Source organism: Vreelandella halophytica (assembly GCF_968193635.1).
Genome location: NZ_OZ309107.1, coordinates 2,680,651 through 2,736,304, shown reverse-complemented (window position 1 = coordinate 2,736,304; position 55,654 = coordinate 2,680,651). Strand labels below are relative to the sequence as shown.

Genomic DNA, 55,654 nt, shown 5'->3' with positions numbered 1-55,654 from the left:
GCCTGCACCGCTGCCCAGGCAGCAAAAGGTGCTCATAGGCGTTTGTTTACAGTTTGTGTCATTTTTTTATATTTTGTATACACTGGGCAACGAGACACGTAGAAGTATAAAAGGCTTATTCAATCAATCGGCATGTTTTCGAGTTGACCGGCAGATTAAACACTATAGGGATGACGCCCTATTCGCGTACCGGGTATTTCGGACGGCGCTGAAGCCATGATGTTTCGAAAAAGGCGAGGGCAGTAAAAGCAACGCCCGGCGGGCGTACAGCGGTGGTCAAGAAGATGCAGCCGGACAATCTTACTCATGGAGAAAGGGGTCATGCTGAACGGTGAGTGCAATGACGATGACGTGGACACGGGCAAAAGCGAGATAGCCGTGAGCGAGCAGCGGGAGAAGGCGGATACCGCGCTACACGCCGAGAAAGAGTGGGCCTACATTACGCTCAATTCGATTTGCGATGCGGTGTTGACCACGGATACCCACAGTCGCGTTACCTACCTCAATAAAATGGCCGAAGAGCTCACCGGGTGGACGCGAGCAGAGGCGTTTGGCAACCCGCTCGAACGGGTGCTCCCATTGGTCGATAACCAGACCCACGCCAGCGTGCTCAACCCTGCAGGGCGGGCCATGGCCGAAAACCGGCCCATAGAACTCTCCCTCGACGCCGTTTTGACGCGTCGCGATGGCAGCCAGCTGGAAATAGAGGATTCCGCCGCACCGGTTCATAACCGCCATGGCGAGGTCGTCGGCGCGGTAGTGATTTTTCACGATGCCTGCCAATCGCTGACGCGTTCTGCCCGGTTTGCCTACCAGGCGCAGCACGACCCGCTCACCGGGCTGCCCAACCGCTTTTTGTTTGCCGAGCGCCTGTCGCGTGCCATGAGCCTGGCCCGGCGCCGTCAGCAGTCTTTGGCGCTTTTGTATCTGGATATCGACCACTTCAAAGCGATCAACGACACCTTTGGTCACGCGCTGGGAGACCGCTATTTGCAGGTCGTGGCCGAGCGGCTCAAAGCCTGCTTACGCACCACGGATACCATCTGCCGGCAGGGCGGCGATGAATTCGTCGTGCTGTTGAGCGAAATCGACGACGCCTCTAGCGCGCTGGGCGTGGGCGATAAAATTCTGGCAGCGCTCGCCAAACCCTGCCAGCTCGAAGGTCACGAGCACGCGATCAGCGTCAGCATCGGGGTGAGTCTTTACCCGGACCATGCGCAGAGCGAAAGCGAGCTCCTCCATCTTGCCGATATGGCGATGTACGCCGTCAAGCAAAGCGGACGCCACCAGTGCCAGCTTTATCACGCCGATATGCAGCAAGCGGCGGGCAACTTTCTTCAAGAGGCCGAAGGTGTGAAAAGGCGCTCGTGAGCTCTGTCAGACGATTCAAAATGCGTTGAACGCCACCACCACCGCGCCGAACACCGCAACGCCGGCCGCCACCGGCCAGCCCAGCGAGCGTAGCCGCCGCCACACCAGCAACGTCGTGAGCAGCCCAAGGGCGGTGCCCAACCAGGAAACGGCGCTGGGGTTGACCGGTATGATCGACACCCCAAGGACCGCGGCGATCATCAGCGGCCCCAGAATGGCCAGCCACTCCGGCATCGCCGCGGGCCCTTCGCTTTGATCGAGGCGGCGCTGCATCCATAGAAACGGTATCACGCGAATCAAAAGCGTCCCGAGTGCCGAGAGCACGACGGCGATCCAAAGTTCCACGCTCATGGGCGCCCCCTATAAGAAAAGCGCACCGCGTAATAGCAAAGCGCCCCGCAGGCCGCCGCCAGTGGAATGGCCACGTTGCTCGCGCCGGTTAAAGCGAGGGCCATGGCCGCCATGATGGTAGTGCCAAGCGCCAGTGACCAGCGTAGATCGATAAAGCGCGGCGCGGTCATGGTCAAGAACAAGGCGGGCAGCGCGAAGGGCATGATGTCGCCGAGTAGCGGCCAGTAGCCGGTCACTGCTTCACCGCCTACCGCGCCCACCACCGTGCCCAACACCCACATCGCCCAGGCCATCAGCGCAGCCCCTAAAAACCAGCCAAAGCGGTCGGGCTTTGCGATTCCGGGCAGCTTCGTCAGCGCCAGCCCGAAGACCTGATCGGTCAGCCCGTGCATTAGCCAGGGCCAGTGGCGGCTACGCGGTAAAAGCGCCGCCAGGTTGGGGCCGTACACTACGTGGCGCACGTTGATCAAAAGGGTCAGTAGCACCACCAGCCAAAGGGGCGCCCCGGCCGCGACCATGCCCACGAACAGAAACTGGGACGCGCCGGCGTAGATCAGCACCGAAATCGCCGCGGCCTCCCAGGTCGTGAACCCGGCCTGAGAAGCCACCAGGCCGAAGGATAGCGACACCGGCACGTAGCCGCCCAGCAAGGGCATGCCGTCGAGTACGCCTTGCCTTGCGGCGCGCCACACAGAGTGGGGGCGCGCGGGGTGATCGGTTGACTGGCGCATAAAGCGGGGCCTTTAGTGATACGTAATGGTAATGAACAACGAAGCACTATCGCGCTGGGTGCGGTAGAGGTGCGGTCGGTCGGCGTCGATGCTCAGGGTGTCGCCGGGTAACAGCCGAGTCAGCGCGCCGTCTTCACCGGCTTCGAGCTGGCCGCTAATCAGCATCAGCGTCTCCCGGGCACCCGGCGTATGAGCGTCGGCGCGGCGCTCGGTATAGGGGGCGCAGCGCATCCAGTAGGCATCGGTCGGGGGCGGGCCACTGCTTTGCTCGATAAGCTGTACCTCGACGCCGCCATCGCCAAGCGCTTCGTTGACCGGGGCTATGAGTGTCCCGAACGGTACGTCGAGCTGCACCGCTAGCCGCCAGATCGTATCCAGTGTCGGGTTGCCGATGCCCTGTTCGAGCCGGCTAAGGTTGGACTTCGCCATACCCGCCGCGCTTGCCAGCTGACTAAGCGAGTGCCCTCGTGCCTGGCGAAGGCGCTGTAGATGCTCTCCCAGTACCCGCAGGGCGTTTTCGTTCATGGGGCAAACTCCGGGCGCGTCATACGGTGGTCGAAGCGCTCTTATACCAAGCGTTCCATATATGGAACGTTTTAACCAAAGAACGCCGAGTCGTCAACCCGGCGTTCAAGAAGCGATGGGATAAACCCGGAGAGCTAGGTGTTTTTCCTGCGTGCCCGGCAGGCGGCGGCGGTAAACAGCACGTCGGTGGAGGAGTTCAGCGCGGTTTCGGTGGCATCCTGTACCACGCTGATGACAAAGCCGATGGCGACCGCCTGCATGGCCACTTCCGTGGGAATGCCGAACAGGCTGGCGGCCATGGGGATCAGCATCAAGGAGCCGCCCGCCACGCCGGAAACCCCACAGGCCGCCAGCGCCGATACGATGCACAGCAGAAGCGCCGTGGGGAAGTCGACGCTGATACCCAACGTATGGGTCGTGGCCAGGGTAATCACGGTAATGGTGATCGCCGCGCCGCACATGTTGATGGTGGCGCCCAGCGGGATCGAAATGGAGTAGGTGTCGGCGTCCAGCTCCAGGCGGCGGCAAAGCTCCAGGTTGACCGGAATGTTGGCCGCGGAGCTGCGCGTGAAGAACGCGGTGATCGCGCTACCACGAAGGCACGCCCATACCAGCGGGTAGGGGTTTTGCCGGGTCACGAAGTAAACCAATAGCGGGTTGCTGATCAGCGCGACGATGGCCATACAGCCCACGATGACCGCCAACAGCTGGGCGTAGTTGAGAAGCGCCTCCACGCCGGACTGCGCAATCGTGCCTGCCACCAACCCGAAAATCCCCAGCGGGGCCAAACGAATCACCAGGGTGACCAGCCGGGTGACCGCCGTGGAAAGGTCGGCAAGCGTCTGGCGGGTGCCGTCGCTTGCCTGGCGCAGTGCCAAACCCAGTGCGATGGCCCAGACCAGAATGGCGATAAAGTTGGCCTCCATCAGGGCGCTGACCGGGTTGGCCACCGCGTTGAGCAGCAAGTCGCGCAGCACGCTTAGAATATCGCCAGGCGGTGTCCCGTCGGCCTGGGGCGTATCGAGCGCGATTTCGGTCGGCAACATGAAGCTGGCGGCCACGGCGATCAGCGCCGCGATCAACGTACCGACCACATAAAGCCCCAATACCGAGCGGATCTGGGTGGGCCGGCCCCGTTGGTGCGCGGCAATCGCCGCCATGACCAGCACGAAGACCAGAATGGGCGCGACCGCTTGCAGCGCACTAATGAATAGCTGGCCGAGCAGGGCAACGCGGGCCGCCCCCGCCGGGGCCCAAAGGGCGAGCAGCACCCCGGCCACGATGCCAATGAGAATTTGGGAAATAAGGCCCAGCCGTAGAAGAGGCCGAAACACCGTTTGGGCAGTCGCAATCATTGCAGAGCTCATGGTCAATCACTGGAAATGGCGCCGAAGCGAGTCGCTCGCGCCCGCGAGAAGCGAAGCATTCTAGCAGTTGAGGCGTGAGCGAGGGGGCTCATGATAAAAAACGTTACGGTGCACGCCGGGCGGCGGTATACGGGGGAAAAGCAGGCAAGCTCGTGTACGTGAACGTTACAACGCAAAACGGCTTGCTTTCATCAGGAAAGCAAGCCGTTTTGGAATACGCTCGTTCGGTCTAGTCTATAGAGAAGAGCGCCTTACACCAGCGCAGCGGCCGATTCGGTTTTGGCTGTTTTAGCGGTTTGAGTCGCTTTTTTAGCAGCGCGCTCGCCGACTTTCTGGGCGTGGGCCGTAGCACTCATCGCATCGACCATGGCAAAGCCCTTGTCGGTGAGTTCGATGACGTCCGGCGAAGAGCCCCATTTCAGCAGCATTTCATCCAGATGACGCTCTGCGGTTTCGAAATGACCGCAATGGCTCAGCATCTTGGCAATCGTGAAATCACACTGCGGGGTGTCGTACATCTCTTCGCGTAGTTCTTGAATAGCAAGCTTCAGGCCAGCTTCCGAGATGTTTTCCAGTTTTAATCTATGCATGCCACCACTCCTTGTGAATGCGATTACTTAACTTAAGTATTTATTTATACGTGTCTTGTACCAATTCACAGTAATACACCTTTCAAGGAGAATCAATCATCAATTTCGCTGGGCGGGCAAAAAGCTGCCTGTATAAAAAAACCCCGCCGTGTAAGGCGGGGTTTTCGTTATGAAAAGCGCGGTACTAAAGCGGTATGGCAAAGGCCAGCGTCACGAGGCTACCGGCTAAAAAAGAGGCGGCGGTTAACCAAATCAGGTCGTTCTTCCTCTCTTTTTCTCGGTTAATCCTTTGTTCGTTAAGGAATTTCTCGAGATGTTCGCGACTTCCGGGCTGTGCTCCATTGAAAAGATGTTGGCGTATCATCTTAACTCCTTGAGCGTCTATAACTTACATTATCCCCTCGAACGTGTACGGCTTTCAAAACCCGATGCTTATACAGACATTCTCTGGGTCTTGGCGAAAGTATAGACTAAGACGTACTCACGTGGTTCATAAAACTTATACAAAAAGTTCATCTTTCGTATGGGCATTCGGTTCGAGGGGCTGGCACGTACCCTCGGTGACCGGCACGGTATAGAAGGGGTTTGATCGGGTGCGAGGCGCACAAAAGACCGTTAGCTTACTATCAAACTAAAGTTGTTAGACTTTGGTCGCAAAAACGGTTAATTAACTGGACTATTGGGCGCTTGCAGTGAATAAAGGGCCCGCTACAATCAGCAACGCTATTTTAACCATCCCGTAAGGTTCGCTAAGGCGACGCGCCTTTTTGCTCACTCGACTTCAAGCGGTACTGCTCTATGCTCAGAACTGCCACCTACACGCTCTGGGGCCAGCTTTGGCACTATCACCACCAGGCCAAAAATCTTTTACTCTGCGCGCTGCCGACAAGTAGCGCGCCCGGAGCCCCTCACGGCGGTTCAGGCGCGCCCGGGCAACCCGAAGGTGGCGAACCGGACAACCAGCCGCCGCGCCCGCCCGCCTACAACAAGGCCCAAACCGTGGGGCTCGTGCTTGGGCCGCTGCTGTTCGCCTTGACGGTCATGTTCTTTCAGCCCGAGGACCTGAGCTTCGAAGCCCGCATGGTGCTGGCAACGACGCTTTGGGTCGCGGTTTGGTGGGTGACCGAAGCGATTCCGATTCCGGCGACGTCGCTGTTGCCGATCATACTGCTACCGATTACCGGCGCCCTCGACGGGGGAGCGGTCACGGCCGCCTACGGCAATCCGATCGTGTTCCTTTTCCTGGGTGGTTTCATGATCGCCCTGGCCATGGAGAAGTGGGATCTTCACAAGCGCATTGCCCTGACGATCATTTCGATTCTGGGCACCAGCATCAACAGCATCGTGTTCGGCTTCATGGCCGCAACCGGCTTTTTGTCCATGTGGGTTTCCAACACCGCCTCGGTCATGATGATGCTGCCAATCGGTACCGCGATCGTTTACCAGGTCACCCAGGAGCTCAACAAAACCGAGGGCGATCACAGCGTCGAGATCGAAAAGTTCAGCAAGGCGCTGATTTTTGGCGTGGGTTACGGCGGCACGATCGGTGGCCTGGGCACGCTGATCGGCACGCCCCCCAACATCATTTTGGCGGCGGTAGTCAGCGAGCTGTTCGGCTACGAAGTCTCCTTCGCCGGCTGGCTGATGTTTGCTTTCCCGGTGGTCGTGGTTTTGCTGGTGGTCGGCTGGCTGATGCTGACCCGGTTTATCTACCCGATGAATCTTGGTCATCTGCCCGGCGGTAAAGCGCTGATCAAAAAAGAGATGGATGCGCTGGGTCGTACCAGCTTCGAAGAGAAGGCGGTACTAGCGGTCTTTCTGATGGCCGCGTTTTTCTGGATTACCCGCTCGTTTCTCTGGCAGGGCCAGATCATCAACATCCCCGGCATCAGCGATACCATGATCGCCATTGCGGCGGCGGTTGCGCTATTTTTGATTCCCTCGCCCAACAAGGGGGGCTGCCTGCTGGATTGGGATATCGCCAAGGATGTGCCCTGGGGCATTTTGCTGCTATTCGGCGGTGGCCTGGCCATTGCCGCCGGCTTCAACTCCTCCGGGTTGGCGGCCTGGATGGGCGATCAAATGAGCGTACTGGAAGGGGCCAACTTCCTGCTGGTCATTCTGCTCTCCACGGCCATGGTGCTCTATCTCACCGAGATTACCTCCAACACCGCCACCGCGACGATGATCCTGCCCGTGCTGGCCTCGTTGGCGCTGGCATTGAACGTACACCCGTTCGTGCTGATGGTGCCCGCGGCAATGGCGGCGAACTGCGCCTTCATGCTGCCGGTCGGTACACCGCCCAACGCAATCATCTTCGCCACTGGCAAGATCACCATCGTCGAAATGGTGCGCAACGGTTTCTGGCTCAACATCATCGCGCTCTTGTTGATCGTGGCGGCGACCTACTTCCTGCTGCCGGTTCTTTGGGGCATCGATTTGACCACCTACCCGGACGCGTTTCGTAACTAGCCGCTTGGCAACCGAGCGCTAAAAGTACGCCTATCAAAGCCCCACTTCGTGTGGGGCTTTTTTTATGCCGGTTTTCATCCGCTGGTCCTGCCCAGGCGCTTTTGTCATTAAACAGGAGGCGGTTGATCGAGGTTAAAGCCTTGGGCCCCGGGCGAGGACTATCGTATGAGGGCAAGTAAAGCGCGTGAAGCGCCAGGTACAACAGTAAAGCTTTACGGGGAGTCAGGGAGACACGCATGCCCGCATTGGGCGTTAAGGAGAGGTCATATGTCCTTCTTGGAAGATGTATGCAGCTACCTGCAGGAGCACGAACTCAAGCTTGCCACTGCTGAATCCTGTACGGCGGGGCTGATCGTTTCGGAGCTGGCGCGCATTCCCGGCAGTGGTCAGAATATCGATTGCGGCCTGGCGGTCTATTCGCCGGAGGCCAAAAATCGTTACCTGTCGGTGGGCTTCGCCACGATCGATCAGTTCGGGCTGACCAGCGAAGAGACCAGTCGCGAGCTGGCGCTGGGCGCAATGCACAACAACGATGCCAATGTAGCCGTTAGTAATACCGGTATCGCCGGCCCAGAGCCCCACGACGATATTCCCGTGGGGACTGTGTGCTTTGCCTGGGCCTTTCGCCATGACAATCAGGAATTTCTTTTCAGCGAAACGCGGCGCTTTTCCGGCGAGCGCAACGAGGTGCGTCTTCAAGCTGCCCACTACGCCCTCGAGCGGATAAGTACCTATTACGAGCAGATATTGAAGGGTGAAACGTCGCCGCTTGGCTAACGCCCACCATCCGCTACGCTATGAATGAAACCGCCATTTAGTGTCCCTACAATTTCGCGTTCATACACAGGAGACCAGAATGAAGCAGAATACCGAGAAGCAGGCGCAAATTCGCAAGGCGCTCAACATCGCCCCCTCTATCGATGCGCAGGATGAAATCGAACGGCGTGTGGATTTCCTCTACCACAAGATGCGCGATTCGGGGCAGCACGCGTTGGTTCTGGGGATCAGCGGCGGGGTGGATTCCACCGTCGCTGGGCGGCTGGCTCAGATGGCAGTCGAAAAGGCGCGGGAAAAGTACCTCGACGCGCAGTTCTACGCCATGCGCTTGCCCTACGCCACACAACACGATGAGGACGACGCTCAGCAGGCCCTCGAGTTCATCAAACCCGATCATGTGCTGACGGTGAACGTCAAACCGGCAAGCGATGCGGCGCTCGAGGCGCTCGAGCAAGGGGAGCTCGCGTTCAAGGACGAACACCAACGCGATTTCGTGTTGGGTAATATCAAGGCGCGCCAGCGCATGATTGCCCAGTACGCCGTCGCAGGCACCCACGGCGGGTTGGTGGTCGGTACCGACCAGGCCGCCGAGGCCATCATGGGCTTTTTCACCAAGTATGGTGACGGGGCCTGCGACGTAGCCCCACTGGCCAGTTTGACCAAGGACCAGGTGCGCCAACTTGGCGCCGAGCTGGGCGCCCCCCAGGCGCTGGTGACCAAACAGCCCACCGCGGATCTCGAAACGCTGAAGCCGCAGCTAGCCGACGAAGACGCGCTGGGCGTTACCTACGACGACATCGACGCCTTTTTGATGGGCAAGGATGTCGGCGACGAGGCCCGGGCCACCATCGTGCAAACCTATGAGCGTACCGCCCACAAGCGCAATCTACCCCTCGAACCCTGATGCCGCTCTAGGCATCGTGACGCGTGGCAGCTTCCTGCGCCGTTTTGGCCAACGCCATTTTGAAGAGCGCTCTTTGGAGAATGGTCTTTAGAGAGTGCTAAGATGCGGGCACTTTTTACAACGGCGAGCCTGCCATGCGACTACTTCACACCGCGGACTGGCATCTGGGGCGTTTGTTTCACAACGTCTCGCTGCTTGAAGACCAGCGCTTCGTTTTGAACCAGCTCGTCGAGATCGTCGACCGGGACGCGGTGGACGTCGTGCTGGTCGCCGGCGACGTTTTCGACCGCTCGGTTCCCCCGGCCGCCGCCGTTACGCTGCTCGACGACATTCTTTTCGAGCTTTGCGAAAAGCGCGGCTTACCGGTCGTGATGATCTCTGGCAACCACGATAGCGCCGAGCGGCTTCGCTTTGGCGCCCGTCATCTTAAAAAGGCGGGCCTGCATATCCTTTCTGATTTGGCGGATTGTGATGCGCCGGTCACGCTCACCGCCGGTGGCGTCGAGGTGGATGTTTTCGGCATTCCCTACGCGGACCCTGCCCACGTACGCAGCCACTTCAAATGTGACGTGCGGGATTTCGACAGCGCCCACCGCTTCTTGCTCGAACGTATCGAGGCCGCCCGCCGCGGGGGTACGCCGACGTTTTTGATGAGCCACTGCTTCGTCGACGGCGCCAGCGCCTCGGATTCCGAGCGCCCGCTGAACCTGGGCGGCGCGGAGAGCGTGGCCTGGGAGCCGATGCAGGGCTTTGATTACGTCGCCCTTGGCCATCTGCACGGCCCGCAGTATCGCGGCGGCGAACATATCCGCTACAGCGGCTCGCTTTTGAAATACAGCTTCTCGGAAGCCCGCCAGCGCAAGGGCGTCACCCTGGTGGATGTCGACGGGCAAGGACACGTAAACTTCGAGCACCGCCCGTTAACCCCTAGGCGCGAAGTGCGCGTACTGGAAGGCGAACTCGAAGCGCTCCTGGCCGCCGGCCAGGGCGAAAGCGCGGGCCGCGACGATTACCTGCTGGTGCGCCTTACTGATCGTCACGCGATTCTCGACCCCATGAGCAAGCTGCGCGCGCTGTATCCCAACGTGCTGCACCTGGAAAAGCCCGGCATGCTCGAGTCGCGCGGCGCCCAGCAGCTCGACCGCGAAAAGCTCGAGTTCAGCACGCTGGACATGTTCAGCGACTTTTTCGAGCAGACCAGCGGCGAGGCGATGACCAATGAGCAGCAGGCCCTCATGCGCGATTTGATCGGCGAGTTGAGTAAAGCGGAGGGCGCCTCATGACCCCGCTGGCGCTGACCATGCAGGCGTTCGGCCCTTTCGCCGGATGCGAGCGCCTCGATTTCACCGCCCTGGGCGAGCACCCGCTTTTTTTGATCAACGGGCCCACCGGGGCGGGCAAAAGCTCGATTCTCGACGCCATCTGCTTTGCGCTCTACGGCCAAACCACCGGTGACGAGCGCACGGCGAGTCAAATGCGCTGCGACCAGGCCGACGCTTCGCTGTTGACCGAGGTCACCCTCGATTTTCGCCTACGCGGCGCGCTCTACCGCATTCGTCGCGTACCCCAGCAGGAGCGCCCCAAGGCGCGAGGCGAGGGCACCACCACCCAAAGTACCGAGGCCCAGCTTTGGCGCCTGACCGAGGACCGCCAAGAGGATAAGTGCCTGGTCGCCAAAAGCGTGAGCGAAGCCACCGGCCAGGTACAGACGCTGCTGGGCCTGGACGCCGTTCAGTTTCGCCAGGTGATGGTGCTTCCCCAGGGCCGGTTTCGTGAGCTGCTGGTCGCAGAGTCCAAGGATCGCGAGAAGATCTTCGCCAAACTCTTTCAAACGCATATTTTTCAGCGCATCGAAGAGCAGTTGCTGGAACGCTCGAAAGAGATCGTCGCCAGGGTCAAAAGCCACCATCAGCACATTAGCGGGATTCTGGCCGGCGGCGAGCTCGAAAGCGAAGCGGCGCTGGAGGAGGAGGCGAGCGCGCTAACGCCCCGGGTCGAGCAGGCGCACGCCCTGCGCGAAGCCGCCGGCCGGGCGCGCCGCGTGGCGGAGAAAAACCGCGACGTGGGTGCCGCGTTGAAGCGTCAGTTCGCCGCCCGCGACGTCCTGGTCAACGACAAGGCCGCGCACATCGAACAGGCCGAGGCGATCGAGCGCGCCCAGGCGCGGCTAAGCCAGGACGGCCAGGCCCAAACGCTGCGCGCCCCTTTTGAGGCCCGCCATCAGGCGCATCAGGCGCTGCAGGCCGCGCAAGCGGAGCAGCGCCAGGCCAGCGAGGCCTTGAGTGAACAGCGCACCCGCGTGGAAACCGCCAACGCCGCGCTCGAGGCGGCCCGCCGGCGGCATCAGGACCTTGGCGAGCTTACCGAACGCCGCCGCCAGTTGGGCGAGTATCTGGAGAAAGGCCAGGCGCTTCACGCGCTAAGCGCCCGCGTGCAGGCGGCGGCGGCCCACAAGCAAACCGCCGAGGCGAATTTTCAGCGCGACGAGAAAGCCCTCGAGGATACCCGGCGCCGGGGCGAGGCGCTCAGTACGCAGCTGGAGGCACTCCAAACCGAGTACCAGCGCCTGGCAGGGGCGCCTTCGGAGCTTGCCCGCCACCGGGAGCTGCTTGCCAAACGCCAGGAGCTGGAGGCGCTCGACCGCCAGGCCCCGGCGCTCGACGAGCAGCGCCGCGGTGGCGAACAAACCCTCGAGCGTTGCCAGCGGGAGGCCCAGCACGCCGAGCGCTACGCCACCGAGCAGGAAATGCGCTGGCACCAGGGGCAGGCGGCGCTGTTGGCGCGCACCTTACAAGCCGATACGCCGTGCCCGGTATGCGGCAGCCCCGCTCACCCGGCCCCCGCCGAAGGCCAGGTCGACGTGGTCACCAAAGAACAGGTGGAACAGGCCCGGGTGGCGCTAGAAAACGCCCGCCAGGCAAGCAATGCCGCCGAGCGCGCGCTGCAAGAGAGCCGCCAGAAACGCCAAAACCTCGATGAGCAGCACGCTCAGGTGAGCCAGGCACTGGGCGAGTGGGCGAGCGCGACCCTGGCCGAACTCGAGCACGCCGTGAGGGCGCAAGGCGAACAAGCGGCGCGGCGTGGCCAGGTAGAAAGCGAGATTACCCAGCACCAACAAAGCCGCGACGTGCTGCGTCAGGAGTGGGCGGCTCAGGACAAAGCGCTCAAAACCCGCCGCGCCGAGATGGACACCGCTCGGGAGGAGGCGCTGCGCCTGGCAAGCCACTACGAGCAACTAAGTGAGGCGCTGCCTGCGGATGCCCGCGACCCCCAGGCACTCAAGGCGAGCCTGGCCACACTTGATAGCGACATTGCGCAAATCGAGAGCACCTACCAAAAGGCCCAGCAGGCGTTTAACGCGCACGAAAGCCAAAAAGCCCGCTGTGAAGAGCGGCTAAGCGGCGCCGACAAACGCCTGGCGGAGTGTACGAGCGCCCTTGAAAAGGCAAGCGCCGCCTGGCGCGAGGCGCTGGGTCAAAGCCCCTTCGAGGACGCCGCGGCCTTCGAGGCCGCCAGGCTCGACGCCCACCAGCGCCAGGCGCTTTCCGAGCAAGTCGAAAGCTACCGGCATCGCCTGGCCGAACTGGAAGGGGCACTGGCCAGCGCCAACGCCCAACTGGGCGAGCAAGCGCTGCCGGACGTGGCCGAGCTCGAGGCGGCGGTCGAGGCCGCCCAGCACGAGGAGAACACCCGGCTCGAAGCCTGGCGCTCCCTCGATGCTCGGCTGGCCAACCTGGCCGGCATTCGTCAAAAACTCGCGGCTGCCCACGCGGCTCAGCAAAAGCTCGAGGCGGAGTACCGGCTCTGGGGCACGCTCAGTGATGTCGCCAACGGGCGCACCGGCCACCGCATCAGCCTGCAGCGCTTCGTGCTGGGGGTACTGCTCGACGACGTGCTGATTCAGGCCTCCGAACGGCTGGTGCGCATGAGCCGCGGGCGCTACCAGCTGGTGCGCCGCGAAGACCCCTCGAAGGGCAACAAGGCGTCCGGCCTGGAACTCGACGTCGCCGATACCTACACCGGCAAGCAGCGCTCGGTGGCCACGCTCTCCGGCGGCGAGTCCTTCATGGCGGCGCTTTCGCTGGCGCTGGGGCTTTCAGACGTGGTCCAGGCCTACGCCGGCGGCATCCAGCTCGATACGCTGTTCATCGACGAAGGCTTTGGAAGCCTGGACCAGGACGCGCTGGATCAGGCGATTGCGGTGCTGTGCGATCTGCAAATGAGCGGGCGCATGATCGGCATCATCTCGCATGTGAGCGAACTTAAAGAGCAAATGCCGGTTCGTATAGAGGTCAGTACCAGCCGCCTGGGAAGCCGGGTTGAGGTAAAAGGGGCCGAAAGCGTCTAATCTGCTGGTAGGGTGGCGGGTTGCCACTCCATTAGCTCAAGGAGTCCACGGATGAACGCGAGTACTATTCTTAAGCAGTTGATGCAGCAAGATGACGGCGAATTCGCTATCAAGGGAGTGCTGGATGATCCAGCGCTTCGGTCGGATGGTCAGCCGGATCACCGCGTGGGCCGTCATGCATCGGGCCCGTCATCCCGTTCGAGCGGCTTCGATACGAAGAGTGCGCTGGGCGGCGGCGCCCTGGCGATACTCATGGGCTCCGGGCCTGGCCGCAAGCTGACCGGTAAGGCGCTCAAATATGGCCTTGTGGCAGGCATAGGCGTGTATGCCTGGAACGCGTGGCAGAGCTCCCAGTTACGCAACGGCCGTGGTGGCGCAGCGGACAGCGAGTGGGAAAGCGACGAGGCCCGAGCGAAGGGCGAACACGTCGACTCCCTCAGCGGCGAGCGCCAGGAGCAGCGCAGCCGGACACTGCTGCAGGCCATGATCATGGCCGCCCGCGCCGCCGTTCAAAACGACGAGCAGATACGCGCCTCGATGACCGGAAAGATGCACGCCCTGGGCGCCGATGATGAGCTGCACGCCTGGGTCGAGCAGCAGCTAAACGCTTCACTGGATGCCGAGGCGCTTGCCGAGCAGGCGGACTCGCCCGAGGCCGCCCGCGAGATGTACTTGATTAGCGTGGCGGTTATAAATGATGGGGATCCCAAGGGGCGCGCGTGGCTCGACCAGCTTGCCAACGCGATGGGTATCTCCAATGAGCAGGCGTCCGAGCTCGAGCGTCTGGCGCGCGAAAGCAGGTAATCACACCTTCAGGGCATAAAAAAACGCCGCAAGCAGCGCTTGCGGCGTTTTTCGTTTCTAACCAGTCAAACTGGCCAGCCAAAGGCGTTGCGGTATTACTCGCTAACGACGATGACCGCCTTGGCGTTGACGAATTCGTGCATGCCGAAGCCGCCGTGCTCGCGGCCGTAGCCGGAGTCCTTCACGCCGCCAAAGGGCATTTCCGGCGTGGCGACGCCAAAGCCGTTGATGAAGACCATGCCGGTATCGAAGTACTTGCTGGCAAGCTCCGCGGCGCGCTTGGAGTCCTTGGAGATGATACCGCCGCCCAAGCCGTAACGGCTGTCGTTAGCGATGCGCATGGCGTCTTCGTCGTCTTTTGCACGAATCAGCGCTGCGACCGGGCCGAACAGCTCGTCATCATAAGCCGGCTGGCCGGGCTCGACGTTTTCCAGCACGGTGATCGGGTAGAACGCACCGGGACCAGTGGGCTTTTCACCGCCGCAGAGGATTTTGGCGCCTTTGCTCACGCTTTGCTCTACCTGGTCGTGCAGGCCGTCGCGCAGATCGACACGCGCCATCGGGCCAACGTTGGTGCCGCTCTCTTTCGGGTCACCCACTTTCAGGCTCTTCATCTTCTCGACGAAACGCTCTTTGAACGCCTCGTAGTTTTTCTCGGTCACCACGAAGCGCTTCGCGGCCACGCAGGTCTGGCCACCGTTATACACCCGGCCCGTGACGCAGGTGTCGACGGCCAGATCCATATCCGCGTCGTCCAGCACCAGGTAGGCGTCGTTGGAGCCAAGCTCGAGAACGGTTTTCTTGAGGTTCTCGGCCGCCTTGGCGGCAACCTTGCGGCCAGCGCCGTCGCTACCGGTCAGCGTCACACCGCGCACGTATTTGTGCTCGATGATCTTGTCCGACACATCGTGGGAGATGACCAGCGTGCGGAAGACGTTTTCCGGCAGGCCGGCTTCACGGTAGATTTTCTCGAGCAGCAGGCCGCTGCCGGTGACGTTTTCGGCGTGCTTGAGCAGCACCGCGTTACCCGCCATGATGTTGGCGATGGAGTAACGAACCGCCTGATAAGCGGGGAAGTTCCACGGCTGAATGCCGTAGATCACGCCCATCGGCGAGTAGGTGACGAAGCCACGCTCACCGTTGCCGGGCTTGCGCTCTTCATCGGCAAGCTTGGTCGGGCCTTGCTCGGCGGTGTAGTCGCAGATACCGACACACAGATCGATTTCCCCACGCGCTTCTTCCGGCGGCTTGCCCATTTCGTCGACCATCAGGTTGACGAACGCTTCCTTGTTGTCGGCAAGTGCTTTACCAATCGCCTTGACGACCTTGGCCCGCTCGTCGAGCGACTTCAGGCGCCACTGCAGAAAGGCCTCATGGGTCTGCTCGACCACCTTGAGGGCCTGGCTTTCATCCATCAACGGATAGCTTTCAAGGTTCTCGCCGGTGGCCGGGTTGACTGTCGTGATGCTGTTGCTCATAAGATCTCCTATCTATAGATCAACGCTTGTTTGATGTCGCGGTGGCGAAGACACCGCAACCAGTACGATGCAATAAAAAATTACTAGCCGACTGGTCTAATTGACTCGCCTGATACTTTAGTAGAGAAATCCTGCTTTGGCAAAACCTGTTTTTTAAAGCGACGATTTCAAGGTAGCTCGTTTTGATCATTTACCAAGCGCGAAGGTTCCTGACGGCGGTGTTCCAGGCTCATGGCTTGGCCGATACGGCCAGGCCGGCCCCTTCGCCGCGTTCGGGCGCCGTTTGCGTTTTTGGCGCTTTTAAGCCTTGATGAAGAGGCGCTGGCAGTGGCGCTTTCAAAGGTGCGATGCCAGATAATCAACGTCCGGGAGGCGCTATGGCCAAGACCAATAACAAGGGTGCACGCCAAATCGATCAGCCGTTCGACTACATCGTCATCGGAGCCGGTACCGCCGGGTGCTTGATGGCCAACCGGCTAAGCGCCGACCCCGCTAACCGGGTGCTTTTGATAGAGGCGGGCGGGCGCGATAACTACTACTGGATTCACGTGCCGGTGGGCTACCTTTACTGCATCAACAACCCGCGCACGGACTGGCTTTTCAAGACCGAACCAGCCCAGGGCTTGAACGGACGCTCGCTCATTTACCCTCGGGGTAAGGTTTTGGGAGGCTGCTCGAGCATTAACGGCATGATATACATGCGCGGCCAGGCCCGCGACTATGACCACTGGGCCCGTGTCACCGGCGACCCGGCCTGGCGCTGGGAGGCGTGCCTCGAGGATTTTATCCGCCACGAAAGCCACTACCGTATGGACGAGGCGGGCGGCGCCGATACCGAGCATCGCAAGTTTCACGGTAAAGACGGCGAGTGGCGGGTCGAAAAGCAGCGGCTCAAATGGCCCGTACTGGATGATTTCGCCCAAGCCGCCCAGCAGGCGGGTATTCCGCCCACCGACGATTTCAACCGCGGCTGCAACGAAGGGGTGGCGTACTTCGATGTGAACCAGCGCGCGGGCTGGCGCTGGAACACCGCCAAGGCGTTTTTGCGCCCGGCGCTCGAGCGCCCGAATTTGACGCTTTGGTATTCGACTCAGGTCAATACGCTCTGCCTCGATCAAGCAAAGGAGGCGCTGCGCTGCACGGGGGTTGAAGTACTGCGCGGTGGGCGCGTGCAGCGAGTGAACGCCGATAAAGAAGTGGTGCTCTGCGCCGGGGCGATTGGCACGCCACACCTTTTACAGCTTTCCGGTATCGGCCCGCGAAAGCCGCTGGAAAGCGTTGGTATAAAGGTAGTAAAGGAGCTCCCCGGCGTGGGCGAAAACCTGCAGGATCACCTCCAGATCCGTTCGGTGTATCGTGTCAGCAATGCCCAAACGCTCAATACCATTGCCGGCACGCTATGGGGCAAAATGGGCATCGGTTGGGAGTATTTGACCAGGCGAACCGGGCCGATGAGCATGGCGCCTTCGCAACTGGGTGCCTTTACGCGAAGTTCCAGCGACTACGCCCATCCCAATATCCAGTACCACGTGCAGCCCTTGAGTTTGGAGGCCTTCGGCCAGCCGCTGCATCCTTTTCCAGCGATTACCGCAAGCGTCTGCAACTTGAACCCCACAAGTCGGGGCACGGTGCGACTGAAAAGCCGCGACCCCAAAGCGGCACCCTTGATCAGCCCCAACTACCTGAGTACCGCGGAGGATCAAAAGGTGGCCGTGGATTCGCTTCGCGTCACCCGCCACATTGCCGCGCAGCCGGCGTTTGCCCGTTACAAGCCCCAAGAGGTCAAGCCTGGTATGCAGTATCAAAGCGACGAAGAGCTTACCCGCTTGGCCGGGGATATCGGCACCACCATCTTTCATCCGGTGGGGTCCACGCGCATGGGTAAAGCGGAGGATGAAATGGCGGTAGTCGACAGTCGGCTGCGCGTTTTCGGGGTGGCCGGGCTGCGTATTGCGGACGCAGGCATCATGCCGACGATCACCAGTGGGAACACCAATTCACCCACGCTGATGATCGCTGAAAAGGCCGCACGGTGGGTTTTAGAGGAGCGTTGAAAGGGCCGTCATCGTATTGACATTTTTTTCAAATATAATTTGACATGTGCATTGGTAGGGCACATCCTTCAAGCAGTAGGTTAGCAAGTCGAACGTTGTCAGCAGCATTGAAACGCTTTAGCGTTGAGTCTGGTGAAAGTTTCTTGTTCTACCCACTGTAACTCGGGTATTACCCGGCTTTAGATTAAGCTAAATCGAGGATTTTCGATCATGGCAACTGGTACCGTTAAGTGGTTTAACGACACTAAAGGCTTCGGCTTCATTTCTCCGGACGACAATGGCGACGATCTGTTCGCGCATTTCTCTGAAATCCAGGCTGACGGCTTCAAAACTCTGCAAGACGGCCAGAAGGTTTCCTTCGACGTCACTCAGGGTAAAAAAGGCCTTCAGGCTTCCAACATCAAAGTACTGTAATTTTACAGCGTTGATGTTGTCCGATTGCCGCTAAGGTAAACGGAACGAAAAAACCCCGCCAATCGCGGGGTTTTTTGTTTTTATACAAGCTTTTTTCATATAAGGCTTTTTCATACCAGATCCCGCGGTATGAATTCGTCCCAGCTTTGCGAATACACCCGCGTTTCCCCCTCCCAGGCGTCCAGCGTGGCCTGAATACGAAACGCGTCGGCGCTGGCCGTAAGCCTGGTATGGGTGAGGGTGCGAACCTCCCAGTCACCGCGTCGAAAAATGCGCTCCCAGTCGGTTATCCCTTCGATACTGCGATAGTCGCCGTAGGCGTAACGGTAGCGCTCGGTCACCTTGCCGCCGATTTCGAGGCCGATATCGTCGAAACGGTAGCGCCCTTCATCGTTGATCACCTCGAGCTCGTTGACGTCGGTCGCCAAATCGCGGATCACCCGCCAGCTCTCGCTCCCCGGAGCAAGCACCGTGGTAGCGAGCCCGGGTGCGGACACCGGCGGCTCGAAGGCCGGCAGGGCCGCCTCTTCTTCGGCGCGCGGCTCCCGGGTGGGCAGGGTCAGCCGGCAGGCCTCGGGGTGAAAGGTGAGCCGGGCGGGCTCCGGCGCGGGCCAGGCGATCGGCCAATAGCTGGTCGAAAGCGATACGCGAATGGCGTGCCCGGCGACGAACTGCTGGGCGATATGCTTGAGCGCTACCTTGACCCGGTAGCGTTTGCCCGGCTCCAGCGGTTTTGGGTGCTCGTTGCTGTCACGGTGGGTCAGGTTCAATAGCCCGTAGGAGACCCGGGTGGCTTTGTCGTCCGGGTGAATGTCGATCAGGCGCACCGCGACCATGGCCACTGGCTTGTCCGAGGAGAGCTCGAGCTCCAGCACTGGCTGGCCGCAAATCTCCAGCGGCGATGCCAGCATGGCGGTTTGAAAGATCAGCGCGCCGCCGTCCTCGTCGCGCTGGTCGTGGGGCAAGTCCGGCGGGGCGTTGTAGGAGCACCACTTGCCCGCGTGAAGTCCCACCGACAGCGACGAGCGCAGCGAAAGCGGCGTGTCGCTTGCCGCTTCCCGGTTGGCATCGGTTTCCGGCACCAGGTCGTGGCCGGCGGTCAGCATGAAGTGTTGGGGCACGATATTGGCGGATGGCCAGGCGGGTTCGGCGACCCAGCGCCCCGGGCGGTGGTCGTAGCGCGTCGAAGGCGGCGCCGACTCCTGCATCCATACCCGCAGCATGGGCTCGTCCATGATGGTGTTGTCGATGCCCTTGAGCCAGTAGTCCCACCAGCGCAGCGCATCCTGCAAAAAGCCAATGGCCGGCCCTGGAACCCCCAGGTGCGGGTACTTGTGCGACCAGGGGCCAATGAGCCCTTTGCGGGGCACGTCGAGGCCCTGCATGAGCCGGAACACCGCGTTGCAGTAGCCGTCCGCCCAGCCGCTGATGGCGTAGACCGGGCAGCGAATCGCGCTGAAGTCCTCACACACCGACCCATGCTTCCAGTAGTCGTCGCGGCGCTGGTGCTCGAGCCACTGCTTGAGCCAAAGCCCGCTGCCTGCCAGGCGCTCATGCCACATCTCGCGCCAGCGCTCGCCGACCAGTGCCGGGTCCGGCGGGCAGGCGTTGCCGTCGAACATGGTCGATGCCCAGGAGAGGTTGTCGACCAGCAGGCAGCCGCCCATGTGGTGAACGTCGTCGGCGTAGCGGTCGTCGGTGGAGCAGATGGTGATGATCGCCTTGAGCTGGGGCGGCTGGCGCGCGGCGATCTGCAGGCCGTTGAAGCCGCCCCAGGAAATACCCACCATGCCGGCCTTGCCGGTACACCAGGGTTGGCGCTCGAGCCAGGCCAGAATTTCCACGCCGTCATCGAGCTCCTGGGGCAGGTATTCGTCATAAAGTACGCCGTCGGACTCGCCGGTGCCGCGAATGTCTACTCGCACCCCGGCGTAGCCGTGGCCGGCCCAGAAACGGTGCATACCCGCATCGCGCTGGGCGGTCAGGTCACGTTTACGGTAGGGCAGGTACTCGACGATCGCCGGGACCGGATCGCTCTCGGCATCTTCTGGTCGCCAGATGCGCACGGCCAGGCGCGTACCGTCGCTCATTTCGATCCAGGTCTCCTCTTCGAAAACCCGGCGGGGCAAGTTATCCACGATCTGCATCAACACACTCCTTTGCAAGCGCAAGCGATGGGTTACCCGACGACCTCGGCGAAGTCGAAGGTGAGCCGCTGGGCAAGCGCCAAGTAGTTTTGTTCCAGCGCTTGGCTACTTTGTGCGCCCATCCAGATATAGGCCAGCGCGTAGCTATAGGCGTCCTGCTCGGGCAGCGCCGACAGCCGCTGGCCGGGCACGACTTGAAGGTCGATCAGGGTGCCGGGGAAGTCCGCTTCGAGCGCTTCGATCTCTGCCTGGGAGGGGACCCGGGAGACCGTGGCGTCTTCGAAGAACACCCGGTAGAAAAACTTGCCGGCCACCGGGTAGTCGCCTTCGCGATGGGGCATGTTCGGTTTCTGCCCCAGCGCCAAATCGACGGTGACCTGCTGATGGCTGACGCCGTCGACTTTCTCGAAAATATCGCAATGGGACTGGGAAATACGCGTGTTGACCTCCAAAAGCCAGATACGGTTTTGCACTTCGTCCCAGAAAAACTCTACGTTGAAGGCGGCGTTATCAAACCCGATATGCGCGATCAGCGTGGTGGTCAGCTCACGCATCTTGTCCTGGATTTTATCCGGCAGGGTGGAGGGGTAGTGGTAGCACAGAAAGCTGAGTACCCGCGGGTAGCGCAGTGAGTCCACGATGCCATAGGGGACGACCTTGCCCTCGAATACGTAGCCCTCCACGGTGCACTGCCAGCCGCCGATGATCTCTTCGGCCATACAGAAGCCGCCGTCGACCTTGCGCACCTCGTCGGGGATCTCGGCCTGTTCGAGGATATAGTTGAAGGGCTCGGAAATGAGCCCGATGTCGCTGCGCAGTTTTGCGATGGCGGACTCGAAGTCCTCGGGGCTGTCGATACGAAACCCGAGCCGCGAGCCGGAGGACTTGATCGGTTTGACGAAAAACGGGAAGTAGAGCCCCGCCTTGCCGATCTCGGTCAGCGCCTGGTCATCGAAGGGATCAAAAGCGGTAAAACGGGGAATGAAGTTGCCGATCACCTCGCGCTGGCAAAGCCGGCTCCAGTACTTGTGCTCGCACTTCAAAAGGCTTTCCAGGGTGGTCGTGCGGGTAGCGAAGCGCCTGCATAGAAGCGGCAGCATGGTCGAGACCGGAAAGTCCATGTAGCCGACGATTGCGTCGATGTCGTGCTCGAAGGCCGAGAGCGTTTGAGTGGCGCGTTCGACCATGGACTCGATGGGAAATATTTCGGTGTCGTAGACCTCGGCGGGTTCGATGACCCCGTGAAAGTGAAAATGCTCGGCGCCTCGAAGCCGCTTGAGGCGTTCATGATTGAAGTCATTGAGGCCGACGACGAAGATATGACGCGTTTTCATGGGGTACTCCCAGTATTCACGGATAGATCTGGCCGTACACCACGATCGATCAGCGCATTGAACAGCTGCGAAGTAAGACGAAGGGGGGCAAGACCCAGTGACATTGTTTTCGTTTTGGTAACGGCCACCCGTTTATCAGCTTAGTTACTTTTTAAGAGACCGTTACTTTTTACATAAGATACAGGCGCTATGTTTTGAATCGCCAAAGACGGCGGATGTGACTAACAGGGTTACGTTCGGCGAGGCGCGGCGGCTCGTTTGCTTATTCTTTTATGGTATTAATGTGTTTCTAAAAATAACTTTTTAGAATATTTGCCAAGCGGCACAATGGCAGCGTTTACTGTTTAAGGCGCGTGTCATGTCACTAGATGCTTGGATTGCAATCGGGGTCGTATTGACAGTGTTTCCGTTAATGGCGCTCTCACGCCTGGGCCCGGATATCATCCTGCTCGGCGCGGTGGTGGTGCTGATGACCCTGGGGGTGATCGACCCGGGCCAGGCGCTGGGTGGCTTCTCCAATGCGGGGCTTTTTACCGTGGCCTTCATGTACGTGCTGGTGGCGGGTATCCGGGAAACCGGCGGGATCGATCTGATCATCCGCTTTGTGTTGGGGACGCCTGCCACCGAGCGGCGTTCGCTGGTGCGGCTGGTGCTGCCGGTCGCCTCGCTCAGCGCGTTTTTGAACAATACGCCGGTCATGGCGACCTACATCCCAGCGGTGATGAGCTGGAGCCGGCGTATCAAGCGTTCGCCCCAGCGGCTTCTAATGCCGCTGAGTTTCGCGTCGATTCTGGGCGGTACGGTGACGCTTTTCGGCACCAGTACCAACCTGGTGGTCTACGGGCTTTTGACCGAGCGCTACCCCGAGGTCTCCATGGGGCTTTTCGACTTGGCCTGGGTGGGCATACCGGTCGCGGTGGCGGGGCTTGCCTATCTGATTTTCGTGGCGCCCAAACTTTTACCCAGCCGAGAAGGGATGAGCAAAGTCTTTGCCAACCCGCGGGAGTTCACCATCGAAATGGAGGTGGACCCGAGCGGCGTACTGGTCGACCGCAGCGTCGAGGAGGCGGGACTTAGACATCTTCAGGAGCTGTTTCTGGTCGAGATCGAGCGCGCGGGCAACGTGGTCAGCGTCGTCGGCCCCGGCGAGCGGCTGAAAGGCGGCGACCGGCTGGTGTTCGCCGGCACCAGCGATGCGGCGGTGGAGCTTCAGCAGATTCGCGGGCTGATTCCCTCGAGCGAGCGCGGCTCGAATCTGGAGAAAGAGTTCAAGGAGCGCCGCCTGGTCGAGGCGGTGGTCTCCAGCCAGTGCCAGTTTATTGGCCAGCGGATTCGCGACGGCCGCTTTCGCACGCTCTACGGCGCGGCGGTGCTGGCGGTGTGTCGCGGCGGCGAGCGGGTCACCGGCAATCTGGGTCAGGTGCGTTTGCAGTCTTCCGATGTGCTGCTTTTGGAGGCGCGCCCCCCGTTCATCGAGCGCCACCGGGAATCCCGGGATTTTCTGCTGATCAGTGAGCTCAACGGTGCCGCCCGCCCGGTGCACGAAAAAGCCCCGTTGGCCTGGGCGATTTTGCTCGGCGCAGTGCTGCTGGCGGCGGTGGGCGTGCTGAGCATGCTGGGTGCGGCGATGCTGGGCGCGGCGCTGGTGCTCTTGACCGGCTGCTGCACGGTGGGCGGTGCCAAGCGCGGCCTCGACACCCAGGTGCTTTTGACCATTGCCGCCTCCTTCGGGGTGGGGGCGGCGCTTACAAGCTCGGGGGCGGCGGACGCGCTGGCCGGGGGCGTGCTTTCGATGGTGGCGGGCAGCCCCTGGCTTTTGCTGCTGGGCACCTACTGCGTCGTGGCGCTTTTGACCGAACTGGTCACCAACAACGCCGCCGCGGTAATCATTTTTCCGGTCGTGACGGCGGCGGCGGAGAGTCTGGGCGTGAGCATCATGCCGTTCGTGGTGACCATCATGTTCGCCGCCTCGGCCAGTTTTTTGACGCCGATTGGTTATCAAACCAACCTGATGGTCTATGGCCCCGGCGGCTATCGCATCACTGATTTCCTCAAGGTAGGCGGCGGTTTGAACGTGCTGACCGGCGCCATTGCCGTTGCGTTGATTCCGCTGGTGTGGCCGTTCTAGCCGAACCACTCGCCCAGCGCCTCACTTTGCGCTAGGGTGTCGCTTTTATTGCGAGGAAATCACGCTATGTCAGAGCCTGGTGAGTTGATCGTCGAGCCCAAGAACGGGCAGCCCGCGGATGCCTGCGTATTCATCATCCACGGCCTGGGCGCTGACGGTCACGATTTCGAGCCGCTGATCCCGGCCATGGGGCTTTCCAAAAACCTGAATATCCGCTTCATCATGCCCCACGCACCGCGCTTGCCGGTGACCGTGAACGGCGGCATGGTGATGCCCGCCTGGTACGATATTCTGGCGATGGACCTGGGGCGCCGGGTGGATGAAACACAGCTTAAGCACTCCGCCGAGCGCATCCAGGCGCTGATTCAAGAGCAGCTCGACCAGGGGATGGATAGCCGCCGGATCATCGTGGCCGGCTTCTCCCAGGGTGGGGCGGTCGCCTACCAGGCCGCGCTCACGTTCGATCAGCCGTTGGGCGGGTTGCTTGCCATGTCGACGTACCTGGCCACTGGTGAAAGCATCGAATTGGCCGCGGCGAACCAGTCGGTGCCGGTGGAAGTACACCACGGCAACTTCGACCCGGTGGTACCGGAGACCCTGGGCCGGGCCGGCGCCGACCGCCTGAAAGAGAAGGGCTATAGCGTTAACTACCGCCAATATCCCATGGCGCACGCGCTCTGCCCGCAGCAGGTCAACGATATCGGAAAATGGCTGCAGGCGCGCCTGGGTTAGCCCAACGTCGACAAGCGAATAAAAGGCAGGCACAGTCGTTTTTTTCAAGCCGAGGGGTACCCGCAAAGGCCTATGCTAGCGTCTATCGACCTTTTGGAAATGGGCCTGGCTCTTTGCCTTGGCCTTTCCGCCTTTGTCTGCCTGTTCGACCGCCACGTGGCGCGGGCAACCTGCGCCTTTGTCGTGTTTGCCCTGCTCATGGTGCTCGTTTGGGGGTGGTTGGGCGCGCCCTGGCTCGCCCTGGTGGAGTTCGTGCTGGGCGTACTACTAACCGGCGCTACCCTGTTTTACGCCCTCGGCGCCTTTGGCTATCACCCTCGCTATTTTTCCTTTCACGAACTCACCGGTAGCGATTTATGGCCACGCTTTGGCTTTTTTCGCCGCGTATCCTCGTCAAGCCGCCACATCGATACCTTTCGTGGCCCGGTCAGCCACCGCCTGGCCCGGGCGGTGCTGACCGTGGCCTGGTGTTTCATGGTCGGGGCGGTGCTTCGTCTTGTCATGCCCGGCATGGCCTACGCGCCTTCGGAGCATCCGCTGATGCTGGTGGCGGTGCTGATCGTGGGCACGGCGATGGGCGCCTTCGCCCTGCATCGGCATCGCCTGCGCCGGCTGATTGCCTTCAATGTACTGGGCTCCAGCGTTTTTTTATTGATGACCGGGCTTGCCGGTACCGTTGAAGGCGCCCAGGCGCTGGTCGGCGTGGCGCTGATGATCGCCTGGCTCGGTTCGCTTTTGGGGGCGCTGGTGATTCGACAGCTACGCGCCCACGAAGGTGAAGCGGACCAGGAAGACCTGCAACACCCGGAGCGCGCGCAATGAGCTGGCGCTTCGGTCTACTGGAAAGTACCTTTACACCGCTGCCACTTAGCCACTGGGCGCTTTTGTGCGTGCTGTTACTGCCGCTACTGGCGGGGCTTTTAGCAGCGGTTTTTCCGCCCAGGCGGGTGGGTGCGCTGCTCGTCGTCAGCCTTGTCGTGTTGGGCGCCGGGGTGGCGCTAATGGTGGATGCCCAGGCGGCGGGCACTTTGCGCTGGCAGGCCGAGGTGGCGGGGGTGAATCTGTCGCTTCGCTTGAACGGGCTGGGCGCGCTTTTGCTGTTGCTCACTCAGTGCGTCGGCGCGGCGGCGGCGCTCTACGCGCCGGGCTATTTGCGCCTGACCGAGGCGGGCCCGAATCAGCGCTGGCTCTGGCCGCTCATGGGGGCCGAGATCAGTGCGCTGTCGCTTTTATGGTTCGCCTCGGATCTGTTGACGCTCTATTTCGCCCTGGAGGTCGTGGGCCTGTCGGCCGTGGCCATGCTGCTGTTATCGAACAAGGCCGCCGCCCTGGAAGCGGGGATGCGCTATTTACTGCTCACCCTGGTGGGGTCGCTTACTTATCTGATGGGGGTGGCGCTCATTCTGGGGGAGTGGGGCCAGCTCGAACTGATGAAGCTGGCCGAGGTGGTCGAGCCCGGTGCGGTCGCTTGGGTGGCGGCGTCGCTTCTAGGCGCCGGGCTTGCTCTGAAAGCCGCGCTTTTTCCGTTGCACGGCTGGTTGAGCCCGGTGCACGAGAACGCCTGGACGCCGGTCAGCGCGCTGCACGCGGGGCTGGTCATCAAGGCATCGCTTTATATCCTGATTCTGCTCTGGAGCATTTTGCTGCCCGATACCTTCTGGGCACCGCGCTTCATCGCCTGGCTTGGGGCGCTGGCGATCGTCTGGGGCGGGTTGATCGCCTGGCGGGCGGACTCGCTGAAAACCCTGGTGGCCTCGTCCACGGTGGCCCAGCTTGGGTATCTGATGGTCGCCTTTCCCCTGCTGCTTGGCCCGGATGTCGCGCCGATTCCCCAGGCGCTTGCCTGGCAGGGCTTCTGGCTGCAGCTGATCGGCCACGCCCTGGCCAAGGCGGCGATGTTTCTGGCCGCGGGCAATTTGATACTGGCGACCGGCGAGAGCTCGCTCAAAGGACTTTCGGGGACCAGCCGGCATCTGCCGCTGTCGCTGTTGGTCTTTGGGATCGCCTCGATCACGCTGATGGGGCTGCCCCCGAGTGCCGGGTTTACCGCCAAGTGGCTGCTGCTCCACGCCATGGTGTTGTCAGGGCAGTGGGTGGCCGTGGCGGCACTATTGGCCGGCACACTGCTGACCGCGGCCTACGTGTTTCGCGTGTTTCGCTACTCCTTCGATGAAACCGCCCCGCATCATCGCTACCAGCCCCTGGCGCCGGGCATGGACGCCATCGCCCTGGCGCTTGCCTTGGCCGCGCTTGCTTTAGGGCTGTTGGCGCATCTGCCGCTTTCGCTATTACACGGGGGTGGCGTATGAATATGGACTGGTTACCGCTGGCGGCTTTGCTGGTGTCGCTGTTTGCCGCCACAGCGATCTTTGCGCTGCCGGAAGAAGCGCGCGCCGTGCGCACCGTGATCAACCTGAGCGCGGCGGCCTGTAAAGTAGCGCTGGTAACGCTGATGGTGGGGCGGGTGTCGGCCGGGTACGAGGATACCTTCAGTTTTCAGATCATCGGCGGTATCGATTTCGTGCTGCGGGCCGACGCCCTGGGCGTGATGTTCGCCGGGCTCTCCTCGGTTCTGTGGCTCTGCACCACCATTTACGCGATCGGCTACCTGGAAGGGGCGGCCAACCGTAAGCGCTTTTTCGGCTTTTTCAGCCTCTGCGTGACCAGCACCCTGGGCGTGGCGCTGGCGGGAAATCTGTTCACCTTTTTGATTTTCTACGAAATGCTCACGCTTTCGACCTACCCCCTGGTGGCCCACGCGGGCAGTGCCAAGGCGCTGGCGGCGGGGCGGGTGTATCTGCGCTATACGCTCAGCGCCGGGGTCGTGCTGCTTTTGGGCGTGGTGTTGCTCTATAGCCTGACCGGCGATCAATCCTTCGCCTCCGAGCGTGGCCTTACGCGTTATCTTGACGACCACCGCGTGCTTTTGACCGTGATCTTCGCGCTGCTGGTCGGGGGGCTTTCGGTCAAAGCGGCGATCGTGCCGCTGCATGGTTGGCTGCCCCGGGCGATGGTGGCCCCGGCGCCGGTCAGCGCGCTGCTCCACGCCGTGGCCGTGGTCAAAGCCGGGGCGTTCGGCATTTTGCGTATCATCTACGATCTTTACGGCATCGAGCTAAGCGTCGAACTCGGCGTGACCACGGTGCTGGCGGTACTGGCCTCGTTTACGATCATCTACGGCTCGCTGCGCGCGATTACCCAAAAAGAGCTCAAGCCCAGGCTTGCGTTTTCCACCATCAGCCAGGTGTCCTACGTGGTGTTAGGGGTGTGTTTGGTCGGGCCCTTCGGCACGATCGGGGCGCTGGCGCATCTGCTTCACCAGGGGTTGATGAAGGTGACGCTGTTTTTCTGCGCGGGTATCTACGCCGAGGAGCTCGGTATTCACCGTATCGATGAAATGAACGGCGCCGGCAAGCGCATGCCGCTGACCAGTATCGCGTTTACCGTGGGCGCGCTTGGCATGATGGGGCTACCGCCGACCGCCGGGTTCATCACCAAGTGGTACTTAGGGATTGGCGCGATCGAGGCCCAGATGTACTGGGTCGTGGCGGTGCTGGTAGCCAGCAGTGTGCTCAACGCGATTTACTTTTTACCCGTCGTGTACCGGCTCTGGTTTTGTGAGGGCCCCGCTCACGGGGTGGGCGAGTGGCCCCAGGAGCAGCGCCTGGGGCGGCTGGAAACCCATGGCTGGCTGTTGTGGCCGGCGGTGTTTACCGCGGTGGTGAGCCTGGGCGCCGGGCTTTTGGCAGGGCTGCCGTTTAGTCCGCTGGACTGGGCGACCCGGGTCGCGGTCGGGGAGTATCTGCCATGACGGCGCTCTTTCTACTCGCGCTTGGCTGGCCCATGGCCGTGGCGGCGGGCGTTATCTGGCAGGCGCTGCGCGTGCCTGCAGCGAAGCGCGGCTTTTTTAACGTTTGGTGGCTAAGTGCTGGCTGGCCTGCGCTGGCGCTTGCGTTTGTCGGCGAAGCCCAGTGGAGCTGGTCGGCCTGGATGCTGGGCGGCCACTGGGAGCTCAACGCGCTGAGCCGCGCCTGGCTTGGGTTTACCGCGCTTTTATGGAGCCTGGCGGCGCTGCACGCCCGCGGCTATTTCAAGAGCTCCTTGGTGCGGGCCCGCGAGGGCGAGGCGGCAGAGGGCACTCGGCTGTTACGTTTTACGCTTTTCTGGCCGCTGACGTTTTTGGGCAATGCGTTCTTGATCCTTTCCCAGGATATCGCAAGCTTTTACCTCGGCTTTGCACTGATGACCTTTGCGGCTTACCCGTTGGTACTGCACAACCAGGATGCGAGCGCCAAACGTGGAGCGAGCGCCTATATCCTGTTGGCGGTACTCGGCGAGGGGCTGATTTTGGCAGGGCTTCTGTGGGCCGCGGGGGAGTCCCAGGCGACCACGCTTGCCGGGGTGCGCGAAGGGATTCTCGATGCGCCCCAGGGGGCGTGGATGGCGCTTTTGCTGTGGCTGGGGTTTGGCGTCAAGGCGGGGGTTGTGGGGCTTCACGTATGGCTGCCGCTGGCCCATCCGGCGGCCCCGGCCCCGGCGAGCGCGGTGCTTAGCGGGGCCATGATCAAGGCCGGTCTTTTGGGCTGGCTAGTGCTTTTACCGCTGGGCGCCGAAGGCCTTTCCGCCGAGCTCGAAACCCTTGGCGAGGTGATGCTCGTCGCCGGCTTTGCCGCGGCTTTTGGGGCGGCGCTTTACGGCGTGGGCCAGCACCATCCCAAGGCAGTGCTGGCCTACTCGAGCATCAGCCAAATGGGCATGATGACGGCGCTGGTGGCCATGGGCCTGGTCAACGCCGCGCTTTGGCCGCTGTTACTGCCAGGTATCGTGCTATTTGCCGGTCACCACGCGCTGGCCAAGGGGGCGCTCTTTCTGGGTACCAGCATCAGCGAACACTTGCCGCGACGTCCCCCGGTGATTTTATGGCTGGCGCTGGCGTTGCCCGGGCTTTCGCTCACCGGCGCCTTTGGCGCGGGCATCATCAGCAAGTACAGCGTCAAGCACGCACTAGAGGAGATGCACCATAGCCAGGTGATCATGCTGCTGACGCTGGCGGCGGTGGGCACCACGGCGCTGGTGAGCGTCTGCTTTTGGCGCCAGTGGCAGCAGCGCGGCGAAGGCGGCAGTGACGCCTTCCAACTGGGCGGCTGGGCGCTGGCGATTGCCGGGGCGCTTTGTGTGCCCTGGTGGCTGCCGCTGCCCGAGGGCAGTGTACACGTACCGGGGCTCTCTTCGCTTTGGTCGCTGGCCTGGCCGTTACCCGCTGGCGTGCTGGCCGTGGTGGCGGGGTACTGGCTTGCCCGAGTGCTTGGCTTTAAGCCGCTACCGCCCGGGGATTTGTGGTGGGTGTACCGCCCGATTGCCTTGAAAAGCGTGGCCTTTTGTAAGGGCGTGAGTAATAAGATGAAACGGGCGAAGCACGCCAGCGTCGAACGCGCGCTCGCTTTGGAGGCGCGCGTTATGACACAGTTGGTTGAAACCCTGCAAGGCGAGGGATGGATGCGTCGGCACGGCAGCGGCTTGATGATGGCCTTTGCCGTGCTATTGGCACTTTTACTGATTTGGGAGGGCCTGGGATGAGCCGATCACACCAAAAAAGCACGTCCCGGGGCCGGCGCGCCCGCGCCCCCGAGGATATTCCGAAGGCAGGGTTGATCGATGTCGGCTGGCGGGTGATACGTGCCGCCCGGCGTAACCGGCTGACCATGCTGGCGGCGGGGGCGGCCTTCTACGCTTTACTGGCGTTTTTCCCCACCATCGCGGCGGTGATTTCACTGTGGGGGTTGTTGTTCGACCCGCTCGAAGCGGCCCAGCAGCTTTACGAAATTAGCCGGTTCATGCCGCCGGACGCGGCGGGGCTTATGGATCAACAGGCCGAGCAGGTGATCGAGAGCACCGAAATGGGGAACTTCATGGCGGCGATGATTGGGCTGGCGGTCGCCATGTTCATCGCCTCCAAAGGGGTTGCGGTGCTGGTGGTGGGGCTCAACGTGGTGTACGGCGAGAGTGAAAAACGCCCTTTTTTGCACCGCACGGTGCTGCTGACCATGCTGACCTTTGGGCTGATCGTCATGACCCTGGTGTCGCTTGCGTTCATTGCGCTGGTGCCCATGGCGGTGGATTCGCTCACTATCGAATCCCCCGTGGACCGGGTCTTGAAGTGGCTGCGCTGGCCGGCGCTGCTCATTTTGATGAGTGTCCTGATCGCGCTGCTTTACCGCTTTGCCCCCTACCGGCGTAAACCCCGCTGGGAGTGGATCAACTACGGTACGCTGCTGGCGACCGCCGCCTGGCTGGTTGGCTCCGCGGCGCTTTCGCTCTACGTGCGTAACTTCAGCGCTTTCAGCGAGCTTTACGGCTCTTTGGGCGCGGTGGTGGCGCTGATGATGTGGTTTTGGTTGTCGGCCTTTACCGTCCTGTTTGGCGCCGAGCTCAACTGCGAGCTCGAGCGCCAAACCCTGAGTGATACGACGGTGGGCCAGCCGCGCCCGTTGGGCGAGCGCGAAGCCTTCGCGGCGGATACGGTGGGGGTGACCAACCCGATGGGGGAGGACCGGAAAAACCAGGATAGCAAGTAGACGCCCGTCACCGGATAGCCATAGCGCCGCCTGTTAGGCGGCGCTTTTGTAGGTGAGGTTTAAGAGATTTATCCAGTTAGCGTGGCGGGCCTTTTATAAAGGCTCTTCTTATAAATGCTCTTTTTATAAAAGTTCTTCGGCGGCCAGCGCCAGGCGCGAGCGCTCGACGCATTTCAAGGTAATGTGCCCGGCGTGGGGCCAGTCGCGAAAGCGCTCGACCACGGCGGCCATGCCGCAGGTGTTGGCGGAGAGGTAGGGCGTGTCGATCTGACCGACGTTACCGAGGCAGACGATCTTGGTATTACGCCCGGCGCGCGTAACCAAAGACTTGAGCTGTTTAGGGGTGAAGTTTTGCGCCTCGTCGATGATCAGGAAGGTGTCGTTCAGGGTGCGCCCGCGCATGAAGCCCGGCGAGCGAATCTGGACCCGGGAGCCGATCAGTTGGCGGGTGGCGCCGTTGTCCCAGCTCGACTCGCCGTCGTCGTTACGCAGAAGGTTGTCCATGTTGTCGTGAAACGCCCCCATCCAGGGCGACATTTTCTCCTCCTCGGTGCCGGGTAGAAAGCCGATATCCTCGCCCATGGGGATCGGCGCGCGGGTGAACACGATGCGCTCGAAGCGCTTGGCGTCCAGGGTTTGCTGAAACGCGGCGGCCAGCGTCATGTAGGTCTTGCCGGTACCGGCGCTTCCGGCGATGGTGACCAGGTCGATTTCCGGGTCCATCAACAGGTTCAGGGTGAAGTTCTGGCGGCTATCGTGGGCGTGTACACCCCACACGCCGGCGTGGTGGCGGTAGTTGGTCAGAAGCTGGAGTGTGGCGCTTTTGGGCCCCAGCTCGCGTACGACCGCCTCGAACTCGGCGCCGTTTTCGCTATCCGAGACCAGCATGCCGGTGTGCCACTCGACGGGCATCTCGCCCTTGAGGTGGTAAAAGGTGTGGTGGCCCGCGCGTTCGACATGGACCTCGACATTGAGCGTCTCCCAAAGCGAAGTACCTTCAAGCCCCGCGTGATCGACGATGCTGGCGCCTTCGATCATGGCGTCGCTGTCCGAGAAGGCGCGGTCGTTGTGGTAATCCTCCACCGGCACCTTGAGCGCGGCGGCCTTGATGCGCAGGTTGATATCCTTGGTGATCAGGATGACCGAAGCGTCCGGACGTTCGTCGCGCAGCCGGCAGGTTTCGGCCAGAATGCGGTTGTCGGCGGTGTCGCTGACTTCGTTTAAAAGCTTGAGATCGTTGTAGCAGAGAAAGTGTAAGCAGCCGCTTTGGCCGCTAATACGCGGGATGGGAACGCCGTTTTGAACTTCCCGGAACGTGACCTGGCTTGTGAGCTCCGAGAGTGTACGGCTGACCTGGCGGGCGGTGCGGGCGATATCACGGATGCCGTTTTTGTGCTTATCGAGCTCCTCGAGAACGGTCATGGGAATGACCACGTCGTGCTCATCGAAATGGTAAAGGGCGGCGGGGTCGTGGATCAGGACATTGGTATCGAGAACATAGAGGCGTTTGGCTTTCTTATCGAGTTTGACCATCGGGGAAGTCGCTCCTGAGTTGACGGCAACATCGACACTGGCAGGGCTTGTTTACGCATCAATGACACTGCCCGTGTTGAGTCTTTCGAGTGTCATTAATCTCCTCTGTGGCTTTTTTATAGAGTGGAAGGCACCGCCACTTTTCGCCACTCCCGCGTTTCAACGAAACCGGCGTTAAGCTTCGATGGCCAAGAATTGCGCCACTTTGTTAAGCAACACCGTAGCCACCGGCCCCTGGTGCTCACCTTCGAGCGTGCGGTAGTGGTAGCTCTCCAGCGCAAGCTCGTGGGGCAGGCGGTTGAGCGTACCGGCGCTTAACGCCTCGCTCACCAGCAGCGAGGGCAGCAGTGCCCAGCCGGTGCCCTGAATCACGGCGTCGCGAATCAGCTCGAACATGGTCAGGCTCAAGTAGTTGGCGGAAAAAAGCGCTTCGCTGACCAGCTTGTCATCCTGAACGTGGCTCAAACAGATCTGGGTGTACTGGGCCAGGTCATCGCGGCGAACGCTTGGCAAGCGGCTTAGCGGGTGGTGCGGGGCGGCGACCAGGCGCATGTCCACCGGCGCCAGGCTCTGCGCATTTAAAACTACGCTTGGCGCGGCGTAGAGCCCAAAGGCGATATCCACGGTTTGGCGGGCGATCAGCGCGTGGTGGGCCTGGGGCGGGGCCAGGTAAACAGAAATGGCGGTGAGCGGGTAGCGCGCCTTGATGTCGTGCATCACGTTTTGCCAAAAGGTTTCGGGTAGGGCGTCGTCTCGGGCGATACAGAGCTGACTTTCAACGCCCAGGCGTTGCTGCTGGCAATATTTGTTGATCCGCCCGGCGCTGGTCATCAAGCGGTAGCAGTCGGGCAGAATGCTTTCCCCCATGGGCGACAGCGTAAGGCTATTGCCGGAGCGCTCGAAAAGCGCCACGCCCAGGTGGTCTTCCAGCGCGCTCACCATGGCGCTAAGCGTGCTGCGTTTCATACCCGTATGGCGGGCGGCGCCGGCAAACGAGCGCTGCTCGGTGACCTCGATAAACGCCTGGATCTGTTCGATTCGCATGGATGCCCCGTCGAGTGCCAAATAGATTGGCGCTGAGCGATTGGTAAGTGCTGTTCGTGGCGCCTATTATGGCGCACCTTTCACCCCTTATTGGATGGTTTTCGCGTGTCTTCCTCAACGCTCGAGCGCCGTGCGCTCAGATTTTCGGCGCTCTCTGCTTCGCTCTTCGCGTTTGCCGGGCTCTTTATCGGCTTGGCCTCCGGCTCCATCACCATTTTATTCGACAGCGGCTACTCGCTACTCAGCCTGGTGCTGGCCTCGCTTTCGCTGGTGGCGCTGGGTCATGCTCAAAAGCCCGCGGATGAGCGCTACCCCTTTGGCCGGCTGACCGTGGAACCGCTGGCGGTGCTGCTCAAGGGCGTGGTGATTGCGCTGGTATGCCTGTTCTCGCTGGTCTCGGCGCTTTGGAGCCTTTACCGGGGCGGGCGTATGGTCACCCTGGATTTGGCGCTGCTGTTTGGCCTGGCCAACGTGGCGGGGTGTCTTTTTACCTGGTGGCGGCTTGGCCGCTACGCCCGGGGGCGGCATTCTTCGTTGATGGCCGCGGAGCTCAAGCAGTGGCAGATGGACACCTGGCTAAGCGGCGCGGTGCTGATCGGGTTCATGCTCACCTTTGGGCTCACCTACACCCCCTGGGCAAGTTATGCCCGCTTTGCCGACCCGGTGATGGTGCTGGTGATCGTCGCCTACTTCATGCCCATGCCGGTGAAGATGGTGCGCGGCGCGCTCAAGGAGCTGATGTTCGGCGAGCCCGGCGGTGGTATGCGCCAGGAGCTTGTGCGCCATGTCGCGGATTTCGACGTGGCAGAGCGTGACGTACGCCTGGCGCGGGTCGGTAATTTTCTCATGGTCGACATTCAGCTTGAAAAAGCGCAGATCGACGACGCCGAGGCAATCGTCGAAAGCGTGACCCGCCACTGCCATTACCGCCAGCTGCGCCCGGTCACCAGTATCACGCTGGTGACTTAAGCGGTACTAAAACGATTGACGCTTTTCGAGCGCGGTGGTATCTAGCCCTACCGGTAATTACATCGGAATTTAGAGGGTTTCAATGACATGCTACTTTGCCGCTTTCTACCCGCGCTGCTGGCTACCCTGTTGGTAGCGGGCTGCGCCAGCTCCACCGTCGCGCCCCGCTATACGTCGAGCAACCCGGATATCATGCGCGTGGGCGGCGAGCGCCCCTCCAACCCCGACCCGCGCACCGAAGACCTGGGCTCTTATTGCCTGGAAAGCACCGAGCGCTGGAACGAGCAGGGCCGCACCCCGGATGGCCAGACCCTGTGGGCCAAGGACACGCTGCGCAAGGTCGTGCCCTGCCAGTAGGCTCTGGGCTTGTCGAAAAGCGGCGCCCGGCACTTCAATGCCGGGCGCCGCTTTTTGGGTTTAATCGCGCTTTTTTTCGGGTTTGCCTTTACGTTGGGTGCTGGCGAAGTCTTCGAGCTCCTCTTCGCTCATCGAGTCGTACATCTCTTTGGACGAACCCACAAGCTCACCTGGTTTCGTTTCACCGCGCTTGGCCGAAAGGGCCGCGCCCGCCGCTTTTTGCTGCGCTTTCGATTTTGCCGGCATGCCAAGCTCCTTTGGAGTGGAGGGTATTAGTGTGCCTTCGTGATAACGCTTTGCTAAAGTTTAGCAGCGCTTTATCGCCCCGCCAGATGAAGGTGCTAAACGCCAAAACGGTTACTACTGAAACGATACGAGAGTCCCATGACGCCAGCGATCAACACCGCCAAAAAAGCGGGCATCGATTTCGACATCCATGAGTACAGCCACGAAAGCGGGGTGGCCTCCTACGGGCTGGAAGCCGCGGAAAAGCTGGGGGTCGATCCGGCGCAGGTGTTCAAAACCCTGGTGGTGGAGCTCGATGGCAAGACCCTGGCGGTGGCGGTGGTGCCGGTCACCCATCAGCTGGGGTTGAAGCAGGTGGCCAAGGCGGCCGGGGCCAAGAAAGCGGCCATGGCAAGCCCGGAGGCGGTGGAGCGCGCGACCGGCTACGTGCTGGGTGGGGTGAGTCCGTTGGGTCAGAAAAAACGCCTGGCGAGCTTTATCGACGACTCCGCCCAGCGCTTTTCGCGTATCTACGTCAGCGCCGGGCGGCGCGGGCTCGAAATCGCCCTGGCGCCGGAGACGCTTGCCAGGCTTTGTCAGGCGCGCTTTGCGGTGCTCGGCGTATAGCGCGAGGGCAAACGAGGCCGCTTTCTGGTATGGTGCCCGTTAAGCGTATTACCGGCGCCGCCTTGCCCATGAGCAAGGCGCTTTCGCCCATTTCAGGAATTTTTCGTGGCCGATACTTCTTTTGCCTCTCTGGCACTGCCCCCCGCTCTTATCGATAACCTGGCGTCTCTGGCGTACCACGAGATGACGCCGATTCAGGCGCAAAGCTTGCCGCCTATGCTCGAGGGTCGCGATGTGCTCGGCCAGGCCAAAACCGGCTCGGGTAAAACCGCCGCGTTCGGCCTGGCGCTGCTCGCCCAATTGCGGCTCGAACGCTCACACATTCAAAGCCTGGTGCTTTGCCCCACCCGCGAGCTTGCCGACCAGGTGGCCGAGGCGATTCGCGGGCTTGCCCGCACGCTTGCCAACGTCAAGGTGCTCACGCTTTGCGGCGGCGCCCCGTTTGGCCCGCAGCTTGCCTCCCTCGAGCACGGCGCGCACATCGTGGTGGGCACGCCCGGACGCATCGAAGAGCACCTGCGCAAGGGCTCGCTAAGCCTGGATGGGCTGTCCACGCTGGTGCTGGACGAAGCCGATCGTATGCTCGATATGGGCTTTCGTCCGTCGATCGATGCGATCATTCGCGCCACACCTGCCGATCGGCAGACACTTTTGTTCAGCGCAACCTTCCCGGATGAGCACGCCGGCGGTGAGCTTGCCGAGATGACCCGCGGGGTGCTGCGCGATCACGTCAGTGTGGCGGTCACCGAGACCCACGACGACACTACCATCGAGCAGCACTTTTTTGCCGTTAACGGCGAACGAGCGCGCATGAAAGGGCTGGTGGATCTGCTGCTTCACTACCGGCCGACCACCAGCGTGGTGTTTTGCAACACCAAGCGCGAAACCGATCAGGTCGCCGAGGAGCTAAGCGACGCGGGCTTTAGCGCCGTGGCGCTGCACGGTGATCTTGAGCAGAAAGACCGCGACCGGATTTTGGTGATGTTCGCCAACCAGAGCGTGTCGATTCTGGTGGCCACCGACGTCGCCGCGCGCGGGCTCGACATCGCCAAGCTCGACGCCGTGTTCAACTACCAGATTGCCCGCGAGCAGGGCGTGCATGTCCACCGGGTTGGGCGCACCGGCCGCGCCGGAGAGAGCGGCATTGCCGCCACCCTGGTCGCCCCGGAAGAGCACTACCGCCTCGAGCGCCTCGGTGAGTACCTAAGCGAGGTGTTCACGTTAGAGGCCCTGCCCAAACCCCGCCAGCAAACCCCTTTCGAGCCCGCCATGGCGACGCTTCAGCTAAACGGTGGCAAGAAGGACAAGCTGCGCCCCGGCGATATTCTCGGCGCGCTGACCGGCGAAGGGGGACTGCGGGGGGACCAGGTCGGCAAGATCAAGGTACAGGCACGCAGTGCTTTCGTGGCGGTCGACCGCGAGGTGGTCAATAAAGCGCTTGGCAAGCTCGAGCGCGATAAACTCAAGGGCCGCGCCTTTCGCGTACGCCGCCTTTAGCATGAACATATTGAACGCTCACGTATTCACCACGCACGCATCCGCCATCAGGAGTGACCGCCGCACGTTATGAAGATACCCAAACGATTACAGCCTCTGGTCGACGACGGCCTCGTGGAAGAGGTGCTGATGCAGTTGATGAGCGGCAAGGAAGCGCAGGTGTATGTCGTTCGATCCAGCGGTGAAAAACGCTGTGCCAAGGTCTTCAAGGAGGCCAAGCAGCGTAGCTTCAAGCAGGCCGTTCAGTACCAGGAAGGGCGCAAGGAGCGTAACAGCCGCCGGGCGCGGGCCATGGCCAAAAAGACCAAATACGGCCAGAAAGAGCAGGAGCAGGCCTGGCTCTCCGCCGAGGTCGATGCGCTTTACCGGCTTGCAGGCGCCGGTGTACGCGTTCCCCAACCCTACGGTTTCGTCGATGGCGTGCTGTTGATGGAAATGATCACCGATGCCAACGGTGATGTGGCCCCGCGGCTGGGCGATGTAGCACTGAGTGAAGAGCAGGCGATTGCCTATCACGCCAAGGTGATCAACGACGTGGTGCTGATGCTGTGCGCCGGTCTCGTTCACGGCGATTTATCCGAGTTCAACGTGCTGGTCGATGGCGAAGGCCCGGTGATCATCGACTTGCCCCAGGCGGTGGACGCGGCGGGCAACAACAGCGCCGCCGCCATGCTCGAGCGCGATGTGAACAACATGCGCGCCTATTTCGGCCGCTACGCCCCGTCGCTTTTAGAGACCCACTACGCTAAAGAGATGTGGGCGCTTTATGAGGCCGGCAAGCTGACCCCGGATAGCCAACTGACCGGCCACTTCGAGTTCGATACCCACCTGGCTGACGTAGGCGAGCTTATGGACGTCATCGACGACGCCAAAGAGGAGGAGGCCGAACGCCAGGCACGCCTTCGCGACGACGATGGGGACGACGACGGCTACCCGTACTGACCTTACGCCACTAACCTTACTTCGCCGCCAAAATGCTAAGCTGCAGCATTGTTTAGCGGGTTAACAAAGGGCGCGGTAGCGCTTGGGGTGGCGAAGTGAAAGGGATGACGATGAGCAGGCGCACGGCACGCGCGTTGGGGATATCGCTGGGTGCCGGGGTGGTGGGCGGTGTGCTTTTTCAGCTCACCGGCCTTCCGCTTGCGTGGATGCTGGGGCCGCTGACCGCGAACCTGCTGCTCTCGTCCCGGGGCGTTCACGTGGCGGTACCCGAGGGGCTTCGCAACGTGTTTTTGGCGGTGATGGGGCTGGTGCTGGGCAGCCAGGTCACGCCGCAATTGGCCCACCGCGTGGGGGATTGGCCGGTCTCGGCGGTACTTTTGTTACTGGGGGTGGCGGCTTCCACGGCGGTCGCGGCGCGCTGGTACCGCCGCTGCGGGTTCGATTCGACCAGCGCCTGGTTCAGCGCCGCCCCCGGGGCCATGACCGCGATGATTCTGCTCGGCGACAAGGCCGGCGGCGACCCGCAGCGCATTGCGCTCGCCCAGTCGCTGCGGGTCATTTTAGTGATTCTATTTCTGCCGCCGCTGTTTTGGGTCTCCAGCGGCAGCGGCGAAAGCCTGGGCGGCGTCGATGCTGCGCTGACCGACGGCTGGATGCTGCTTTTGATCCCGCTTTTGCTGCCACTGGGGCGCTGGCTGCGCCTGCCAAGCGCAGCGCTGCTGGCGCCGCTTTTGGCCGCCGCGGTGCTCTCGGGGTTCGATATCGCAAGTCTTACGCTTCCCGAGTGGGGCATGAATGTGATGCTTTGGGTGCTGGGTAGCGCGATCGGCTCGCGCTTCAAGGGCCTGACCGGGCGTACGTTCGGGCGTTATCTGTGGCAATCCGGCGTGGCGACGCTGGCGGCGTTAGCCGTGCTGGCCGTCTTCGCTGAACTGATTCATCAGTTGTTGGGCGTAGGGCGCGACGTGGCGTTTCTGGCGCTGGCGCCGGGCGGCATAGGTGAAATCGCCATTCTCGCCGTGGCGCTGGATATCGACCCGGTGTTCGTTGCCTTTCATCATCTTTTACGCATGATCACGCTGATGGTCGTGGCGCCTTTCTGGGCGCGTTTTTTAATGCGCCGCTAATAAAGCCGTGCCAGGACCTACGCTCGGTACTTTTAAATCCTGGGCTTTAAGGGCTATCCATAAGGGCTATCCATAAGGACTTTTCATGCTCGCTCGCACGCTGAAATCGCTTTTTCACACCTTTGAAAGCCGTGTGAACCCGTACCCGGAAGGCGCGCTCGAGACGCCGCCGAAGGGGCTTTTGCCGTTTATCTGGCACTTCTCAAAACCGATCTGGCCGCTGCTTTTGGTGATGTCGCTGGTCACCGGCGCGGTCTCCGCCGCCGAGGTGTTCTTTTTCAGCTACATGGGCGAGCTGGTGGACTGGCTGGGTAATGTCGAGCGCGCCGGGTTCTGGCAGGAAAACGGCCTGTGGCTTGCCGGGGTGGGCCTGGTGGTCATCCTGGGACTGCCGCTTTTGGTGCTCTTGCAGTCCTTGATTACCCACCAAAGCATCTTCGGCAATTACCCGATGATCGGCCGCTGGCTTTCGCATCGTCATATGCTCAGCCAAAGCCTGGCGTTCTACCAGGACGAGTTCGCCGGGCGCGTCTCGCAAAAGGTGATGCAGACCGCACTGGCTATTCGCGAGACCGTCACCAAGGTGATGGACCTGATGGTCTACGCGCTGGTCTATTTCACCGGTGCGGCTTTCTTGTTGGGCCGCGCCGACCCCTGGCTTTTGCTGCCGCTGGGGCTTTGGCTGCTGGGGTATCTGGGCATCATGCGCTACTTCGTGCCGCGCCTTCGCGATGTCTCCATGGCGCAGGCCGATGCCCGCGCCGAGATGACCGGGCGCGTGGTCGACAGCTACAGCAACATTCAAACCATCAAGCTCTTTGCCGATACCGTGCGCGAGCAGCGCTACGCCAAGGACGCCATGGAGGGGTTTCTAACCACGGTGCATCGCCAGATGCGCCTGGTGACGGTGATGAGCGTGTGCTTGACGCTTTTAAACACGATGTTGCTGGTGGGCATTGCCGGTATGGCGATCAGCGCCTGGTATCTGGAGGCGATCTCGCTCGGGGTGCTGGCCATCGCCATCGCGCTGGTGATGCGCATTCGCTTCATGTCCGACTGGATACTCTGGGAAGTCGCCGGGCTTTTCGAGAACATCGGCACCGTGCAGGACGGCATGAACACCATCGCCCAGGCGCCGAGCATCAATGACGCCCCAGACGCTTCGCCGCTCGAGGTGCCCCGCGGCGAGATCGTATTCGATGCGCTCACCTTCCACTACGCCCAGGCCCAGGGCGAGCACAAGACCGTGTTCGACGGCTTCGATCTGACCATCAAACCCGGCGAGAAGATCGGCCTGATCGGGCGCTCCGGGGCCGGCAAGTCCACGCTTGCCAACCTGCTGCTGCGTTTTTACGACCTGCAGGGCGGGCGCATTCGTATCGATGGCCAAAATATCGACGAGGTCACCCAGACCTCGCTTCGCCACCAGATCGGCATGGTGACCCAGGACACCTCGCTTTTGCACCGCTCGCTCAGAGACAACATTCGCTACGGCAGCCCCGAGGCCAGCGACGACGACGTGTGGCGCGCGGTTTGCCGCGCCCACGCGGATACCTTCATCGATGACCTGGTCGACCCTTCCGGTCGGCGCGGCCTGGATGCCCACGTCGGCGAGCGCGGCGTAAAGCTCTCCGGCGGCCAGCGCCAACGTATCGCCATTGCCCGGGTGCTTCTAAAAAACGCACCGATTCTGGTGCTCGACGAGGCGACCTCGGCGCTGGATTCCGAGGTCGAGGCGGCGATCCAGGAGCAGCTCGACGCGCTGATGGAAGGCAAGACCGTGATCGCGATCGCCCACCGGCTCTCCACCATTGCCATGCTGGACCGGCTCATCGTGGTCGACCAGGGCCAGCTGGTGGAAAGCGGCACCCATCAGGAGTTGCTCGATAAAGGCGGTATCTACGCAAGGCTCTGGCAGCGCCAGTCCGGCGGGTTCCTGGCCCAGGAGTTGGACGAGGGCCTTGATCTGAACCAGGATGCCCCCACCTCATTCCCATACACGGATCAAGGAGGTCGTCATGAAAACGATTAAGCTACAGGCACCGGGCGGTTTGGATAAGCTCTTGGCCGTTGATGGGGCGCCCGCGAAAGCGCCTCAATCCGGGGAAATCAAGGTGCGCCTGCACGCAAGCTCGCTCAACTTCCACGACTACGCGGTGGCTGCGGGCATGATCCCGACCGACGACGGGCGCATTCCGATGTCCGACGGCGCCGGTGTGGTAGAAGCCGTGGGCGAAGGCGTCGAGGAATTCGCCGTGGGTGATCGGGTGGTCTCCACTTTCTTCCCGACCTGGCTCGAAGGCCCGGCGCGGGTCGATAACTTCGCCACTACCCCAGGCGATGGCGTCGATGGCTACGCGCGGGAAGAAGTGACCGGCCCGGCCAGTGGCTTTACCCACCAACCCGAAGGCTACAGCCACGCGGAAGCTGCCACGCTCACCACGGCAGGCCTGACCGCTTGGCGGGCGCTGGTAGTGGACGGCAACATCAAGGCTGGCGACACCGTGCTGGTGCTGGGTACCGGCGGCGTCTCCATCTTCGCGCTGCAGTTTGCCAAGATGATGGGCGCGCGGGTCATTGCGACGTCCTCCTCCAACGAGAAGCTCGAACGCCTGCGGGAAATGGGCGCCGAGCACACCATCAACTATAAAGAGACGCCGGAGTGGGGCAAGGAAGTCCAGGCGCTGACCAACGGTGAAGGCGTGGACCATATCGTCGAAGTCGGCGGGCCGGCGACGCTGCCCCAGTCCATCGAGGCGATCAAGATTGGCGGTCACATGGCGCTGATCGGCATTCTGACCGGGCGTGAAGGCGATATTCCCACCGCCAAGCTGATGGCCAAGCAGGCCACGCTCAAGGGCTTGATCGTGGGCAACCGCCGCGATCAGATCGAGATGATTCGCGCCATCGATACCGCGGGCATGCGCCCGGTGATCGATCGCGAGTTCGGTCTTGAAGAGATCGCCGAGGCGTTTCGCCATCAGGAATCCGGTAAGCACTTCGGCAAAATCTGCCTGACGTTCTAACGCCGCCGGATACGGGCTAACGCCCGCTTTAAAACGATAAATCCCTGCACGCCGTTCAAGGCGTGCAGGGATTATTTTTGGCAAGGCCCGCCAGGCGGGCGGATGCCGGGTCAGGCGCTGTGCGCGGTCGGCTCGGTGGTACGGCTATACACCACGCCCTTGACCTCGAGCTCCATAATGTCCTCGTAGGGATGCACCACGCCTTCGATATCGCCAGGGTCCCCGGCGGTATTATTGATCAGCGCTTCGGGAATCACTTTTACGCCTTTGATACCCGCGTGCTGGATCCGCGCGCTAAAGCGGCTGCCCTGGTGGTCGATCAGCACCCGCTCGCCCGCAATACACTTGGTGAGCTTATCGTGAAGCTCTCTTTGATTAACCGGAACAACGCTCATTGCGACCTCCCGTTTAGCACTGCCCCCAGCGCCCGCCTCGTCGCATGAGGCTTGCGGCTCGAATCCGGGGTAATGGCTGCGTTGGTGAGCTTTTACGTTACGTCCAAGCTAAGACCGTTGCGCCCTGGTTAAGTTCGATAAGCACCGCTTTAGCGCTTTTGCCGTGCTACTCTTTACGGTCGATACAGTCACTTGAGACGTTATATGGCGAAGCGTTCGGAAAATGCTGCTCACCCGCTGGGCGAGGTCGTCCAACTCGAAGCGTTTTCCACCCCGGAGAAAACCCAGCACTCGAGACGCCAGCGCTACCTTCGCGCCGCCAAAACCTGGCTGACCGGCAAGCGCGCCGCCGAGCGTCAGGCGATCGAGGAAGAAAAGCTTCGTAAACTCCCGGAAGTGCGCCTGGCGCATTTGGTGCCGCCCATCGATTGGTCCCGGGCCGCCCGCGCGCTGGACGCCGTCATTACCGCCGAGTATGCCAGCGAACCGGTCATTTTTTTCATTACCCCGCCTTTTGGTGGCCACGGCGACGTGGCCGCGCACTGGGCGCGGCTGCACGCTATAGATACCTGTGAGGCGCCGAGCATCGAGGCGCTACTCGACGGCGATAGCAGCTGGATGGCGCAGTTCGACGGCAAATCCCGCTGGGTGCTCCCTGCTTTACAGCACTGTTTTTTGCGCACAAGCCAAGGCATACAGGGCGTGCGCGCGTTTCTGGAAAGTGCTCTGGCCGGACAGCTCGGGCGGGGCGTGATCGGTTGCGATAGCTGGAGCTACGCCTATTTAAAACACGTGGTGGGGCTCGATAGCGTACCGGCGCTAACGCTTCAGGCCGTGGAGGGTGAGCAGTTGGCCGAGTACTTTTTGGGCGAGGGCCAAAACGCGCTGACGGTCTACAGTACGCGCACCGGCAAGCCGGTTTCCAACCAACGGCGCGACAAGCGAAGTGCCAAAAGCAAAAGCGAGCTACAGTACCTGGCGGCCTACTGCCGGGGCCACCTGGGCGTGGCGTGGTACTACTGGCGCGAGCGACTGCGCGAGCCTGTTTCAAGCACCAGCGACGATAACGAACTTTGGCTGATCGACGCCCTCGACGAGGCCGAACTGACCAACGATACCGGCGACGTAGCGATTCTGGTCCTTCATGCGCTTTTGATTCATGGCGGCTTGAACGACGCGGCACTTGCCGCGGTACTGCCGTTCTCCTACCACGAAACCCTCAACGCTCGGCTCACGCTCACGCGCCTGAAGGTGCTGGGCGAGCAGCAGGGGCGCTGGCAGGTGGCCCCCTTGAGCTATGCAAGCGTGCGCGAACTGCTGGTATCGCGAAATTATCTGGTGGATGCGCTATAGCGTACACGCAGGTGAGTGTTTAGGAGAGATTCCAGGAGAGACCCATGGAAGAGCGCAAACAGTACGCCAGGTTATTCAACGATATCGATACCCCCGCGATCCTCACCGTACTGGCGATTTTGCTGGCCACGGTGCTGTTGATCGTTTTAAGCCAGCGCGGGCTCAACTGGCTGGCGAACCGGCTTCACGGCCAACTGCGTTTTCGCGTCTTCGCGCTGGTCCCGCTAACCAGGCTGTTGATTTTGATCGCGGCCATCGTTTTGATCGTGCCGATCGTCATCGACCCTTCGCTTCGCAACATGGTGACGCTTTTCGGCGCCATAGGCCTGGCGGTGGGGTTTGCGCTCAAGGACTACGTGAGCAGCCTGATCGCCGGGGTGGTGTCGGCGGTAGAGCTTCCCTATCGGCCCGGAGACTGGGTGCAGATCGAGGATACCTACGGCGAGGTCAAGCATGTGGGGATGCGCACGGTGCATATCCAGACGCCGGACGACGATCTGGTCTCCATGCCGCACCTCAAACTGTGGGAGACGCCGGTCTATAACGCCAATAACGGTGGGCCGACGCTTCAGTGCGTAGCGAGTTTTTATCTCTACGTGGAGGAGCAGGCCGGCTGGGTGCGCCAGGCGCTGAAGGACGTGGCGCTGACCAGCGCCTACCTCAAGTTCGAAGCACCCATCACCATCGTGGCCGAGGAGAAGCCCTGGGGAACCCACTACCGCATTCGCGCCTACCCGGTCGACCCGCGCCAGCAGTTTCTGTTCATCACCGACCTTACCGTTCGCGGCAAAAAAGTGCTGAGTAAGGCCGGCGTCCAATCAGCGCTGCTGCCGCCGGATACTGCGCTGGATTCCAGCGGCGAAGTGACGGGAGCGCCGAGCAAGCCGCGCGGCTAAGCGCGCTTTAGGCGTCCTGCTCGGGTAGCTCCGCGCTGTGAAAGACGTTCTGCACGTCGTCCAGGTCGTTGAGCATATCCAGAAACTTCTCGAACATCACCGCATCGTCGCCTTCTAATGGGGTGGTGGTCTGGGGCAAAAACTGGATCTCGTCCGCTTCGAAATCGATCTCGCCAAAGGCGTCGAGCAGCGCCTGCTTGGCCTTGGCGTATTCGGTGTGCGGGGCGAAGACGGTAATGTGCGCCTCTTCCTGCTCGATATCGGTGACATCCACATCGGCTTCCATCAGCGCTTCCAGCACCGCTTCCTCGTCCTGGCCCTGAAAGGCGAAGATCGCGCAGTGATCGAACATGTGGCTGACGCTTCCGGGCGTGCCGATCTTGCTCTTGGTTTTGGTGAAGCAGCCGCGCACGTCGCCGAAGGTGCGGTTGGCGTTATCGGTCAAGCACTCCACGATCACCATGGCGTTGCCGGGGCCGAAGCCTTCGTAGCGGGAGGTGGAAAAATCCTCGCCACCGGCGCCGTTGGCTTTGTCCAGCGCCTTGTCGATGACGTGCGAGGGCACCTGGTCTTTCTTGGCGCGCTCCATCAACCCCCGCAGGGCGAGGTTGCTGTTCGGGTCGGTGCCGCCGGATTTGGCGACGACATAAATTTCGCGCCCGTACTTGCTGTATACCTTGGTCTTCGCCGCGGCCGTTTTGGCCATTGACTCTTTACGGTTTTGAAACGCCCTACCCATGTTAACGTCCTTTCGTCGCCTAAAGCCGCCTGAACGTCAGGCGCTATGTTCGTCCGAGCTATGTCCATAAACAAGATTCATCAGAGCACTGTTCATCAGAATACTGTTCATCAGAACGAGGTTCATCAGAGCACTGTTTATCAAAAGGGAAAAATTTTACCCAACAGGGTACCATGCTAAAAGCGTTATTTAAGGGCAAGCGTGACGTGGGTCGGCGCTCGACGACAATTCTTCGGAAAAAAAGATGCAGCTATCCTTATGGCTTTCGCTGGCGGCGATATGCGTGATGGGGGCGATGTCACCTGGGCCGAGCCTGGCGCTCGTGCTACGTCATACGCTGGGCGGCGGGCGTATCAGAGGCGTCACCGCGGCGCTCACCCACGCGTTGGGCGTGGGCTTTTACGCGCTGCTCACGGTGCTGGGCCTGGGTGCGCTGATCGCAAGCCACCCCCAGGTGTTTCAGTGGATCACCTGGCTTGGGGCGGCCTACCTTGCCTGGCTTGGCATCAAAGCGCTGCGGGCGGGCAGCGCCGGGGTGCTGTCGCCGGCGCTGGCGGCCACGACCCAGCGCCAGGCGGTCAAAGAGGCGCTGTTGGTGGCGCTTTGTAATCCCAAGCTCATTTTGTTTTTCGTCGCGCTGCTCAGCCAGTTCGTCACCCTGCAGATGGGCTTTGACGCCAAGGCGATCGTCGTGATCACGGCGATGGTGATAGACGGCGGCTGGTACTTGCTGGTGGCGCTAGGGCTTTCCCACTCTTCGATACTGCCCTGGCTTCAGCGCTACTCGCACTGGGTCAATCGCGTCACCGGTATCTTTTTGATCGCCCTGGCGCTTCGCGTGGTGGCCGGGCCGCTGGTCTAAGCGGAAGGGGGCCGTGTTCTGGCTTACATGGTCTTCCCGCCTCGATCATGATACACAGTGATTCAGATATATAAGCAGGGGCTTGTGATGACGATTTTCGAGCAGGACTGTTACACCCATCAGGGCCAACCCTTCAACCTGCGCGCGCTGCAAGGACAGGTGCTTTTGGTGGTCAACGTCGCCAGTCAGTGCGGCTTTACTCCGCAGTTAAAAGAGCTCGAAGCGCTCTACCAGCGCTACCGCGACCGCGGCTTTACCGTGCTTGGCTTCCCCTGCAACCAGTTCGGCCGCCAATCGCCGGAAGGTGCGGAGGCGTTTTGCCGCTTGGGCGAGGAGCGCTTCGGCGTGCACTTTCCGCTGATGGAGAAGGTCAAGGTGAACGGCCCGGACGCACACCCGCTGTTCGTTCAGCTAAAAGGGCAGGCGCCGGGGCTTTTGGGTACCCGGATGATCAAGTGGAACTTCACCAAGTTTCTGGTCGACCGCGACGGCCAGGTGGTGGCCCGGTTCGGGCCCAAGGAGCACGGCTACCCGCTGCGCCGGGCGCTCGAAGCGGCGCTGGATAAAAGCCCCACCGCTTAGCGAGGGCGGGCTACACCTGGCCGCGCGCGACCATCAAACGGTTCATCAGTGCTGCCCAGCGGTGGCGCACCATCATCGTGGTCAAGCCCGAGAATAGCGCCCAGCTCTTGCGCCGCCAGCCAGTCAAACGCAGGTTGTGCGACACCAGCTGCTGCATCAGCTTGCGATCGTCGAACTGACGCCACTCGCTGGCGATGGAGAGCTGGTGGCGCGCCATCACCGGGGCAAGCTCCAGGCGAAACATCCACTCGAGCTCCTTGAACGACATCGTGTGCGCCTCGATGACCTCGACCATGTTCGCGTAATCGCGCTCGCCGGGCTCGCGGTCGAGCCATAACGGGGCAAGCGCTAGCCACAAATCGCCGCGCTCATCCACTAACTGCTGTGCATTCATCAAGCGTTCATCACTCTTTTTTAGCCGCCTTATCGGGGGTGTCGCATTCATTGCGTATCCTGACGCTAATGGACGCGAAGCTCAAGGGCGGACAGCGCCGGTCGAGACGGATAGAATAGGCGCTAACGCGGCGGCGCTGCCCGCTGATGAACGCCCATTTTCGATAAGGAGATCCTTCGTGATTATCAAACCCAAAGTACGCGGTTTTATCTGTACGACGACCCATCCCAAGGGCTGCGAGCAGAACGTGCTCGAGCAGATCGAAGCGACCAAAGCGCGCGGTTTGGATAAAAGCAAAGGCCCCAAAAAGGTTCTGGTGATCGGTGCCTCCAGTGGCTACGGCCTGGCGGCGCGCGTGACCGCCGCCTTCGGCTATGGCGCCGATACGCTGGGCGTGTTCTTCGAAAAACCGGGCAGTGAAAAGAAACCCGGCACCGCCGGCTGGTACAACAGTGCCGCCTTCGACAAGTTCGCCAAGCAGGAAGGCCTTTATAGCAAGGCGATCAACGGCGACGCTTTCTCTCACGAGGCTCGCGAAAAAGCCATCGAACTGATCAAGCAGGACCTGGGCGAGGTGGATCTGGTGGTTTACTCGCTGGCATCCCCGGTGCGCAAAATGCCCGATACCGGCGAGCTCAAGCGCTCGAGTTTGAAACCGATTGGTGAGACCTACCGCGCAACGGCCATCGATACCAATAAAGACGCCATCATCGAAGCAGAAGTCGAGCCCGCCACCCAGGCCGAGATTGACGACACCATCACCGTGATGGGCGGCGAAGACTGGGAACTTTGGATGAACGCCCTTAATGAAGCCGGCGTGCTCGCCAAGGGCGCCAAAAGCGTAGCGTTTAGCTACATCGGTACCGAGATCACCTGGCCGATCTACTGGCACGGCGCGCTTGGCAAGGCCAAGGAAGATTTGGACCGCGCCGCCACCGCCATCGACGACACGCTAAGCCAAAGCGGCGGCGGGGCGAACGTGGCAGTGCTCAAGTCCGTGGTCACCCAGGCCAGCGCGGCGATCCCGGTCATGCCGCTCTACATCGCCATGGTCTATCGCATCATGAAAGAGCAGGGCCTGCACGAAGGTACCATCGACCAGTTGAACCGCCTGTTTGGCGAGCGCCTCTATGCCGATTCCTCTGTCGACAAAGGGCTCGACGACATGGGTCGTTTCCGGCTCGACGACTGGGAGCTTCGCGACGATGTTCAAAAAGCCTGCCAGGATCTCTGGCCGGAAGTCACCAGCGATAACCTTTTCGAAATTACCGACTATGCTGGTTACAAGCATGACTTTTTGAAATTGTTTGGCTTTGAGCGCACCGACGTCGATTACGACGCCGACGTTAACCCGGAGGTCGAGTTCGACGTCGTATCGCTTTGACCGTAAGCCCCGGCGGTTAACGAAAGGCGGGCGCCCTTTATCGAAAAGAGGGTGAGGCAAGGGGCGCCCGCCCGAGGAAGGCGAGTATGGATACCGAAGAAAGCAGCACGCCCGGCGAGAAAAAAGAACACGTACTGGGCCAGCGTGTCCCCGAAAAAGAGCCTCAAAAACCCGCCCACCTGCAGCCCGAAGCCAAGCGCTCCTCCAAGGGCTTGCATAAGCTTTTGCCTATCGTCATCACCGTGCTGGCCGTCGTGCTGGCACTGGTGATCATTCTGGGAATCGTCAACGGCGGCTAATATTTTAACGCGCTCTGCGTATCTCCAGGCGTCTGCGTTGACTGGCTCGGTGCAATATTTATTGCGTATCGCGGGTTTGCTCACTAGCTTCAATAGAGCATCTTAACTTTAAGGAGACACCCCATGAAACGGACTACATTGGCGGTTGCCATCGCGGCGATTTGTGCAGGCATGTCGATCCATGCGCTGGCCCAGGAAGAGTCGGCCAGCGAAGGTGACCAAGCCGCGGGCGGCTCGACGGAACAGCAGCAGACCTCCGGCGCTGGCGCCCAGGGCGCCCAGGGCGCGCAAAGCCAGACGAGCACCGAAGACGATAGCGGCGAGATGCAAAGCGGTGACACGGACACCGATTCGGGTACGGACACCGATTCAGACACAGACACCGATACCAGTACTGATACCAGTGCGACGGGTGACAGCCAGGGTCAGATGAGCGATGACCAGGGCATGGATACCGACGACGACGCCATGAGCGACGACGCCGCCGGGGGTGATAGTGCGGGTCAAATGGAGAGCGAGCCCAGCCCCACCGATAACGACATGAACACCGAAGAAACCATGGCGGACGACACCGCGGTGGACGACGACGAAACCACCGCCAGCGACGGCCAGATGGGCGACAATGAAGGTCGCTCGCCGAACGCCATGGAAGACCCGGATAACCGCGAATCCGATGAAAGCCTGGCCGAAAACGATACCCAGGGTGGCTTGATGTCGCTGACGATCAGCGAGGTCGAAGGTATGACCGTGGTCAACCAGGAAGGCGAAGAGATCGGTAGCGTCGATAACGTTGTAGAGCACAACGACTCCGGCGATCTCTACGCGATCGTCTCCATTGGCGGATTCTGGGGCTTCGGTGCCACCGATGTGGCGCTGGCGCTTCAGGAAATCAACGTCGAGGACGACCAGCTCGTCATGCAAACGACCTACGGCAGCGACGAAATCGAGTCCGCCACCGAAGAGTATAACGAGGATAACTACAGCCAGGTCGATGGCGACATGCAGGTAGGCGAGGTGGCCAACCACCCCAACCGTAACCAGTAACGCCTGGCTAAAGCATCGAGGCAGCAGGGCAAGGGGTTTCCCCCTTGCCCTTTTTCTTGCCCGCTATTTCACGCTGATTTAAAACGCTTTGTTGGTTAAGATGAGCCTCTGTCTTCAACCGGTCGTTTCCCCATGGCGCAAGCGTCGCTACATTCTGCCCGTTCGTTTGCCGGCCATCGTATCGGGGTGTTGCTGCTGCCCGGCTTCTCGCTGCTCTCGCATTCTTGTTTGGTCGAGCCGTTGCTGCTGGCCAACCAGCTAAGCGGTAAGCTTCGTTATCAGATCGTCACATTGGGCCTTGACGAGGGCAGCGTGCGAAGCGCCGCAGCGCTCACCACCCAGGTCGAGTACGGCTTGCAAAACGCCCCGGTGGCGCTTGATAGCGTCTTTATAGCCGCGCCTTCGCCATTGCCCTACCCGCTTTCTCCAAGGCTTGTCGAGTGGCTTAGAACGCTTGCCAGCAAAACGGCGCTTGGAGGGGTTGCCGGCGGTAGCGAGGTGCTAGCGCGCTGCGGGTTGCTGGACGGCTACCGGGCAACGCTTCCCTGGCAGCGCTTCGCCGCGCTCTCCCAGGCCTACCCGGCGGTCACCTTCACCCAGACGCTGTTTGAAATCGACCGCACCCGGCTGAGCTGCGCCAGCGGCACCGCCGCGCTCGATATGAGCCTGACGCTGATTCGCCGGGACCTGGGCGAGGAGCTTGCCCGAAAAGTCTCGGAGCACTTTGCCTACGAGCGCGTGCGCATGGCCGACGAGCCCCAGCACGTGCCGCTACGCAGCCGCCTGGGCCACGCGCCGCAAAGTCTGATAGACGCCGTCGCGTTGATGGAAGCCAATATCGAAGAGCCGTTTTCGACCCTCGAACTTGCCGAGCATCTGGGCATTTCACGGCGCCAACTCGAGCGGCTTTTCAAGAAGTACCTGCAGGCGGTGCCCAGCCGCTACTACCTGGACTTGCGCCTGCAAGAAGCGCGCAAGCGCCTGCGGGAAAGCGACCAGCCGGTGGGGGATATCGCGCTGGCGGTTGGGTTCTCCTCCGGGGCGCACTTCTCCACCGCCTACCGTAATCACTTCGGCCTTACACCTCGGGAGGAACGACTGGTGCCTTGAGCGCACCGAGCGTTCGGCAAAAAGGCCGCGTCGAGCGGCCTTTTTCTTCCTCCGGTACGCTTTTCGAGTAACGCTACGCCATGGTATCCACGATGCCGCCTTCCACGCGAAGCGCCGCTCCGGTGGTGGCGCTGGCCTGTTCAGACGCTACGTAAACGCACAGGTTGGCGACCTCGTCCGACGTTGCCAGGCGCTGGATGATGGAAGAAGGGCGGTTTTCGTCGATGAACTGCGTTTCGGCCTCTGCAAGCGAGATGCCTTTCTCTTTGGCCTGCGCCTCCATTAGGCGCATGACGCCTTCAGAGCGTGTGGGCCCGGGCAGGATGGCGTTGACCGTAACGTTGGTGCCGCTCAGGGTTTTGGCAAGCCCGCGAGAGACCGCCTGCAGGGCGGATTTAGTCATGCCGTAGTGAACCATCTCGGTGGGAATGTTCAGCGCCGATTCACTGGAAATAAATTCGACCCGGCCCCAGTTGCGCTCGCGCATGCCCTTGGCGTAATGGCGCGACAGGCGTACTGCACTCATCACGTTGGTATCGAAAAAGCGCTGCCAGGTGTCGTCGTCGGTGTCAAAAAAGTCGCCGCCTTCGAAGATCCCCACGTTGTTGATCAAAATATCGGCCTCGGGCACGCGCTCTATCAGCTTTTGGCAGCCATCCGCCGTTGCCAGGTCTGCTGCCACGCCGGTGGCGTTGGCGCTGTCCACCTCGCGACTCAAGGATTCGAGCGCTTGGTCGATGCGCTCTTTGGTGCGCCCGGTAATCACTACCTCGGCACCCGCCGCGGCGAGCCCTTTGGCGATCGCGTAGCCGATACCTGCGGTAGAGCCTGTCACTACCGCCCGTTTACCGCTTAAATCGATGTGCATCTCGCTCTCCTTGAATAAGCAACTGGATGGCCGCCTAATAAAACCGTCGCGTTAACGCGAATCTTCAACGCATAACAACTATGGCGGCTGATCATCAAAAATCAAGCGGCCTTCCAGGGGCGTAAGCGCTTCTTTTTGATAGGTCGTGGTCATCAGTCTTTGCCGGCGAACTGCCGCTTTCCATAATTACCCGTCCCATTCGTGAAAGTGCGAAACCTGCCAGGCTGCGTATACTAAAACCCTTTCGCCCCGACTGGAGACCCTCAATGAGCCATACGCCAAGCCGTCAGGATTTCGATACCTACATGACCCCCAACTACTCGCCCCAGCAGGTGGTGCCGGTGCGCGGCGAGGGTAGCCGCTTGTGGGATCAGGACGGGCGCGAGTATATCGACCTGGCCGGTGGTATCGCCGTGAACTCGCTGGGCCACTGCCATCCGGCGCTGGTGGGCGCGCTCAAGGAGCAGGGCGAAAAGCTCTGGCACCTCTCCAACATCTATACCAACGAGCCGGCTTTGCAGCTTGCCAAAAAGCTCGTCGATAGCACCTTCGCCGAAAAAGTGTATCTCTGCTCCTCGGGGGGCGAGGCCAACGAAGCCGCGCTGAAACTGGCGCGCCGCTACGCCGTGGATCACGTCGGCGAGCATAAGGACAAGATCATCTCCTTTAGCCAGTCCTTTCACGGGCGCACGCTGTTTACCGTCAGCGTGGGTGGCCAGCCCAAGTACTCCCAGGGCTTTGGCCCGATCCCCGGCGGTATCCAGCACGCCACGTTCAACGACCTGGAAAGCGTACGCGCGCTGATGGGGGATGACACCTGCGCGGTAATGGTCGAACCCATGCAAGGCGAGGGCGGTATCATTCCCGCTAGCCAGGAATTTTTGGAAGGGTTGCGCGCGCTCTGCGACGAACATGACGCGCTGTTGATCTTTGATGAGGTGCAAACCGGCGTGGGTCGCAGCGGCAAGCTCTACGCTTACCAGCGCTACGGCGTGACCCCGGATATCCTCACCAGCGCCAAGTCGTTGGGCGGTGGTTTCCCCATTGGCGCGATGCTCACCACGGACAAGATCGGCGCCTCCCTGGGCTTTGGCACCCACGGCTCCACCTACGGCGGCAACGCCCTGGGCTCGGCGGTGGCACTGGCTGCCCTTAAGGTGATCGACACCCCCGAGGTGCTCGAAGGCGTCGAGACGCGCCACCAGCTTTTCCGTCGCCATCTCGAAGCGATCAACGAAAAATATGGCGTTTTTAAGGAAGTTCGCGGTATGGGGCTTTTGATCGGCGCGCAGATGAGCGATGACTTCGAAGGCCGGGCGAAAGATATTCTGCCGCTGGCCCTCGAAGAGGGCTTGATGGCGCTGATCGCCGGGCCCAACGTGCTGCGTTTGGCGCCGTCGCTGGTGATTCCTGAGGCCGATATCAAAGAGGCCATGGTGCGCCTGGAGCGCGCGATAAAACGCCTCGTTAACGCTTCATGAGCCGGACAGACGCAACCATGCCGTCAGAGAAAGTGGGGTTACGCATCGTTCGGCCGGTGGCGATGGCGGATATCGACGCGCTGATGGCGCTGGCCGAAAACGCCGTGCCCAAACTGACCAACTTGCCGGCCAATCGGGAACGCCTGGAGGAGCGCATCGAGCGCTCGCTGGAAGCGTTCGCCCGTCAGGCGGAGTTTCCCGGCGACGAGCAGTATATGTTCGTGCTGGAAGAGGCAAACAATGAAGGCGCGGCGCGGGTGCTGGGCACGGCAACGGTACGCGCCCAGGCTGGCGCCACGGATGCCTACTACACCTACCGTCAGGAAACGCTGATTCACGCCTCCCAGCAGCTGAACGTGCGCCGCGAGGTGCAGACCCTGGCGCTTTCCCACGAGGTGTCGGATGCCACGCTACTCTGCGCGTTCTCCCTCGACCCACGCTATCAGGGCACCAGCGCCGAGAGCCTGCTGCGCCGGGCCAGGCTAATGTTCATCGCCCAGTACCCGGAGCGCTTCTCGCGCATTCTGGCCGTGGCGTTTCCCGGCTACCTGGATGGCGAGCAGCGCTCGCCGTTCTGGGAGAGCGTGGGCAATCACTTCTTCGCGCGCAGCTTTCAGGAGATCAACCACATCGCGGGGATGCGCTCCAAGAGTTTCATCGCCGAGGTGATGCCGCAGTTTCCGCTCTACTTGCCGCTTTTGACGCCCCAGGCGCGGGCGGCGATCGGCCGCGAGCACCCGGCCCACGAGGCGCCTTTGCAGGAGCTTCTGAATGAAGGTTTCGTGCGCTCGCGCCATGTCGATATTTTCGACGCCGGGCCGATCGTCAAGGCCGAGCGCGAACGCCTGGAGACCTTTCGCCAGGCGGGGTGGCATCCGGTGCGTATCCGCCCGGCGCATACGCTGCCGGATGCCGAGCCCGCGCTCATCGCCAATCAGGGCGAGGATTTTCGCTGCCTGGTAGCCCGTTATGCGCTGTCGCCCACCGGCCAGCTGATGCTTAGCCCCGAGCACGCAAAGCGGCTCAACGTGGAAGAGGGCCGGGCGGTGCTGGTGGCCCCGCTTGCGCTGCCCAGCGCCCAGGATGTTCTTGACGAGGGAGAGATGTAATGCGCATTCGGCCCATTGTCCGTGACGATATCGAAGGGCTTCAGGTGCTGGCGCAGCAGGCCGGGGTGGGGTTTACCTCGCTGCCCGACAACCGCGAGTTTCTCGTCGAGAAAATCGAATCCGCCGCGCGCGCTTTTGAAGAGCGCACGCCGGTCGACGACCGGCTCTACTTTTTCGTGCTCGAAGACGACGTCACCGGGGAGCTTGCCGGTTGCTGCGCCATCGTGGGTCAGATCGGCCGCGACGTGCCGTTTTATCACTACCGGCTGGGCACACTTGCCCATTCCTCGATACAGCTCGACTTGCACCGCACCATCGACACGCTTTTTTTGAGCTCGGATCACACCGGCGACGCCGAGGTGTGTTCGCTGTTCGTGCGCCCGGAGTACCGCGGCGAAGCGAACAAGCACCTGCGAAACGGGGCGCTTCTTTCCAAGGCGCGGTGGCTATTCATCGCCCAGTTTCGCGACCGTTTTCCCGATAAAGTGCTGGCGGAAATGCGCGGGGTGTTCGACGAGCACAACAAAAGCCCGTTCTGGGAGAGCCTGGGCAAGCACTTCTTTCCGATGGACTTCAACGAAGCCGACCGGCTGACGGGGTTGGGTCAGAAGAGCTTCATCGGCGAGCTGATGCCCAAGTTTCCGATCTACACCACCTTCATGTCCGAACAGGCCCGCGGCTGTATCGGC

The 55,654-nt window shown here is 61.4% G+C and carries 51 protein-coding genes (1 of these 51 cut by a window edge); 35 read left to right on the top strand and 16 right to left on the bottom strand.

The annotated features are described in order from the left end of the window. Positions 1–321 precede the first annotated feature (321 nt). Positions 322–1,371 carry a diguanylate cyclase domain-containing protein gene (locus tag ACWHXT_RS12660; RefSeq protein WP_447956104.1) on the top strand — a complete coding sequence of 350 codons (1,050 nt, stop codon included), beginning with the start codon at positions 322–324 and terminating at the stop codon, positions 1,369–1,371. 15 nt (positions 1,372–1,386) lie between these two features. Here the strand turns inward: ACWHXT_RS12660 and ACWHXT_RS12655 are convergent, their stop codons facing one another. The 6 genes from ACWHXT_RS12655 to ACWHXT_RS12630 all read right to left on the bottom strand — a co-directional run bounded on the left by ACWHXT_RS12655 (position 1,387) and on the right by ACWHXT_RS12630 (position 5,299). Further along, positions 1,387–1,722, bottom strand: a complete 336-nt coding sequence (locus tag ACWHXT_RS12655) for an AzlD domain-containing protein (protein WP_447956103.1) — start codon at positions 1,720–1,722, stop codon at positions 1,387–1,389. Then, a complete protein-coding gene (locus ACWHXT_RS12650; protein ID WP_447956102.1) occupies positions 1,719–2,453 on the bottom strand; it encodes an AzlC family ABC transporter permease in 735 nt (244 codons plus the stop codon). Before ACWHXT_RS12650 ends, ACWHXT_RS12655 begins: the two co-directional genes overlap by 4 nt. Before the next feature lie 12 nt (positions 2,454–2,465). Next, positions 2,466–2,978, bottom strand: coding sequence for a helix-turn-helix domain-containing protein (locus ACWHXT_RS12645; RefSeq protein WP_447956101.1), 513 nt, complete (start codon positions 2,976–2,978; stop codon positions 2,466–2,468). A 134-nt stretch (positions 2,979–3,112) separates the two neighbouring features. After that, complete coding sequence (gene sstT, locus ACWHXT_RS12640) at positions 3,113–4,333, bottom strand: serine/threonine transporter SstT (protein WP_447956100.1); 1,221 nt, start codon at positions 4,331–4,333, stop codon at positions 3,113–3,115. Between the two features lie 263 nt (positions 4,334–4,596). Next, a complete protein-coding gene (locus ACWHXT_RS12635; protein WP_447893951.1) occupies positions 4,597–4,935 on the bottom strand; it encodes a hypothetical protein in 339 nt (112 codons plus the stop codon). 184 nt (positions 4,936–5,119) lie between these two features. Continuing rightward, positions 5,120–5,299, bottom strand: a complete 180-nt coding sequence (locus ACWHXT_RS12630) for a hypothetical protein (RefSeq protein WP_447956099.1) — start codon at positions 5,297–5,299, stop codon at positions 5,120–5,122. Positions 5,300–5,733: 434 nt separating this feature from the next. On the opposite strand from ACWHXT_RS12630, the gene ACWHXT_RS12625 reads away from it, so the two are divergent. The 6 genes from ACWHXT_RS12625 to ACWHXT_RS12600 all read left to right on the top strand — a co-directional run bounded on the left by ACWHXT_RS12625 (position 5,734) and on the right by ACWHXT_RS12600 (position 14,240). Continuing rightward, on the top strand, positions 5,734–7,407 hold the full coding sequence (locus tag ACWHXT_RS12625) for an SLC13 family permease (RefSeq protein WP_447926636.1): 1,674 nt from the start codon (positions 5,734–5,736) through the stop codon (positions 7,405–7,407). Positions 7,408–7,674: 267 nt separating this feature from the next. After that, complete coding sequence (locus ACWHXT_RS12620) at positions 7,675–8,184, top strand: CinA family protein (RefSeq protein ID WP_447956098.1); 510 nt, start codon at positions 7,675–7,677, stop codon at positions 8,182–8,184. Positions 8,185–8,263: 79 nt separating this feature from the next. Next, complete coding sequence (gene nadE, locus ACWHXT_RS12615) at positions 8,264–9,088, top strand: ammonia-dependent NAD(+) synthetase (RefSeq protein WP_447956097.1); 825 nt, start codon at positions 8,264–8,266, stop codon at positions 9,086–9,088. Between the two features lie 134 nt (positions 9,089–9,222). Then, positions 9,223–10,371: an exonuclease SbcCD subunit D gene (locus ACWHXT_RS12610; RefSeq protein WP_447956096.1), complete on the top strand. Its 1,149-nt coding sequence runs from the start codon at positions 9,223–9,225 to the stop codon at positions 10,369–10,371. Beyond that, entirely contained in the window at positions 10,368–13,436 is a 3,069-nt protein-coding gene (locus ACWHXT_RS12605; RefSeq protein ID WP_447956095.1) for an AAA family ATPase, read from the top strand. The genes ACWHXT_RS12610 and ACWHXT_RS12605 overlap by 4 nt, the downstream gene beginning before the upstream one ends. Before the next feature lie 51 nt (positions 13,437–13,487). Continuing rightward, on the top strand, positions 13,488–14,240 hold the full coding sequence (locus ACWHXT_RS12600) for a tellurite resistance TerB family protein (protein ID WP_447956094.1): 753 nt from the start codon (positions 13,488–13,490) through the stop codon (positions 14,238–14,240). A 95-nt stretch (positions 14,241–14,335) separates the two neighbouring features. Here the strand turns inward: ACWHXT_RS12600 and ACWHXT_RS12595 are convergent, their stop codons facing one another. Next, on the bottom strand, positions 14,336–15,718 hold the full coding sequence (locus tag ACWHXT_RS12595) for an NAD-dependent succinate-semialdehyde dehydrogenase (RefSeq protein WP_447956093.1): 1,383 nt from the start codon (positions 15,716–15,718) through the stop codon (positions 14,336–14,338). A gap of 377 nt (positions 15,719–16,095) precedes the next feature. Between ACWHXT_RS12595 and ACWHXT_RS12590 the strand changes: the two genes are divergently transcribed. Continuing rightward, positions 16,096–17,772, top strand: coding sequence for a GMC family oxidoreductase (locus tag ACWHXT_RS12590; RefSeq protein ID WP_447956092.1), 1,677 nt, complete (start codon positions 16,096–16,098; stop codon positions 17,770–17,772). A gap of 210 nt (positions 17,773–17,982) precedes the next feature. Next, a complete protein-coding gene (locus ACWHXT_RS12585; protein ID WP_009101184.1) occupies positions 17,983–18,186 on the top strand; it encodes a cold-shock protein in 204 nt (67 codons plus the stop codon). Positions 18,187–18,296: 110 nt separating this feature from the next. On the opposite strand, the gene ACWHXT_RS12580 is transcribed toward ACWHXT_RS12585, so the two are convergent. Then, on the bottom strand, positions 18,297–20,333 hold the full coding sequence (locus tag ACWHXT_RS12580) for a CocE/NonD family hydrolase (protein ID WP_447956091.1): 2,037 nt from the start codon (positions 20,331–20,333) through the stop codon (positions 18,297–18,299). A gap of 32 nt (positions 20,334–20,365) precedes the next feature. After that, a complete protein-coding gene (locus ACWHXT_RS12575) occupies positions 20,366–21,667 on the bottom strand; it encodes an ATP-grasp domain-containing protein (protein ID WP_447956090.1) in 1,302 nt (433 codons plus the stop codon). Positions 21,668–22,025: 358 nt separating this feature from the next. Here ACWHXT_RS12575 and ACWHXT_RS12570 point away from each other — a divergent pair, with 358 nt between their 5' ends. The 7 genes from ACWHXT_RS12570 to ACWHXT_RS12540 all read left to right on the top strand — a co-directional run bounded on the left by ACWHXT_RS12570 (position 22,026) and on the right by ACWHXT_RS12540 (position 31,102). After that, entirely contained in the window at positions 22,026–23,795 is a 1,770-nt protein-coding gene (locus ACWHXT_RS12570) for an SLC13 family permease (RefSeq protein WP_447956089.1), read from the top strand. A 66-nt stretch (positions 23,796–23,861) separates the two neighbouring features. Beyond that, positions 23,862–24,527, top strand: a complete 666-nt coding sequence (locus ACWHXT_RS12565) for an alpha/beta hydrolase (protein WP_447893938.1) — start codon at positions 23,862–23,864, stop codon at positions 24,525–24,527. A 72-nt stretch (positions 24,528–24,599) separates the two neighbouring features. Further along, complete coding sequence (locus tag ACWHXT_RS12560; RefSeq protein WP_447956088.1) at positions 24,600–25,349, top strand: DUF4040 domain-containing protein; 750 nt, start codon at positions 24,600–24,602, stop codon at positions 25,347–25,349. Continuing rightward, a complete protein-coding gene (locus ACWHXT_RS12555; protein WP_447956087.1) occupies positions 25,346–26,836 on the top strand; it encodes a complex I subunit 5 family protein in 1,491 nt (496 codons plus the stop codon). Before ACWHXT_RS12560 ends, ACWHXT_RS12555 begins: the two co-directional genes overlap by 4 nt. Continuing rightward, complete coding sequence (locus tag ACWHXT_RS12550) at positions 26,833–28,338, top strand: proton-conducting transporter transmembrane domain-containing protein (RefSeq protein WP_447956086.1); 1,506 nt, start codon at positions 26,833–26,835, stop codon at positions 28,336–28,338. The genes ACWHXT_RS12555 and ACWHXT_RS12550 overlap by 4 nt, the downstream gene beginning before the upstream one ends. After that, the gene (locus ACWHXT_RS12545; RefSeq protein ID WP_447956085.1) at positions 28,335–30,104 is read left to right on the top strand and encodes a proton-conducting transporter transmembrane domain-containing protein; all 1,770 of its coding nucleotides are present in this window, start codon (positions 28,335–28,337) and stop codon (positions 30,102–30,104) included. The genes ACWHXT_RS12550 and ACWHXT_RS12545 overlap by 4 nt, the downstream gene beginning before the upstream one ends. Then, positions 30,101–31,102 (top strand): YihY/virulence factor BrkB family protein, encoded by a 1,002-nt coding sequence (locus ACWHXT_RS12540; protein WP_447956084.1) that lies wholly within the window; start codon positions 30,101–30,103, stop codon positions 31,100–31,102. The genes ACWHXT_RS12545 and ACWHXT_RS12540 overlap by 4 nt, the downstream gene beginning before the upstream one ends. Before the next feature lie 123 nt (positions 31,103–31,225). Here ACWHXT_RS12540 and ACWHXT_RS12535 read toward each other — a convergent pair whose 3' ends face one another. Next, positions 31,226–32,635, bottom strand: coding sequence for a PhoH family protein (locus tag ACWHXT_RS12535; protein WP_447956083.1), 1,410 nt, complete (start codon positions 32,633–32,635; stop codon positions 31,226–31,228). 174 nt (positions 32,636–32,809) lie between these two features. Further along, positions 32,810–33,679, bottom strand: coding sequence for a LysR family transcriptional regulator (locus tag ACWHXT_RS12530; protein ID WP_447529484.1), 870 nt, complete (start codon positions 33,677–33,679; stop codon positions 32,810–32,812). A gap of 105 nt (positions 33,680–33,784) precedes the next feature. Between ACWHXT_RS12530 and ACWHXT_RS12525 the strand changes: the two genes are divergently transcribed. Together ACWHXT_RS12525 and ACWHXT_RS12520 are read left to right on the top strand one after the other, a co-directional pair. Beyond that, positions 33,785–34,648: a cation diffusion facilitator family transporter gene (locus ACWHXT_RS12525; RefSeq protein ID WP_447956082.1), complete on the top strand. Its 864-nt coding sequence runs from the start codon at positions 33,785–33,787 to the stop codon at positions 34,646–34,648. Between the two features lie 87 nt (positions 34,649–34,735). Further along, positions 34,736–35,005, top strand: coding sequence for a hypothetical protein (locus ACWHXT_RS12520; RefSeq protein ID WP_447529482.1), 270 nt, complete (start codon positions 34,736–34,738; stop codon positions 35,003–35,005). 60 nt (positions 35,006–35,065) lie between these two features. On the opposite strand, the gene ACWHXT_RS12515 is transcribed toward ACWHXT_RS12520, so the two are convergent. After that, complete coding sequence (locus ACWHXT_RS12515) at positions 35,066–35,251, bottom strand: DUF3008 family protein (RefSeq protein ID WP_447529481.1); 186 nt, start codon at positions 35,249–35,251, stop codon at positions 35,066–35,068. 138 nt (positions 35,252–35,389) lie between these two features. Here ACWHXT_RS12515 and ybaK point away from each other — a divergent pair, with 138 nt between their 5' ends. From ybaK to ACWHXT_RS12485, 6 genes are all read left to right on the top strand, one after another. After that, the gene (gene ybaK / locus ACWHXT_RS12510) at positions 35,390–35,857 is read left to right on the top strand and encodes a Cys-tRNA(Pro) deacylase (RefSeq protein WP_447956081.1); all 468 of its coding nucleotides are present in this window, start codon (positions 35,390–35,392) and stop codon (positions 35,855–35,857) included. A 105-nt stretch (positions 35,858–35,962) separates the two neighbouring features. Next, positions 35,963–37,354: an ATP-dependent RNA helicase DbpA gene (dbpA, locus tag ACWHXT_RS12505; protein WP_447893928.1), complete on the top strand. Its 1,392-nt coding sequence runs from the start codon at positions 35,963–35,965 to the stop codon at positions 37,352–37,354. A gap of 69 nt (positions 37,355–37,423) precedes the next feature. Then, positions 37,424–38,296, top strand: a complete 873-nt coding sequence (locus ACWHXT_RS12500; RefSeq protein ID WP_447926618.1) for a PA4780 family RIO1-like protein kinase — start codon at positions 37,424–37,426, stop codon at positions 38,294–38,296. Positions 38,297–38,406: 110 nt separating this feature from the next. Next, on the top strand, positions 38,407–39,423 hold the full coding sequence (locus ACWHXT_RS12495; RefSeq protein WP_447956080.1) for an AbrB family transcriptional regulator: 1,017 nt from the start codon (positions 38,407–38,409) through the stop codon (positions 39,421–39,423). An 85-nt stretch (positions 39,424–39,508) separates the two neighbouring features. Then, entirely contained in the window at positions 39,509–41,455 is a 1,947-nt protein-coding gene (locus tag ACWHXT_RS12490) for an ABC transporter ATP-binding protein (RefSeq protein ID WP_447956079.1), read from the top strand. After that, positions 41,442–42,449, top strand: a complete 1,008-nt coding sequence (locus ACWHXT_RS12485; protein ID WP_447956078.1) for a zinc-dependent alcohol dehydrogenase family protein — start codon at positions 41,442–41,444, stop codon at positions 42,447–42,449. Before ACWHXT_RS12490 ends, ACWHXT_RS12485 begins: the two co-directional genes overlap by 14 nt. Before the next feature lie 110 nt (positions 42,450–42,559). On the opposite strand, the gene ACWHXT_RS12480 is transcribed toward ACWHXT_RS12485, so the two are convergent. Then, on the bottom strand, positions 42,560–42,844 hold the full coding sequence (locus tag ACWHXT_RS12480; protein ID WP_447529474.1) for a hypothetical protein: 285 nt from the start codon (positions 42,842–42,844) through the stop codon (positions 42,560–42,562). 204 nt (positions 42,845–43,048) lie between these two features. Here ACWHXT_RS12480 and ACWHXT_RS12475 point away from each other — a divergent pair, with 204 nt between their 5' ends. Then, entirely contained in the window at positions 43,049–44,197 is a 1,149-nt protein-coding gene (locus ACWHXT_RS12475) for a hypothetical protein (RefSeq protein ID WP_447956077.1), read from the top strand. Positions 44,198–44,241: 44 nt separating this feature from the next. Next, complete coding sequence (locus ACWHXT_RS12470; protein ID WP_447956076.1) at positions 44,242–45,093, top strand: mechanosensitive ion channel family protein; 852 nt, start codon at positions 44,242–44,244, stop codon at positions 45,091–45,093. Positions 45,094–45,100: 7 nt separating this feature from the next. On the opposite strand, the gene ACWHXT_RS12465 is transcribed toward ACWHXT_RS12470, so the two are convergent. Next, positions 45,101–45,832, bottom strand: a complete 732-nt coding sequence (locus tag ACWHXT_RS12465; protein WP_447926612.1) for a YebC/PmpR family DNA-binding transcriptional regulator — start codon at positions 45,830–45,832, stop codon at positions 45,101–45,103. 244 nt (positions 45,833–46,076) lie between these two features. Between ACWHXT_RS12465 and ACWHXT_RS12460 the strand changes: the two genes are divergently transcribed. Next, the gene (locus ACWHXT_RS12460) at positions 46,077–46,694 is read left to right on the top strand and encodes a LysE family translocator (protein WP_447956075.1); all 618 of its coding nucleotides are present in this window, start codon (positions 46,077–46,079) and stop codon (positions 46,692–46,694) included. Positions 46,695–46,781: 87 nt separating this feature from the next. Further along, entirely contained in the window at positions 46,782–47,276 is a 495-nt protein-coding gene (locus ACWHXT_RS12455; protein ID WP_447926610.1) for a glutathione peroxidase, read from the top strand. A 10-nt stretch (positions 47,277–47,286) separates the two neighbouring features. Here the strand turns inward: ACWHXT_RS12455 and ACWHXT_RS12450 are convergent, their stop codons facing one another. Beyond that, positions 47,287–47,670 (bottom strand): DUF7079 family protein, encoded by a 384-nt coding sequence (locus ACWHXT_RS12450; protein WP_447896176.1) that lies wholly within the window; start codon positions 47,668–47,670, stop codon positions 47,287–47,289. A 178-nt stretch (positions 47,671–47,848) separates the two neighbouring features. Here ACWHXT_RS12450 and fabV point away from each other — a divergent pair, with 178 nt between their 5' ends. The 4 genes from fabV to ACWHXT_RS12430 all read left to right on the top strand — a co-directional run bounded on the left by fabV (position 47,849) and on the right by ACWHXT_RS12430 (position 51,507). Continuing rightward, the gene (fabV, locus tag ACWHXT_RS12445) at positions 47,849–49,054 is read left to right on the top strand and encodes an enoyl-ACP reductase FabV (RefSeq protein ID WP_447926609.1); all 1,206 of its coding nucleotides are present in this window, start codon (positions 47,849–47,851) and stop codon (positions 49,052–49,054) included. An 86-nt stretch (positions 49,055–49,140) separates the two neighbouring features. Further along, positions 49,141–49,353 carry a hypothetical protein gene (locus ACWHXT_RS12440; RefSeq protein WP_447926608.1) on the top strand — a complete coding sequence of 71 codons (213 nt, stop codon included), beginning with the start codon at positions 49,141–49,143 and terminating at the stop codon, positions 49,351–49,353. A 123-nt stretch (positions 49,354–49,476) separates the two neighbouring features. After that, positions 49,477–50,397 (top strand): PRC-barrel domain-containing protein, encoded by a 921-nt coding sequence (locus ACWHXT_RS12435; protein ID WP_447956074.1) that lies wholly within the window; start codon positions 49,477–49,479, stop codon positions 50,395–50,397. A gap of 132 nt (positions 50,398–50,529) precedes the next feature. Next, a complete protein-coding gene (locus tag ACWHXT_RS12430; protein WP_447956073.1) occupies positions 50,530–51,507 on the top strand; it encodes a GlxA family transcriptional regulator in 978 nt (325 codons plus the stop codon). 73 nt (positions 51,508–51,580) lie between these two features. Here the strand turns inward: ACWHXT_RS12430 and ACWHXT_RS12425 are convergent, their stop codons facing one another. Next, positions 51,581–52,375, bottom strand: a complete 795-nt coding sequence (locus ACWHXT_RS12425) for an SDR family NAD(P)-dependent oxidoreductase (RefSeq protein ID WP_447956072.1) — start codon at positions 52,373–52,375, stop codon at positions 51,581–51,583. Between the two features lie 266 nt (positions 52,376–52,641). On the opposite strand from ACWHXT_RS12425, the gene ACWHXT_RS12420 reads away from it, so the two are divergent. The 3 genes in view from ACWHXT_RS12420 to astA are tightly spaced (at most 17 nt apart) and all read left to right on the top strand, a layout consistent with a single transcriptional unit that may run on beyond the window. Further along, a complete protein-coding gene (locus ACWHXT_RS12420) occupies positions 52,642–53,856 on the top strand; it encodes an aspartate aminotransferase family protein (RefSeq protein WP_447956071.1) in 1,215 nt (404 codons plus the stop codon). A 17-nt stretch (positions 53,857–53,873) separates the two neighbouring features. Then, positions 53,874–54,965, top strand: coding sequence for an arginine N-succinyltransferase (locus ACWHXT_RS12415; RefSeq protein WP_447956070.1), 1,092 nt, complete (start codon positions 53,874–53,876; stop codon positions 54,963–54,965). Continuing rightward, positions 54,965–55,654 carry the 5' portion of an arginine N-succinyltransferase gene (gene astA, locus ACWHXT_RS12410; RefSeq protein WP_447956069.1) on the top strand. It continues 354 nt past the right edge of the window, so 690 of the gene's 1,044 nt are visible here — the first part of the coding sequence; its start codon is at positions 54,965–54,967; its stop codon lies off the right edge, out of view. Before ACWHXT_RS12415 ends, astA begins: the two co-directional genes overlap by 1 nt.

Excerpts from the sequence above, each read along its gene's own strand:
- ACWHXT_RS12660 (WP_447956104.1), top strand. The coding sequence starts at position 322 with ATGCTGAACGGTGAGTGCAATGACGATGACGTGGACACGGGCAAAAGC.
- ACWHXT_RS12655 (WP_447956103.1), bottom strand. The coding sequence starts at position 1,722 with ATGAGCGTGGAACTTTGGATCGCCGTCGTGCTCTCGGCACTCGGGACG.
- ACWHXT_RS12650 (WP_447956102.1), bottom strand. The coding sequence starts at position 2,453 with ATGCGCCAGTCAACCGATCACCCCGCGCGCCCCCACTCTGTGTGGCGC.
- ACWHXT_RS12645 (WP_447956101.1), bottom strand. The coding sequence starts at position 2,978 with ATGAACGAAAACGCCCTGCGGGTACTGGGAGAGCATCTACAGCGCCTT.
- sstT (WP_447956100.1), bottom strand. The coding sequence starts at position 4,333 with ATGATTGCGACTGCCCAAACGGTGTTTCGGCCTCTTCTACGGCTGGGC.
- ACWHXT_RS12635 (WP_447893951.1), bottom strand. The coding sequence starts at position 4,935 with ATGCATAGATTAAAACTGGAAAACATCTCGGAAGCTGGCCTGAAGCTT.
- ACWHXT_RS12630 (WP_447956099.1), bottom strand. The coding sequence starts at position 5,299 with ATGATACGCCAACATCTTTTCAATGGAGCACAGCCCGGAAGTCGCGAA.
- ACWHXT_RS12625 (WP_447926636.1), top strand. The coding sequence starts at position 5,734 with ATGCTCAGAACTGCCACCTACACGCTCTGGGGCCAGCTTTGGCACTAT.
- ACWHXT_RS12620 (WP_447956098.1), top strand. The coding sequence starts at position 7,675 with ATGTCCTTCTTGGAAGATGTATGCAGCTACCTGCAGGAGCACGAACTC.
- nadE (WP_447956097.1), top strand. The coding sequence starts at position 8,264 with ATGAAGCAGAATACCGAGAAGCAGGCGCAAATTCGCAAGGCGCTCAAC.
- ACWHXT_RS12610 (WP_447956096.1), top strand. The coding sequence starts at position 9,223 with ATGCGACTACTTCACACCGCGGACTGGCATCTGGGGCGTTTGTTTCAC.
- ACWHXT_RS12605 (WP_447956095.1), top strand. The coding sequence starts at position 10,368 with ATGACCCCGCTGGCGCTGACCATGCAGGCGTTCGGCCCTTTCGCCGGA.
- ACWHXT_RS12600 (WP_447956094.1), top strand. The coding sequence starts at position 13,488 with ATGAACGCGAGTACTATTCTTAAGCAGTTGATGCAGCAAGATGACGGC.
- ACWHXT_RS12595 (WP_447956093.1), bottom strand. The coding sequence starts at position 15,718 with ATGAGCAACAGCATCACGACAGTCAACCCGGCCACCGGCGAGAACCTT.
- ACWHXT_RS12590 (WP_447956092.1), top strand. The coding sequence starts at position 16,096 with ATGGCCAAGACCAATAACAAGGGTGCACGCCAAATCGATCAGCCGTTC.
- ACWHXT_RS12585 (WP_009101184.1), top strand. The coding sequence starts at position 17,983 with ATGGCAACTGGTACCGTTAAGTGGTTTAACGACACTAAAGGCTTCGGC.
- ACWHXT_RS12580 (WP_447956091.1), bottom strand. The coding sequence starts at position 20,333 with ATGCAGATCGTGGATAACTTGCCCCGCCGGGTTTTCGAAGAGGAGACC.
- ACWHXT_RS12575 (WP_447956090.1), bottom strand. The coding sequence starts at position 21,667 with ATGAAAACGCGTCATATCTTCGTCGTCGGCCTCAATGACTTCAATCAT.
- ACWHXT_RS12570 (WP_447956089.1), top strand. The coding sequence starts at position 22,026 with ATGTCACTAGATGCTTGGATTGCAATCGGGGTCGTATTGACAGTGTTT.
- ACWHXT_RS12565 (WP_447893938.1), top strand. The coding sequence starts at position 23,862 with ATGTCAGAGCCTGGTGAGTTGATCGTCGAGCCCAAGAACGGGCAGCCC.
- ACWHXT_RS12560 (WP_447956088.1), top strand. The coding sequence starts at position 24,600 with ATGCTAGCGTCTATCGACCTTTTGGAAATGGGCCTGGCTCTTTGCCTT.
- ACWHXT_RS12555 (WP_447956087.1), top strand. The coding sequence starts at position 25,346 with ATGAGCTGGCGCTTCGGTCTACTGGAAAGTACCTTTACACCGCTGCCA.
- ACWHXT_RS12550 (WP_447956086.1), top strand. The coding sequence starts at position 26,833 with ATGAATATGGACTGGTTACCGCTGGCGGCTTTGCTGGTGTCGCTGTTT.
- ACWHXT_RS12545 (WP_447956085.1), top strand. The coding sequence starts at position 28,335 with ATGACGGCGCTCTTTCTACTCGCGCTTGGCTGGCCCATGGCCGTGGCG.
- ACWHXT_RS12540 (WP_447956084.1), top strand. The coding sequence starts at position 30,101 with ATGAGCCGATCACACCAAAAAAGCACGTCCCGGGGCCGGCGCGCCCGC.
- ACWHXT_RS12535 (WP_447956083.1), bottom strand. The coding sequence starts at position 32,635 with ATGGTCAAACTCGATAAGAAAGCCAAACGCCTCTATGTTCTCGATACC.
- ACWHXT_RS12530 (WP_447529484.1), bottom strand. The coding sequence starts at position 33,679 with ATGCGAATCGAACAGATCCAGGCGTTTATCGAGGTCACCGAGCAGCGC.
- ACWHXT_RS12520 (WP_447529482.1), top strand. The coding sequence starts at position 34,736 with ATGCTACTTTGCCGCTTTCTACCCGCGCTGCTGGCTACCCTGTTGGTA.
- ACWHXT_RS12515 (WP_447529481.1), bottom strand. The coding sequence starts at position 35,251 with ATGCCGGCAAAATCGAAAGCGCAGCAAAAAGCGGCGGGCGCGGCCCTT.
- ybaK (WP_447956081.1), top strand. The coding sequence starts at position 35,390 with ATGACGCCAGCGATCAACACCGCCAAAAAAGCGGGCATCGATTTCGAC.
- ACWHXT_RS12500 (WP_447926618.1), top strand. The coding sequence starts at position 37,424 with ATGAAGATACCCAAACGATTACAGCCTCTGGTCGACGACGGCCTCGTG.
- ACWHXT_RS12495 (WP_447956080.1), top strand. The coding sequence starts at position 38,407 with ATGAGCAGGCGCACGGCACGCGCGTTGGGGATATCGCTGGGTGCCGGG.
- ACWHXT_RS12490 (WP_447956079.1), top strand. The coding sequence starts at position 39,509 with ATGCTCGCTCGCACGCTGAAATCGCTTTTTCACACCTTTGAAAGCCGT.
- ACWHXT_RS12485 (WP_447956078.1), top strand. The coding sequence starts at position 41,442 with ATGAAAACGATTAAGCTACAGGCACCGGGCGGTTTGGATAAGCTCTTG.
- ACWHXT_RS12480 (WP_447529474.1), bottom strand. The coding sequence starts at position 42,844 with ATGAGCGTTGTTCCGGTTAATCAAAGAGAGCTTCACGATAAGCTCACC.
- ACWHXT_RS12475 (WP_447956077.1), top strand. The coding sequence starts at position 43,049 with ATGGCGAAGCGTTCGGAAAATGCTGCTCACCCGCTGGGCGAGGTCGTC.
- ACWHXT_RS12470 (WP_447956076.1), top strand. The coding sequence starts at position 44,242 with ATGGAAGAGCGCAAACAGTACGCCAGGTTATTCAACGATATCGATACC.
- ACWHXT_RS12465 (WP_447926612.1), bottom strand. The coding sequence starts at position 45,832 with ATGGGTAGGGCGTTTCAAAACCGTAAAGAGTCAATGGCCAAAACGGCC.
- ACWHXT_RS12460 (WP_447956075.1), top strand. The coding sequence starts at position 46,077 with ATGCAGCTATCCTTATGGCTTTCGCTGGCGGCGATATGCGTGATGGGG.
- ACWHXT_RS12455 (WP_447926610.1), top strand. The coding sequence starts at position 46,782 with ATGACGATTTTCGAGCAGGACTGTTACACCCATCAGGGCCAACCCTTC.
- ACWHXT_RS12450 (WP_447896176.1), bottom strand. The coding sequence starts at position 47,670 with ATGAATGCACAGCAGTTAGTGGATGAGCGCGGCGATTTGTGGCTAGCG.
- ACWHXT_RS12440 (WP_447926608.1), top strand. The coding sequence starts at position 49,141 with ATGGATACCGAAGAAAGCAGCACGCCCGGCGAGAAAAAAGAACACGTA.
- ACWHXT_RS12435 (WP_447956074.1), top strand. The coding sequence starts at position 49,477 with ATGAAACGGACTACATTGGCGGTTGCCATCGCGGCGATTTGTGCAGGC.
- ACWHXT_RS12430 (WP_447956073.1), top strand. The coding sequence starts at position 50,530 with ATGGCGCAAGCGTCGCTACATTCTGCCCGTTCGTTTGCCGGCCATCGT.
- ACWHXT_RS12425 (WP_447956072.1), bottom strand. The coding sequence starts at position 52,375 with ATGCACATCGATTTAAGCGGTAAACGGGCGGTAGTGACAGGCTCTACC.
- ACWHXT_RS12420 (WP_447956071.1), top strand. The coding sequence starts at position 52,642 with ATGAGCCATACGCCAAGCCGTCAGGATTTCGATACCTACATGACCCCC.
- ACWHXT_RS12415 (WP_447956070.1), top strand. The coding sequence starts at position 53,874 with ATGCCGTCAGAGAAAGTGGGGTTACGCATCGTTCGGCCGGTGGCGATG.